Here is a 57,671-nt window from a genome sequence, read left to right as displayed (position 1 = left end):
GGGAGCCCGCTGACAGTGGGCTGACCGCCAACTGACGGTCAGTCCTGGCGTGTTGTGTGCCTGCCGTGTGTGGATGGGGCCGTGCCCCGCGCGCCGCGCGCCGTCGCCGCCGCAGCCCGGGCGGTCAGCCGCAGCCGCCCGCGTGCGCGTCCTCGACCGACCGGCCGAGGGCCACCGCGGCGGCGGGCTCCGGGAGGGCGGGCGCCGGGGCCGTCCGGGACCGTAGGTGCTCGACGAAGTCGTCGAGCCGGTCGAGCCCCCAGAAGCGGGTGAAGCCGTGCACGAAGAAGGGCACGCCGAACACACCGTCCTTGCAGACGTCCAGCAGGACGCGGACGCCCTCGGCGCGCCGCTCCGGGTCGTCGCTCGCGTCGGCGATCAGCGCCCGGTCGATGCCGAGTTCGGTGCCGATGTCGGCGATGGTGGCGCGGTCGCAGATGTTGCGGCCCTCGCCGAACCTGGCCCGGTACACCGCCGCGATGTAGGCGTGCCCGAGGCCCTGGTCGCGGGCGACCAGGTAGCCCAGGTGCGGGACCTCCCACACCGGGTTCCGGTCGACCGGCCACTTCACCTCCAGGCCCCTGGCCTTGGTGAGACGGCCGACATCCTGCAGGACGTACCGGTTCTTCTCGCGCGACATCTCGGAGTAGGGGAACCTGCCGCCCCGCTCGTCGAGCCCGCGGGCGCTCTCCGGGTCGGGCTCGAAGAACGGGAGCCATTCCAGCCGGTCGACGAGGTCCTGGTGCGCGCTCGTCAGCTCGCGGTAGGCGAGCCAGGAGTAGGGGCTGCGCAGGCTGAAGTAGCAGCGCGGTGTCTTGTTCTTGCCGGCGGGGGACATCGGGTCTCCCTCCTGTCTCTTCGGGGGCGGTCGGGCGGTGGGGCGTCAGACGACGAGGCCGCCGTCGATGCCGAAGACCTGGCCGGTGATGTACGAGGCGCGGTCGGACGCCAGGAAGGACACCAGGTCGGCGACTTCCTCGGGGCGGCCGAAGCGGCCGAGCGGGATCCGCTGCGTCATCGCCGTGGTGTGCTCTTCGCTGAGCTCGGAGAGCATGTCGGTGGAGATGAAGCCCGGCGCGACGGCGTTGGCGCGGATGCCGTAGCGCCCGGACTCCTTGGCCAGCGCCTTGGTGAAGCCGATGATCCCGGCCTTGGTCGCCGAGTAGTTGGTCTGCGTGGCGTTCCCGTAGACGCCCGCGACCGAGGACATGGTGATCACCGAGCCGGTCCGGCGCTTCATCATCGAGAAGACCGCCGCCTTGCAGAGGTGGTAGGTGCCGTCGAGGTTGACCCGCAGCACGGCGTCCCAGTCGGCCTCCGACAGCATCACCAGCGGGTTGTCGCGCACGATGCCCGCGCAGGAGACGACGGTGTGCAGCGGACCGAGCGCCTTCTCGCTGTCGCGGACGAAGCCGCGTACGTCGGCGTGGCCGGACACGTCGACCCGCGCCGCGTACACCCGGGCCCCGGCGGCGGTGGCCTCCTTGGCCACGGCCTCGGCGGCCTCCTGGTTGGACTGGTAGCAGAAGGCCACGTCGTAGCCCTCCTCGGCAAGCCGGGTCACCACGTGGCGGCCGATGCCCCGGGAGCCTCCGGTGACCAGCGCGACACGTGGTTCGGTTGCGGACATGCGTGTTTCCTCTCCATGGGGACGACTCACCGGGGTACGGCTTACGAGGCGTACGGGGTCACAGGGGCACGGCTGACCGGGGCACGGCCGTGCCGTACCCCCTCGGCCGCGGTCTCGCTCAGTCGCGGGCGGCGCCGCCGAGCACCGCGCAGCCGACCGTTCCGTCCCGGTCGATGCCCGTGACGAGCGCCGCCTCGCCGGGGCCGAGCCCGGACCCGCCCGCGGTGCCGAGCACCGCGGCCAGCTGCAGGCTGGTGGAGGCGGCGGAGGTGTCGCCGAGCAGCGGCCGACAGCGGATGCGCTCCGGCCGCGCGGCGCCGAGTGCGTCGGTGATGCCGTCCTCCTCCAGGGCGGCGAGCTTCCCGTCGGCGCCCAGCGGCGCCACCAGACGGACGTTCCCGGGCGCCACCCCGGCCCGGTCGAGCGCGCCGCGCACGCAGTCGGCCAACGCCCGCTGTGCGTCGCTCCGTTCGGCGAACGCCCCGAAGCGGGTGGCCAGAATCCGGGCCAGCGGCGCCCGTCCCGCGGCGCGGGCGTCGGCGGCGGTCTCCATCAGGAAGACGGCGCCGCCCTCGCCCAGGGGCGTGGACCGCTCCTCGGTGCCGCGGCCGTGCCACTCCAGCCAGGCACGCTGGGTGGAGTACTCCTCGGCCGCGCCGCACAGCACACGGGCGCAGTGGCCGCCGCGGTGCAGCCGCACCGCGTAGCTCAGGGCGAGCAGGCCGGTCAACCAGCCGCCCGCGACCGTGGTGTTGGGGCCCTTGATGCCGTACCAGATGGCGCTCTGCCCGGCGGCCCGGTTCATCACGGTGTTCGGGAAGCGGGCCGGGTCGACGTGGTACGGGCGCTCGCTGGTCAGGGCGTCCCGGGTGAAGTCCATGATGCTCTGGACGCTGCCGGAGCCGGTGCCGAGGACCAGGCCCACCTGCTCGGGGTGCGCGGTCAGTTCGTCGCCGCAGGACGCGAGGAGCCGGCCGACCGCGGTCACGGCGATCGCCGTGACCCGGTCCATGGTCCGGGTGCCCTTCTTGCCCACGTACTCCCGCGCGGTGAAGTCGGGCACCAGGCCGCACCGGTCGAAGGGGCCGGGCCATGCCTCGCGGTCCAGCTCGCCGACGGCGCTGCGCCCGGCGCCGATCCCCGCGCTGAAGGGGGCGCTGCCCACGCCGTAGCCGGAGACCACCGACCAGGCGGAGAGGACCAGTTCGGACATCACGCAGCCTCCTGGTACCGGCCGAGGATGAGCACGGCGTTGTTGCCCGCGAAGGCGAGCGCGTTGTTCTGGACCACGTTCAGTTCGGTGGCCCGCGCCTCGTTGGGCACGCAGTCCAGGCCGCACTCCGGGTCGGTCTCGCGGTGGTTGATGGTGGGCGGGACGAAGCCCTCGGTCAGGGCCAGCGCACAGGCCGCCGAGGCGAGCGCGCTCGCGGCGCCCATCGAGTGGCCGATCATGGACTTGATGGAGATCGTGGGTGGTGGCACGTCGAAGACCTGGCGGATCGCGCCGGCCTCGGTGACGTCGTTGGCCCGGGTGCCGGTGCCGTGCGCTGAGATGAAGTCGATGTCCTCCGGCTTCACCCCGGCGTTGCGGTGCGCGACCTCCATGCAGCGGGCCAGGCTGTCCTGGTCGGGCGCGACCGGGTGGTGCGCGTCGCAGTTGAGCCCGTAGCCGAGGACCTCGGCGTAGATCCGGGCGCCGCGGGCCCGGGCGGACTCCAGACTCTCCATCAGCAGTATCCCGGCGCCCTCGCCGGTCAGGATCCCCTTGCGGTCCTTGTCGAAGGGCTGGCAGACCTCGGGGGCGATCGTGCCGAGACGGTAGAAGCCGGTGAAGGTCTTCCGGCACACGGCGTCCGCGCCGCCGCACAGCGCGACGTCGACGTCCCCCTCACGGATCGCGTCGTAGCCGCTGCCGATGGCGTAGTTGCCCGCGGCGCAGGCGGTGGGGATGGTCAGGGCCTCGACGTCGGTCAGGCCCAGTTCGCGGACGATGCCGCTGGACAGCCGGCCGGCCTGCGCCCGCCGCGCCACGACGGGCGGCAGGTTCTCCGGTCCGTCGTCCAGTTGGACACCGATGAGCGTGTCGAGGTCACGGGATTCCGCGTCGGTGGTGCCGACAGAGACCAGAGCCGAACGCCGCCTGAGCTCCGCCGGGTCCATGCCCGCGTCCTCGACCGCCATCTTGGCCGCGGCGACCGAGAACTGGGAGGCCCGGCCGAGCTCGGCGGGGTCGACCCGGTGGATCCAGTCCACCGGGTCGAAGTCGGACACCTCGCATCCGTTGGCGTGCGCGAAACCCGTTGTGTCGAAGGCCGTGATCGGCTTGACCCCGCTGCGCCCGGACCGCAGTCCGTCGAGGAAGGCCGTGACGCCGAGCCCGATGCTGGTGACCACGCCGAGCCCGGTGATCACCACGCGACGCGGCCCGTGGTCGCTGTCGTACACCCTGTGCTCCAGTCGTCCGGGGCCGATACCTACTGGGCCGCCTTGGCCGTCATGGCTTCGCCGACGACGGTGGCGACGCCGTCCAGATTGACCATCCGGGCCAGATCGGCCTGGTCGATGTCGATCCCGAAGGCGCGCTCCAGCTGCGAGAGGATCTCGATGGCTCCCATCGAGTCGGCCTCGTGGTCCTCCTTGAAGCGACTGGTGTCGGTCATCTCATCCGGGTCAATCTCCAGGATGTCGCAGATGATTCCCTTGATCGTGGCGCGGCTGTCGGCGTCCACCTGCTTCGCTGTAGTCATACGGCGATGCTGGCGCACGGCCCTGACAGCGAGCTGACAGTTCCTCAGCCCGAGGGCGTCGGCAGCGGGAGGAACCGGCGCAATTCCGGGAAGTCGTCGGGGTGTTCCACGATCCAGGGCCAGTACCCGGAGATGGTGCGGGCGTACCCGCAGTAGTAGCGCCGCACCGTCTCCACCAGCCGCCGCAGGGTTTCCCTGGTGACCGCGCCCCGGAGCCACACCAGCCGCAGCTCGATGTCCCGCGAGTCCCGGATCGGTACCAGCCGTACATCGCGGGTGGCACCGGTGGGCGGCGTCAGGGCGGCGGCGTTGGTGTCCCTTACCCAGTTCATCGCCTCGTGGTGCCCGTGGACGTAGTGCGAGCCACCGGCCTCATGCTGGCCCAGCTGGGCCAGCAGCTCCTCCTCGACCTCGTGGAACCAGTGGTCCCGCGAGTAGCGGATCCAGTTGAGCGCCGCGAGGCGGGCGCCGTCCACGGAGGTGAGGTCGGCCAGCGGGTGCGCCCGCGACACCGCTAGCCAGATCGGTTCCCGGAGGATGACCGTGGTGCCCAGGTCGGGGTGGCGGACTTGGTCCGGCGTGGCCGTCGACGCGCAAGGGATCATGGCGACGGTGAGCGCCCCGCCGCGCACCGCGTCCGCGGCGGCCGCCGGCGCGAGCGTCTCGGTCTCCACGTCCACGCCCGACATCGAGGCCTGGATCGCCCCCAGCAGGGTGGGCGGCGTCCACTCGGTGTTGCCGAAGCGCAGGGTGCGCCCGCTGCTCGCGGCCGCCTCGCTCGTCACCTCGTCCGCCTGCTGGACGAGACGGGCCATCAGGGGGATCAGGCGCTTGCCCAGCGAGGTCGGCACGATGCCCGACCTCGACCGGACGAAGAGTTCCCCGCCGAGCATCTTCTCGATCCTGCGTAATTGAGTGGTGAGGCTGGGCTGCGGAATATTCAGCCAGCTTGCCGCCTTGGAAATGCTGCCGACTTCAGCAATTGTCCACACGATTCGAGCGTGTCTCAGTTTCAGATCCATATTCCTTGCAACCCTGCGATTCAGTCGATATGAGTCGATGGCAGCAACGCCCGCGGCCGCGCGAACAGTGGTCGCCGGAAAGCCGGACCCGGCAGATCTCCCGGCGTCCCGTCCCCCGCCGCGGGCAGGGGATCACCCCGCCTCGCGGCGTCGCCCCTGCGCGGCAACGCCCCGTGACGGTTCGCGCCCCGGCCGGGCGGCACCTCCCTGCTCGCCGCCGGACCGGACGGCCACCGTCCGCGGGCAGCCGCGGCACCCGGCCGCCGCGCGGAGCGCGATCTCCACGGAACCGTTCCCCCTCGGAGCCGTCACTCGTGGCCGGCCCCGGGGTGCCGACCCGCGCCCCACGCCTCGACGGGCATCGCAACCGCCATGTCACCGAGAGGTCCCCATGGGACACCCAGGGTTTTGTCGATCCTGTGCGTCATGACTCCAAGCCTCCGATCTTTCACCTCAGTTCGACACCATCGAGGGATATCGAACCACAAGTGAGAACCGGATATCCGGAGTCCCGAAATCCGATTCCACGCCCTAGCATGCGTTTCAGCGGGATTTAATTCGCACACAAGGGAACGACAACCAAAGAAAACGGAGTCCTGCATACCGGCTAACCGGTTCCGATCACCCGGGCAACGCCGCCGTGCCCCCGACGCCACCGGGCGGACGCCGCCCGCACGGCAGCACGTTCACGGTCGTGAACACCGCGCGGCGGGCGGATGTGATCGTTCGCCCGGCACGGGCCGCCCGCCCGGGACCGCGGCGGTCCGCCGGGCGGGCGGCCCCGGAACGCCGGAACCGTCGCGCGGACATTTCCGCACGACGGTTCCGGACTCGCGTGTTCCGATGTCTTGCACGGGATCACGCGAGTAGCGCACGAGATCACGCACGCGCACCCTCCGTCACGGACCTCGCACCGGTCCGCGCGCGTCGGGCGCGGGAGGTCAGCCGGTCGGGTCTCCGGCCAACCGGACCGGATCGCCGAACAGCGCCACCATCTGCCGGTCCCCCTCGTAGGGGCCCCTGCCGTGCGCCATCCGCAGGTTGTCCAGCACCAACAGGTCGCCGTCCTGCCAGGGTTCGCTCAGGCCGGCGGTCCCGTAGGCCTCGTTGATGGTGTCGACCACGTCGGTGGGGATGGCCGCACCGTCTCCGTACATCGTCCGGAAGGGCAGCCCCTCGACCCCGTAGAGCTCCTCCAGGTGCTCCCGGATGACCGGGTCGAGGGACGACTCGTGCAGGAACGCGGCCTGGTTGAACCAGACCTGCCGGCCGGTCACCGGGTGGCGCAGCACCGCCGGGCGGCGCTGGCGGGTGCGCAGGCCGCCGTCCTCGGTCCAGGTGCAGTCGACGGCGTTGCGGGCGCAGTAGTCCGCAACGCGTTCCCGGTCGTCGGTGCCGAATGCCTCGGCCCAGGTGAAGCCGAACTGGAGGTAGCTGCGGGCCAGTTCCCAGCCGTCCCGCACGAAGCGCTCGCGCAGGGCGTCCGGCAGGAGTTCCAGGACGCGCTGCCCGTCGGCCACCTCGGCGATGCCGCCGCGCTCCGGCGCGACCAGGCACCCGAACAGGGCGACCGACGCCACCACGGCGGCGTAGCTCTGCTCGTGGTGCATGCAGAGTTGGTCTTCGGCCGGCCAGTCCGAAGCGGAGTAGACGTGGTCGGGGTAGGCCAGTCGACTGGTGAAGCCCTCCCGCTCGGCCATGCCGGCCACGCCCAACGCCCGTGCCGCGGACGCCAGATCGGCCGGCGACGCCAGGCCCAGGCCGCGGACCAGGACCGCGCCGTGCCGGGCGACCAGGGCCCGGATCTCCGCCCCCGGCAGGTCCGCGACGGCCGGCCCTCCGGAGTCCGGCAGCCGGAGCACCGGGATGCGCCCCTCGTCGAGCCTGAGGTGCCATCCGTCCGGAACGGCCTCCGCGGCCTCCGGGTCGTTGACGGTCGTCATTCCGCTGCCTCCTGAGAAGGTCGGCCCGGCCGCGGGGGCGGCGCGGCCGGGCTCGGAGCGCCGGGCTCCGAACGTGGGGTCAGGCCGCCTGGTGCGACTTGAGATCGAGCAGGTCCGCGGCCTCGCTGAGCACCGGGGTCTTGGCCAGCTCCTCCGCGGTCACCGTGGTGTCCAGGGCGATCACCACCCGCAGCAGGGCGATGGAGCTGCCGCCGGCGTCGAAGAAGTGCGTCGCACGCCCGATGTTCTCGACGGGAACCTTCAGCGCCTTGGCCCACAGTGCGGCGAGGCGGTGCTCGGTGGGCGTGCGCGGCGACTCCGCCGCGGCGTCGGGTGCCGCGTCCCCGGCCTCCGGGCCGGTCTCCGCCCGCTGGACGAGCAGCTTGCGGTCGATCTTGCCGTTCGGCGTCAGCGGCAGCGCCTCCAGCCAGTGGAACCGGCCCGGCAGCATGTACTCGGGCAGCGAGCAGCCGAGGGCCGCGCGCAACTCCGCGTCCGGGATCGGCTCCGCCGCCGCGTAGAAGGCGGCCAGCCGGCGCACGCCGTCCGCGCCCAGGACCACGACGGCGGCGTCGCGGACCCCGTCGACCCGCGCCAACTGGTTCTCCACCTCGCCGATCTCGATCCGGAAGCCCCGGATCTTGACCTGCGCGTCGCGGCGGCCGAGGAACTCCAGCTTGCCGTCGGGCAGCCAGCGCCCGAAGTCGCCCGAGCGGTACCGCCGTCCGCCGGGACACTGCGGATCGGGGAGGTAGGCGGCCCGGGTGCGCTCCTCGTCGTTGACGTAGCCGCGGCCGACGCAGATCCCGGAGAAGACCAGCTCCCCGGGCGCGCCCAGCGGCACCGGCCTGAGCCGCTCGTCGACCACCGCCACCCGCACGTTGCGGACCGGGTGGCCGAGCGGCACCGAGGCCCCCTCCGGGGCGCTGCGCAGCACCTCGTGGTTGGTGTCGTCCGACGTCTCGGTCAGCCCGTAGGCGTTGACCAGCACGACCTCCGGCAGGGTGGCGAACCAGCGTTCCGCGAGCTCCCGTTTGAGCGCCTCGCCGGTCACCGAGACGCAGCGCAGCCGGGGCAGCGGCTGGTGGTGCCGGCGCAGGTGGTCGAGGACCACCTCCAGGTAGGAGGGGACGAGTTGGGCCACCTCCACGTCCCGCTCGGCGATCAGTGTCACGAAGCGCGCGACGTCGAGGACGTCCCGCTGCCCGACGATGAGCGTGCGGCCCCCCACGGCCAGGCCCCCGACCAGCTGCCAGAGCGAGATGTCGAAGCACTGCGGCGCGGTCTGCGCGACCACCGTTCCGGTCTCGACGCCGAGGTCCTCGATCTTGGCCAGCAGGTGGTTGAGGAACCCCTCGTGCTCGCACATCGCACCCTTGGGCTGCCCCGTCGAACCGGAGGTGAAGTAGATGTAGGCAAGCTGGTCGGCAGCCACCGGGAGGTGGAGGTCCTCGTCACGGTCCGCGTGGTCGGCTCCGGTGGGCGGGTCGGCGAGGTCGTCGGCGATCAGGCACACCCGGACCTCGCCGGGCTCGGTCAGTGCGGCGTCCAGGCCCGGGCTCACCCCGCGCTGGGTGAGCACCTGGCGGCACGCACTGCGGGTCAGCATGGCGGAGATCCGGTCGGCCGGGAACTGCGGCTCGACGGGGAGGTAGACCCCGCCGGCCTTGAAGACCGCGAGCACGGCCGTCAACCACTCCAGGTCGCGCTCGGTCACGACCGCCACCACGTCCTCGTCGCGCAGGCCACGCCGGCGGAGCGCGCGGGCGACCCGGTTGGCGCGGCGGTTCAGCTCCCGGTACGTCACCGACCGGTCCTCGAACTCGGCGGCCACGGCGTCCGGGCGCGACCGGGCCTGCTCCTCGAAGAGTTCGTGGAAGCGCCGGCCGGGCAGGGTGCGCCGGGGGCCGGCCAGGCCCTCCAGCTGGTACGTCGCCTCGGCCGTGGAGACCGGGTTCCACAGCTCCTGTGCCGTCTCCGGCCGGGTGCCGAGCTCCTCCAGGGCCGAGAGCAGGTAGCCGGCGATCCGGCCGGCCGCGTCGGCGTCGAGGGCCCGGACGCGATAGTTCAGCGCCAGTTCCAGCCGGTCGTCCCGCCGCACCAGGCCCACCGCGAGGACGGTGTCGGGGGCGAAGTCGGCCGCCTCCGGCACCCGGCCGGCCACCGCGACCGTGTCGAACAGCGGCTCGATGCGGCCGAGTTCGGCCCGGATCAGGTCCAGCGGCACGGCCCGGTGCCGTTCGGCGGCGGTCTGCGCGACGGCGGCCTCGCCGAGCAGCTCCTGCCAGGTGCCCTCGCCGACGTGTACGGGAGCGGGCAGCGGTTCCGTGGGCATGCCCGGAGCGCTGTGCGGCAGGTATCCGAGGACCACCGCCGGCTCTCCGGTGACCGCGGCGAGCACGCGGGCGCAGGCAGCGAGCAGGAGCGTCTCCAACGGGACGGCGGCCCGTCCGGCGAGCTCCCGCAGCGCCGCCGACCTGCCGGCGGGAAGCACGGTTCGGCGCTCCGCTATCCGGTCCTCCGGCGGCGGTGCGTCGGCGCACCACCTCGGCACGGGAGTGAAGCGGCTGCCGTTCAGGACGCTCCGCCAGTACGCCGGCGCTTCCCCATCGGACACCGTCGGCCGCTCTGGTCGGTCTCCGGGTCCGCTCTGCCTAGCCGTCACGGGCCTTGCCCTCCTTGATGGGTATCCGGCCGGGCCGGACGTGAATGGATGTCCGGCAGGGCCGGAGGTACGCCACAGCGGGTCGCCCCGGCGGTCGCCGGCCCGGTGGCGCGGGAAGCACACGGGGCGGCCGGCGCCGGAGGCGCCTGGTGCGTGCGGGGGGGGAACAGCCAGGAAAGTGTCAGGAGGCCCGGCTGGAATAGGCCTGACCCGAGTAGAGCGGGGTACGCCGCTGCCGGCCGAACACCACGTCCTGCTTCAGGATCGCCTGGTAGGTGAAGTGCAGGGCAGGGCCGGGCTCCAGAGCCAGATCACTGGCGAGCCGTCGGCGCGCGCCGTGGAACACCTCCAGCGCCTCCGCCTGTCGGCCGTCGCGGTAGAGCGCCAGCATCAGCAGTTCGCTCAGCCGCTCCCGCTCGGAGTGCTCGGTCGCCAACTGGCGCAGTTCGGCCATCGACACCCGCTCCACGTCGACCGCCAGCTTCGCCGCGGTCAGGTCCTCGAACGCGGTGATCCGGCGTTCTTCCAGGTGGACCGCGTGGATCCGGCAGCGGGTGCCCTCCCGGGCGTCCATCAGCGCGGGCCCGCGCCACAGGGCGAGCGCCTGCTCCAGCTTCGTGATGGCCTCGGCCGGATTGCGCGGGACCAGGTCGCCGCCCTCCTCAGCGAGCGCGAGGAACCGGTGCGCGTCCACGGTCTCGGACGCCGCGTCCAGGAGGTACCCGTTGCTGCCGGTGCGGACGATCCCGTCACCCTTGTGCCCGGTCACCGACTGCAGCAGCCTGCGCAGGCGGCTGACGATGGCCTGCAGGGCGTTGCGGGAATTGGTCATCATCTGGTCCGCCCACAGCTCGTCCACGAGCTGGTCGAACGGGACCGGGGCCTGGGGAGACATGGCGAGAAGCGTCAGTACGGTGCTCGCGCGCTTCGACGCCACGGCGGACTGCCGGTCTCCACAGGACAGAGAGAGCGCACCAAGAACCTTGATTTCCACAGCGATTAACCCCCGTTATCGGCAGCTGGCGAAACCAATGTTTGAACAAATTCATGCGTTCGGGGAAATATCACTTGTTCGGCCGCCGGCTTCACGGATGGTATGGCTCTGCGGGCCGGGGCCCGCCCCGCAGAGAACCGGGACGCCGGACCGGCGGGGGTCCGGTCCGGCGTCCGTCTCTGGGACACCGGACCGGCGGGGGTTCCGGTCCGGCGTCCGTCTGGGGCCCGTCGGCTAGTGGCGCAGGGGAGCCGTCGGGACGGCCGGCGGTGCGCTGCCGGCCTGGGCGGTCGCGGCGTTCCGCTGCGCCCTCCGCATCGTGCGGGAGGGCCACCAACTGGCGTTCCCGAGCAGGATCATGACCGATGGCAGGATCATGACGCGGATGATGAAGGCGTCAAGGAGGACCGCCACCGCGAGGCTGAAACCGATCTGCTTCATCTCGGCCAGGTGCAGGAACATGAAGCTGGCGAAGACCGTCACCATCACGACCGCCGCGCTGGTGACCACCTTGGCGGACTTGCCGATCCCGTCGATCACCGCCTGCCGGGTGGGCACTCCGTTCATCGCCGCCTCCTTGATCCGGCTGACCACGAAGACCTGGTAGTCCATCGACAGTCCGAAGAGGATCACGAAGAGGAACAGCGGTACCCGGGAGCCGATCCCGCTGGTGGCACTCTCCTCGAAGCCGAAGAGCGTCGAGCCCAGGCCCCACTGGAAGAAGACGACCACCAGGCCGAACGACGCCGCGACGGACAGCAGGTTGAGCAGCACGCCGATCAGGGAGATGGTCACGGAGCGGAAGACCAGCACCATCATGAGGAAGGTCAGCAGCAGCAGGAAGCCGATGACCACGGGCAGCTTCTCGTTCTGGTGGGCCAGGTAGTCGACGTCCTGGGCGACGGGGCCGCTGACCCCGTACTCGACGCCGTCCGCCTTCCCGAGGGTGGCCGGGAGGTAGTCCTCGCGCAGGTGCCGCAACGAGTCCGCGGCCGCCTCGGAGTTGAGCTTGTGGGGCACGGACAGGGTCATCATGCTGATCAGACCGTCGTCCGTGGTCTCCAGCTTGGGCTGCTTGGTGGAGAACAGCGGATCGGACTTGGCCCGCTCGGCCAGGGCGTTGAGCGCCGTGCGCGTCTGGTCCTTGTGCCCGGCGTCGCTGCGCACCGCGACCCAGTGCTCGGCCAGCAGGTCGGGGAAGGCCTCGTTGAGCCGGTCGTAGGCCCTCATCTCCGAGATCGACCGGGAGTGGGTGGCCGTGCTCAGCACCCGCAGGTGCATGCCCAGCACGGGGGCGGCGAGGCCGAGCATCAGGAGCACCGACACCACGAGGGTGGCCACCGGGTGGTTCTTGGCGGGCCGCAGCAGCGCGGTCCACAGCCGGCCGGTCTCCTCCGGCTTGCGCCGGCTGCGCTTGCCGCGCGCCGCGGCGCGGGCGTCCTTGCGGTCCGCGCGCTGGCCGATCTTGACGAGCAGGGCGGGCAGCACCGTCATCGAGCTGAGGACGGCGACGGCGACGACCACGATCGTGCCGATGGCCAGCGAGGCGAAGATGACGTCGGCGGCGAGGAAGAGGGTCGCGGTGGAGAGGATCACCGCGAGGCCGGAGACCACGATCGCCCGGCCGGAGGTCGCGGCGGCGATCTCCACCAGCGACTCGGGGCTGAGCCGCCCGCCCGATCGGGCCCGCTCCTCCCGCTCCCGCTTGAGGTAGAAGAGCGTGTAGTCGACGCCGACCGCCATGCCGATCAGCAGGATGACGTTGTTGCCGACGCCCGCGTCCGGCAGCAGGTGCGAGACCAGCTGGGACAGGCCGATGGAGGCGCCGATCGAGGAGACCGCGAGGAGCAGCGGCACGCCGACCATGATGACCGATCCGAACACGACCGCCAGGGTGATCAGGGTGATCGGGAAGGTGATGGTCTCGGTGGTCGCGAGGTCGTCGGCGCGCTGGTTGTCCAACCCCACCTCGACCGAGGCGTCACCGGTCTCCTCGACGCGCAGGTCCGGGTGCTTCTTCTGCACCTCGGCGGTCAGCTTCTGCAGCGGTTCGATGCGCTTCTGCGCCTCCAGCCGAGGACCCTTCAGGGTCACTTCGACCATGAGCGTCCGGCCGTTCTCCGAGCGCACCGGGTCGGCGACGTGGAGGACCGGCGCCAACGCCTTCATCCCGGCGACGACGTCTGCCGCCGCGCCCGTCGCCGCCGCGCCGGGCGGGGTGTCGGACCGGTTGCTGATCATGATGCGCTCGGCGGACTTGTGCTGGAGGTTCCCGTCCGCCGCGATGGACTCGGCCCGGCCGGCCTCGCCCACCCAGTAGTCCCTGTCGCCCGCCTCGTTCGTGCCGACCATGCCCCCGAGGGCGAGACACAGCGCGACGAAGACGAACCATCCGACGATGGCTCGCCCTGGGTGCAGCGCACTCCAGCTCGCCACCTTCACGGTAAGTGGCTGTTTCTCCACTGAACCCAGCTCCTAAGCGATAGTCACTCCTACCCAACGGGTGTAAGTAGAAAATTACATATGGAGTTGTGGACCGTCAAGCCTGGAACGGCGACCGCCGGCGTCCGGGTACGCGCCAACCCCCGCCACCTGCACGGCAGTTGACGGGAGCTGTGGAAGATCGGTGCGGACCGCGACCGGCTGGCGTGTCGTCAGCGCGCCCAGACCGCGTCGGCGTCCAGCGCGTGCGCTCCGTAGATGTCGCTCACCCAGTTGCTCTGGTAGAGGGAATCGAGATAGCGCTCACCGAGGTCCGGCGAGATCGCCACCGCCGTGGGGGACTCGCCGTCCCGGTGCTCGGCCAGCCAACCGAGCGCACCCGAGATGACCGTCCCGGTGGACCCGCCGAAGAGGAAGCCGCCGGCGGCCAGTCGGTGGGCGACCCGAATCGTGTCGACCTCCGGCACGTGCACCACGTCGTCCACGAACGACGCCTCCAACAGCGCTGGTCGCACCCCGGACCCCAGGCCCGGGATCATCCGCGGCGAGGGCGGTCCGCCGAACGTGACCGAGCCGACGGAGTCGACCGCCACCACGGTGACCGGACGGCCCGAGTCCTTGAAGTACCGGGCGCAGCCCATCAGCGTCCCCGTCGTGCCCGCGCCGACGAACAGCACGTCGAGGTCCGGGAACCGCTCGGCGATGGCCGGGGCCGTCGTGCGGTAATGGGCCCGCCAGTTGCACGGGTTGGCGTACTGGTTGAGCCACAGGTAGCGGCCGTCCGACGCGCACAACTGCCGTACGTAGTCGAGCCTGGCGCCGAGGAACCCGGCCTCGGGGTCGGGCTCGGTGATGGTGTGCACCTCGGCGCCCATCGCTTCCATCAACCGTCTGGTGTTCAGGTTGCAACGGGTGTCCGTGACGCACACGAACGAGTAGCCGCGGCTCGCCGCGATCATGCTCAGCGCGACGCCGAGGTTCCCCGACGAGGACTCGACGATGACCGAGTCCCGGGTGAGCCTCCCCGTGCGCTCGGCGTCGGTGATCATCTCCGACGCCGCCTTCAGCTTGATCGATCCGGCGAAATTGAAGCCTTCGCACTTCAGGTGGAGCGGAGCGCCAAGGACGGACCGCAGGTCCACATAGAGGTCTTCCACGTGGAAGTCCTCCGGTACGGAGATCACCGGCACTTCGGCCCCCTCGCCTCAGGAACGACTGCTGGTCGCGCCTGCGCGCCCATACCTGTCCACCTCGTGGAAGAAGCCGTCGATCACATGGGCTTCGCCGCGCTCGAACACTTCGTCGTAGACGAACTTGCCGACCGCGAGGTCGAGGACGCCGAGCCCGAACGGCGAGAACACCACGGGCCGGTCCGCCGGGACGTCCACCTTTCCGGCCAGCACCTCGTGCAGGGTTCCGTCGATGAACTCCCGCCCGCCGGTGAGCTTCTCGGTCAGGTGGGGCGAGGTGTCGGCCTTCAGGCAGTGCTCGATGTCGTCGAGCACGTTCGCCGAGGCCAGCAGGACCTCGGGCGCCAGGTCGCGCAGCGAGACGTTCAAGACCACCGGGTTGTGCGCGAACCAGCCGGGCTCGCGCACGTGCGGAGCCGCCGCGACGGTCGCGAACACCACCAGGTCCGAGGAGCGGATCAGCGCCTCGGCGGTGTCGTGCACGGTGATCCGGCCGGTCTCGCCGGAGCCCTCCAGATATGCGCGAAAGCCCCCCGCGTACTCGGCGGACAGGTCGTGCACACCGACCTCGTCGAAGGACCAGCCGGCCCCCGCGAGATAGGTGTGGATGTGGCGGGCGATCAGCCCGGTACCGATGAAGCCGACCCGCTTCGGCCGGGTGCGTCCCGGGGTCCTGGAGAGCCGGTCGGCGGCGAGCGCCGCGGAGGCCGCCGTACGGGCGGCGCTGATGATCGAGCTCTCCAGACAGGCGAGCGGGTACCCGGTGTCGTAGTCGTTGAGCACCAGCACCGCGGAGGCCCGGGGGATCCCCGCGGCCACGTTCTCCGGGAAGCTGGAGATCCACTTCAGCCCGTCGACCCGCGTGCCGCCGCCGAGGGAGGCGGGCAGCGCGATGATGCGGGAGGACGGGCGGTCCTGGAAGCGCAGGAAGTACGACGGCGGGTTGACCGTATCGCCCTCGCCGTGCACCCGGTAGGCCGCCTCCACCAGATCAATGGTGTGCCGCTCACGGCCGGTCAGAATGCTGTGCACCTGCGAGCCGGGGATCACGGCGAACGGCGGAACAAGTTTTTCCGTTGTCATCCATAACTCCATTGCAGTGGGAGGGCGGAGCGATTCCCACCCAGTAATCCCGATTTCATGCTCCTCGCTTCCGCTGACATGGTGCTGACGCCTCCTCAATCACCGCCTCCACCAGCGATATTTGGTCATCACTTAATTATCTAGGCGGCCATTTGACCGGCTCCTAGGCTCACTTCATGGTGGCGCCACCCCGGGAGCTTCACACCACGGGCCGGAGCCATCGGAATTCTGGAACTCGTGGAGCTACCGAAATAGGAGTCACCAGTGCTGAACAAAGTCGTGATCGTGGGTGGCGGTACAGCGGGCTGGATGACGGCCTCGTACCTCAAGGCCTCGTTCGGGCCGCGCATAGACGTCACCCTCGTGGAGTCGGGGAACGTCAGCACGGTCGGTGTCGGCGAGGCCACCTTCAGCGACATCCGCCACTTCTTCGAGTTCCTGGGACTCAAGGAGAAGGACTGGATGCCGGCCTGCAACGCCACCTACAAGCTCGCCGTGCGGTTCGAGAACTGGCGCGAGAAGGGCCACTACTTCTACCACCCCTTCGAGCAGATGCGGTCGGTCAACGGCTTTCCGCTGACCGACTGGTGGCTGCAGCAGGGGCCGACCGACCGGTTCGACAAGGACTGCTTCGTGATGGCCTCGGTCATCGACGCCGGGCGCAGCCCGCGCATGCTGGACGGCACCCTCATCGACCAGCCCTTCGACGAGGGCGCGGACGAGATGAAGGGCCTGACGATGTCCGAGCACCAGGGGAAGACCCAGTTCCCCTACGCCTACCACTTCGAGGCCGCCCTGCTCGCCAAGTACCTGACGGGGTACGCGGTGGAGCGCGGCGTCAAGCACGTCGTCGACGACGTCAAGCAGGTCAGCCTGGACGACCGGGGCTGGATCAGCGGCGTCACCACGGCCGAGCACGGCGAGCTCACCGGCGACCTGTTCATCGACTGCACCGGGTTCCGCAGCCTGCTGCTGAACAAGGCCCTTGAGGAGCCCTTCGTCTCCTACGCGGACACGCTGCCCAACGACAGCGCGGTCGCCCTGCAGGTCCCGATGGACATGGAGCAGCGCGGCATCCGCCCGTGCACCACCGCCACCGCCCAGGACGCCGGCTGGATCTGGACGATTCCGCTGATGGGCCGGGTCGGCACCGGATACGTCTACGCGAAGGACTACCTCTCCGCCGAGGACGCCGAGCGGACCCTGCGGGAGTTCGTCGGTCCGGCCGCGGCGGACGTCGAGGCCAATCACATCAGGATGCGGATCGGCCGCAGTCAGAATTCCTGGGTCAAGAACTGCGTGGCCATCGGCCTTTCCAGTGGCTTCGTGGAGCCGCTGGAGTCCACCGGAATCTTCTTCATCCACCACGCCATTGAGCAGCTCGCCAAGAACTTCCCCGGCGAGGATTGGGACCCCACCCACCGCGACCTTTACAACAAGTCCGTCGCCAATGTCATGGACGGTGTGCGGGAGTTCCTGGTCCTGCACTACGTCGCGGCGAAGCGGACCGACAACCAGTACTGGCGCGACACCAAGACCCGGAAGATTCCCGACGCGCTCGCCGAGCGCATCGAGATGTGGAAGACCCAGCTCCCCGACTCCGAATCGGTCTTCCCCTACTACCACGGGCTGCCCCCGTACTCGTACATGTGCGTTCTGCTCGGAATGGGCGGAATCGACCTGAAGCCGTCCCGGGCACTGGCGCTGTCCGACGGGTCGGCCGCCGAGCGGGAGTTCGCGGAGATCCGCGAGAAGACCCGGCGGCTGACCGAGGTCCTGCCCTCGGCGTACGAGTACTTCGCCCAGCACCACTGATCGGACGGCGTACCGAGAATGGACATGCTGGGAAGGCACACCCTGGGCGTCGCGCCGCTCCTCGCCCACGTCACGGTCGCACTCGCCGTCATCCTGCTGATCGCCATGGTGGGCCGGCGGATCGCCCGGATGTTGCGTCAGCCCGAGGTCATCGGGGAGATCGTGGTCGGCCTGCTCTCCGGGCCGGCCGTGATCGCCCTGCTCGGGCGGGACGTCTTCGACACGGTCCTGCCGCACTCCGTGTTCGACCTGCTCAAGCTCGTCTCCCAGGCCGGTCTGGTGCTGTTCCTGGTCGGCCTGGCCCACAAGCTGGGGGCACACCGGGACGGGCCGCCGCGCCGCGGCGCGGCCTGGGTGGCAGCCGGCTCGCTGGTGCCACCGCTGCTGACCGGCGTGCTGCTGGCCGGCCTGGTGCTGCTCACCGACGACACCGCGGCGCGCGGCAGCGCCCCGCTCCCTGCCTTCGTCCTGATGGTCGCGGTGTCGATGTCCATCACCGCGGTACCCGTGATGGCCCGGATCCTGGCAGACCGGGGGATGTCCCAATCGGCTGCGGGACGGGCGGCGTTGGCCGCGGCCATCGTCATCGACGCGGTGGGATGGCTGCTGCTCACCCTCGCCGTCAGCCTCGGCAAGGGGAGCCTGGCGGATTCGCTGCACTCCGTCCGGGCGCTCGCGTTCGGCGCGGTGTGTGCACTGGCCGTCCGTTACGGGCTGCGCACCCAGGTGGCCCGCAACGCCTGTCTGCGGCGGCCGCGGACCGTGGCAGTGCTCCTCGGCTCGATTGCCCTGGCGGTCGCCCTGACCGTGGAGCACCTTGGGATGACCGCCATCCTGGGCGCGGCCCTGGTGGGGCTGTCCATCCCGCAGGACGAGGACGCGCCCTGGGAGCGAGTGGTGGCCACCGTCTCCCGGGCGGGCGGTGCGCTGGCGCCCGCGTTCTTCGTGGTCACCGGCGTCACCGTGCTCACCGGCTCGTTCTCCGACGCCTCCTGGCTGCTGATCGGCTCGGCCGTCGTGCTCGGCTGTCTGGGCAAGGGACTCGGCGGCTATCTGGGGGCGCGCTGGGGCGGCGAGTCCAAGGAGACGGCACGCACCATCGCCGTGCTCATGAACACCCGGGGGCTCACCGAACTCATCGTCCTCCAGGCCGGGCTGAGCTCCGGGATCCTGACCGCGCCCATGGTCCTCGCACTGATCGTGATGGCGCTGACCACCACGGCCATGACGGGGCCGCTCCTGGGCCTCCTAGACCGCGGAGAGACCCGCCTCGGGTCCGAGGCGGTTGCCGTAGCGACAGAAAGCAGTGTCCGATGACCGATCGCACCGTAGACATCGAACCGGAGGCCGGCAAGGCGACGCCCGACGGCTTCCGCACGATGATGAGCGGCTTCCCGACCGGCGTCAGCGTGATCACCTCCACCGGTCACGACGGGGCTCCGTGGGGCATGACGTGCTCGTCGGTGAGCAGCGTCTCGCTCGAACCGCCGACGCTGCTGGTCTGCCTGCGCGACGGCAGCCCCACCCTGCAGACGATCCTGGAGCGGGGCACCTTCGCGGTGAACCTGCTGCACGAAGAGGCGCGGGACACCGCCGAACTCTTCGCTTCCGGCAACCCGAACCGGTTCCGCATGGTCCCTTGGGAGCAGGCACCGGACGCGGGCGGGCCGCACCTGCCCCGCGACGCGCACACCGTCGCCGACTGCAACGTGGTCATGACCCACCAGATCGGCGACCACGTCACCGTCTTCGGCGAGGCCCGCCTGATCACCCACAGGCACGCCCTGCCGCCGCTCCTCTACGGGCTGCGACAGTTCCGCGGCTGGCCCCGGAACTGACCGGGGCACCACCGGACGAACGGCGCCATCAGGTCTGCCCCTCTCCCGGGGGAAGACCTTCGCGCGTCTGTCCCGGTGTGCCCGGCCCGGCGGCCGGGCAGTGGGGCGGGTCATCCTCAACGAGGCCCGGAATGACCGGACTTACCTTTGACGGGATGTGCCGTCATGTGTCAGTCTCAACTTACATGCTTCGGGATGTGGGAGAGGGTGGACCTATGACGAGCGAGGACCTGTTGGCCGTTCTCGCCGCCATCAGCCACCGGCAGCGGCTCCGTGCCGTCGCCGAACTCGCCGGTGGCCGGATGTACGTCAGCGAGCTCGCCCGGCGTCTGGAGATGTCCCGGCCGCTGCTCTCCCTGCACCTGGCACGTCTGGAGAGGGCCGGCCTGGTCGTCGGGCACCTGGAGCTCTCCCGGGAAGGCACGGCGCGGAGGTACTTCGAACTGGCGCCGTTCGACATGCACGTGGACATCGACACGATCGTCGCGGCCGTCGCAGAGGACACGGAGGGCACAACAACATGAAGGGGACCCCCACATGACCGGCGCCGTCATCACCATCGCCGTCATCCTGCTCGTCGTGGGAGGTATCACGGGAAGCGTGGTCGCGTTCTTCAGGCTGCAACGCCATCGTGCCGACGCCGCCGCCATGGCCGGCTACCGGAAACTGGCCGAGGAATCGGCCGCCGCCCAGCAGGCCCTGCAAGGCCAGTTGGGTGCGCTCGACGAGCGGGTGAGGTCCGTCGAGGGCCTGCTGCGGAGCGTCGGATGATCGCGCTCCTGCCCGGCAGCCGGCTGCCGGTCCACCGCAATCCGTTACGCAGGCCGTTCTCGGCCGCGCCCTGGCGCGCGTCCGGCTACCTGGCCAGCTATCTGCTGGCGGGCCCCGCGCTGTTCGCCGTCGCCGGTGCCGCCGTGCTGCTGGGGCTGGTGTTCATGCAGTTCACCGTCTCGGTGGCGCTGACCATCGGCTCGGCCTGGGTCGTCCGCTGCTGCGCCCACGTCGAGCGGGGCCGCGCCGTCCTGGTCGACGCGCCGATCCCGCACTACTACCAAGAGCCCGCGAAACCGGGCCTCGCGGAGCAGCTCCGGGCCCGCTGCGGCGACCCGGTGTTCTTCAGGGACTGCGTCTGCCTGGTCGTCCTCTTCCCGTTCCTGCTGCTGCTCGACCTCCTCGCGCTGCTGGTATGGCTGGTGCTGCTCGCCGGCGTCTCGCTGCCGCTGTGGTTCTGGGCCATCAACACCCACCACACGGACGGCAGCTGGACCCACGGCGCGTGGATCGGCGGCCCCGACGACGGCGCCCCGGGGGTGCGGATCGACACCTGGCCCGCCGCCCTGGCCGTCGCGGCGGTCTGTTTCCTGCTCGCGATGTACGCCTCCTCGCTCGTGGTCGCGGCCGCCCGGCTGCACCTGACCGTCGCCCACAACCTGCTCCGCCCGCCACCCGACCCACTCGCAGGGGTCAAGCGAATCCTCACCGAGCCCGGCCCCCTCGCGCTCGTCTCGCTCGGCCCGCCGCGGTCGCCACTCACCACCAGCCAAGGACACACCACATGACGGGGACAACGGGCCCGGAGGCCCACGACGTCGTACGGCTCGAATCCGTACGCAAGGTCTACGGCAGGTCCAAGAACCAGGTGGCGGCCCTCGACGGGGTGACGATCGGCCTGCCGCGGGGCACCTTCACCGCGGTGATGGGGCCGTCCGGCTCCGGCAAGAGCACGTTCCTGCACTGCGCGGCCGGCCTCGACCGGCCCACGTCGGGAAAGGTCCTGCTCGACGGCGTGGACCTGTCACCGCTCAAGGAGCGCGAGCTGACCCGACTGCGCCGCGAACGGATCGGCTTCATCTTCCAGGCGTTCAACCTGCTCCCCGCGCTCAACGTGGTGGACAACGTCTGCATGCCGCTCCGGCTCGCCGGGCGCCGGCCCAAGAAGGCCGCGGTGGACGAGGTGCTGGAGCGCGTCGGTCTGGCGGCCCGCCGCAACAACCGCCCGGGCGAGCTCTCCGGCGGCCAGCAGCAGCGGGTCGCCATCGCCCGGGCACTGATCACGCGTCCCGCGGTGGTCTTCGGGGACGAACCGACCGGCGCCCTCGACACCTACGCCGCCCGCGAGGTGCTGACGCTGCTGCGCGAGGCCGTCCGGGAAGCCGGGCAGACGATGGTGATGGTCACCCACGACCCGGTGGCCGCCGCACACGCCGACCGCGTGCTGTTCCTCGCCGACGGCCGGTTCGTCAGCCACCTGGACTGGCCGACCGCGGACCAGGTCGCCGAGCGCATGACGCACCTGGGTGCCTGGGGGCAGGACGCGGCCGCGGTACGGGCCGGACACGGGGTGCCCCGGTGATCGGAGTCGCGGTCCGCACCCTGCGGTTTCACAAGGGCGGTTTCATCGCCTCCTTCATCGCGCTGTTCTTCGGCGCGACCATCGTGATCGGCTGCGGCGGTCTCTTCGAGACCGGCCTGCACAGCGCCGCGCCTCCACAACGGCTGGGCGCCGCACCGGTCCTGGTCACCGGCGACCAGAACCACCCCGGCACCCACGGCGAGTACGTCTTCGCCGAACGCCGCCGCCTGGACGCCGGCCTCACCGACACAATCGGCGCGGTACCGGGGGTGACCCACGCCCTGCCGGACGTGTCGTTCGACGCCACCCTGCTCCCGGACGGCGGCAAGGGGTCCGCCACCCGGGTGTCGGGCCACGGCTGGTCCTCGGCCCGCCTGGCCCCGTACCGGCTCACCGAAGGCACCGCCCCCTCCGGCCCCGGCCAGGTCGTGCTGGACGCGCGGCTCGCCGCGCGGGCCGGACTGCACCCGGGCGGACGGGCCCAGCTCCTGGTCGGCGGCCGCGCCGAGCGGCTGACGGTCTCCGGTCTGGCCACCGGCTCCGACGACCGGAACACCGTCTTCCTCTCCGACCGGGCGGCCGGCGCGGCCGGCGGCCGGCCCGGCCGGGTCGACACCATCGGCGTGCTCACGGCACCCGACGCCGACCACGCCCGCGTCGTACGGGACATCGAGAAAGCGGTGGCCGGCCACCCCGCGACCGTACTGACCGGCGACGACCGCGGCCGGGCGGAGAACCCCTCCGTCGTCACCGACGGCACCAAACTGGTCACCCTCGCCTCGGTGTTCGGCGGCCTGTCCGCGATGGTCACCGTCTTCGTGGTGTCCAGCACCATGGGTCTGTCGATCCAGCAGCGCCAGCGCGAGATGGCCCTGCTGCGGGCGATCGGCACCACGCCCGGCCAGCTGCGCCGGATGATCCTCGGCGAGACGCTGTTCGTCGCCCTCCTCGCCACCGCGCTCGCCTGCTACCCCGGCCCGCACGTCGGAAGGTGGCTGCTCGACGCCTTCGCCGACGGCGGGGTGGTACCCGACACCCTGGCGTACCGGGCCGGTTGGATACCGATGGCGATCGGGGTGGGCGCCGCGCTGCTCACCGCGCTGGGAGCGGCCTTCATTTCGGCCCGCGGCGCGGCCCGCACCCGGCCCACCGAAGCACTGGCCGAAGCCTCCCTCCAGCGCAAGTGGTTCAGCGTCCCCCGGCTGCTCTTCGCGCTGCTCTTCCTCGGCGGCGGCGCCGCGCTCGCCATGGTCACCGCCGGCATGGCCGGCCCCACGGCGGGCAGCACGGCGACTCCCGCGGCGATGCTGTGGACGGTCGGATTCGGACTGCTCGGCCCGGGGCTCGCCAGGGCGATCACGGCGGTGCTCCGCTGGCCGCTGCGCGCGGTGACCGGGCTGGCCGGCCGGCTCGCCACGCTCAACGCGAAGGCCCGGACCGGCCGTATGGCCGGAGCGGTGATGCCGGTCATGCTCGCCACCGGTCTGGCCACCGCCCTGATCTATCTGCAGACCACCCAGTCCAGCGGCTCCCAGCGGGCGTTCGACGAGAACATGCGGGCCGATCTGGCGGTCACCTCCGTCTCCGGCGGTCTGCCGCTGTCCGTGGTGGACGCCGTCCGGAAGCAGCCCGGGGTGGCGGCGGCCTCCGCCCAGGTCTCCAGCCTCGGATACCTGGAGCCCAAGACCCCGCCCACCTCCTCCGAGATCGACGAGGGCGACTTCGAACCCACCGAGATGCCGCTGCAGGGCGTCACCTCCACGGGAGTGACGGGCACCACGGCCTTCCGCGCCACCACCGGCTCCCTCGACGCGCTGACCGGCAACACCGTCGCACTGCCCGCGTCGGCGACCGGCGGCCACCGGCTCGGCGACCGGGTCCCGATGCGGTTGGGCGACGGCACGGAGGTCCGGCTGGAGCTGGTCGCCACCGTCGACGCACGCCGCGGCTACGAGACCGCGCTGGTGCCCGCCTCGCTCCTCGTCCCGCACACCGACTCCGGTCTGGTCCCGCAGATCTCGGTGCGCGCCGCGCCGGGGACGGACCACGCCCGGCTGGCACGGACCCTGTCGGCGCTCGCCGAGGACCGGCCCGGTCTGACCGTGCTCCCCCGGTCCACGGTCAGCGCGGTGCACCAGGACGAGGACGACACCCAGGCCTGGATGTCGTACCTGGTGCTCGGCGTGGTCATCGCCTACTCGACGATCGCCCTGGTCAACACGCAGGTCCTCGCGACCACCGAGCGACGGCGGGAGTTCATGCTGCAACGGCTCATCGGCGCCACCCGCAGGCAGGTGCTGCGGATGATGACGGTGGAGGCGGTCCTGGTCTCCGTGGCCGGCATCCTGCTGGGCGTACTGGTCGCGGCGCTGACGCTGGTGCCGCTGAGCCTGAGCGTGCTGGGCTCGCCGGTGCCGGAGGGCCCGCCGTGGATCTTCGCCGCGGTGGTGGCCGCCGCTTTCGCTCTGACCCTGGTCACCACGCTCCTCTCGGCCGCGCTGGTACTGCGCCACCGGCCCGGCGGGATGGTGGGAATCCGCGAGTGAGCACCCGTCACGCGTCCCCCGGCCAGTGAAGACCCCGGCCGGGGGACGCGTCGTACGGGTGGCTCCGGTCCGTCGCCCGCGGCGGGTCAGGAGGCGTGCAGGACGACCGGCCGGGAGAGGCGGGCGTCCATGGCGTGCCGCCGCGGCTCGGTCGCCGTCACCGTTCTGTGCACCCGGTCCGGTGCGGGGTACGTGGGCAGACCGTCGAGGAGGGCCAGGCCCAACGGAGTCACCGCGTGCAGCACGGTGTTGCGGATCCGTCGGGTGGTGATCAGACCCGTCTCGCGGAGCACCTTCGTGTGCTGGCTGGCGCTGGCCGCCGAGATGCCGAGCCGCTCCGCCAGCTCGCTGGTCGTGCAGGTGGCACGCAGCAGCCGCAGCGCGGCGGCCCGGGTCTGGCCGACGAGCGCCCCGAGCGTCTGGGCGGTGTCTTCGGGCACACCCCACAGGCCCGCCGCGCGCTGGACGTCCGGCGGCGCGGCGAAGGCCAGCACCAGTTCGCCGCTGTCGCTCTGCGTGCCGACAATCTGGGCCGGCCGGTGCGTGAGGAACACCGAGGGGACGAGCACCAGCCCGCGATCGCCGAGGAAGACGTCCTCGTCGGGGCCGCCGGGGATCTCCAGGACCGGCGACCGCCAGGTGACCCGGGGATGCAGGGTGGCCAACAGCAGCTCCACGCCGCCACCCATCACCACCCGGGTGCGTGCCTCGCACTCCGCCTCCAGATAGGACACCATGCGGTCCCAGTACGGGGCTATCGCCTCCCGCCAGAACCCCGGCAGCTCCACGGCCTCCTGGTGGACGGACGACTGCGACGCCCACGGCGCCTGGTGCGCGCCGCCACGGGAGCCGCCGTTCTCGCTGCGCTCGATCAGCCGCAGCAGCGCCTCGGGGTCGCTGACCCCGCCGACGCCTCCGGAACGCGCCGGCGGCCGGGCGGAGAGTCGCTTGGCGATCTGCCGGTACCAGCGCACGTGCGGCGGTCCCACGCACCGTCCGAGCAGGCCGTACGCGAAGGCCGTTTCAATGAGTGGCCCCGCGGTGGTCTTCAGCCGGGTTCTGGCGATGTCGGCAGCGGTGAAGTGAATTCTCTGCATTGGATACTGCCCCCGTTGGTCACCTGTCCCGCAGGTGAGGAGAATCTCGGATACGGCCGTGGCCCTGCTGCTCTTCCCGCCGGCCGCCGCGTGCGGCGACGTGCCGGTTCCGCCGTCAAACGGCGTGCGCGGACGACCGGTTGAGAGGTGTGGGCCGGACCGGCGGGATACCACAGCGGGCCGGCCGCACCACAAGGAGAGGAGGAGGGAGTCTGTCCGGGCCTGAGGCGTTCAGGCGGACTGGCCGGTGAGCGTCACGAAGACGTCGTCGAGGGTCGGCCTGCGCAGGGCGAAGTCGACGACCTCCACGCCCTCCTGCCGCAGTGCCGTGGCGGCGTTCGCGATGCCGGTCATGCCGTCGCCGAGCGCGAGGGAGATGGTGCGCCGGTCCGGGTCGGCGGACGGTTCGTCCGCGGAGATCCGGCGCAGCGCGGTGACGGCGGTGGGCACGTCGTCCGGGCGCGCCACCACGATTTCGAGCCGCTCGTCACCGACCTTCCGCTTGAGCTCGTCCGGGGTTCCCTCGGCAATGACCCGGCCCGTGTCGACGACGGCGATCCGGTCGGCGAGGGCGTCGGCCTCGTCCAGGTACTGCGTCGTCAGGAGCACGGTCACGCCGTCGGCCACCAGCTCACGGACCGCGTTCCACAGCGCCATCCGGCTCACCGGGTCGAGGCCGGTGGTGGGCTCGTCGAGGAAGAGCACGGACGGCGTCGTGACCAGGCAGACGGCCAGGTCCAGACGGCGCCGCATACCGCCCGAGTAGGTGTGCGCGGGACGGTCCGCCGCATGGGTCAGCTCGAACCGCTCCAGCAGCCGCGTGGCGCGCTCCCGTGCGGAGCGCCTGCTGAGATGCAGCAGCCTGCCGATGAGGACCAGGTTCTCCCGGCCCGTCAGGAGCTCGTCCACCGCCGCGTACTGACCGGCCAGGCCGATCCGCCGGCGTACCTCGTGCGGCTGGCGCACCACGTCGAACCCGGCCACCTCGGCCCGCCCGCCGTCCGGCTCCGCCAGCGTCGCCAGCATCCGCACGGTGGTCGTCTTGCCCGCCCCGTTGGGGCCGAGCAGACCGAACACCGTGCCGCTGGGAACCGCGAGGTCAACTCCGCTGAGCGCTTCGTGCTGCTTGTACCGCTTGCACAGCCCCTCCGCCTGAATCGCCATGCTCACAGTTGTCCCTCCGGCATCGGGGCGAGCTGACGGGTACTCAAGAAGCCTGCGCGCCGGCGGATTCGCGCAGGCTGCGCGGGCGCATGTCGGTCCAGTGCTCCTCGATGTAGGCGAGCGCGGCGTCCCGGGGGCCCGCGTCGAGGGCCACCTGCCAGCCGTCCGGCCGCTGGGCGAACACGGGCCAAAGAGAGTGCTGGCCTTCGTCGTTCACCAGCACCAGGAACGTTCCGTCCTGGTCATCAAAGGGATTCGACACGTCGCGCACTCCGGTATCCGAGTCGTATGGGGTTCGACCCCCTGGCCGAACCCCATACTCCGGCCGTCCGCTGACACGGCGCTGACTGCCCCGGGACGACCGTGGCGCGCGGGTTTGAACGGAGCTCAGTCGACGCTGCGCAGCAGGCTCTCGACGGACTTGACCCGGTCGTGCAGCTCGACCAACTGCCCTTGCAGCGCGAGCTGGTTGGCGACCGCCTCATCGGCGAGCCTGCGGAACTCGGCCATGGCGACGGCGTCGGCACGGTGACGCTGCAGCTTGAAGTACGCGGCCACACTCACCGTGATGCCGCCGACGACGATCAGGACGATGGCGATGGCGATGACAGCGCCAGTCATGTGCGCTTCCCTTTCAGGTTCCTGGAATTACTTCGTACCCGTGGAATCGGCAGCTGTACCCGTGGCCTCGGTCGCGATGCGGTCCTGCTCCGCGGCCTGGAGGATCGTATCCAAGTTCAGGCGCAAGTCGAACGGCGCCAGTTCGAAGTACTTCAGCGCCTTGCCTTCCTGGGAGAGCTCCAGATGCCCGGCGACGAGGCCGGCCTTCTCCAGACGTTCCAGGTGCATGTAGAGCAGCGGCCGGGACATCTTCAGACGGCGGGCCAGTTCGCTGACGTACATCCGGCCCTCGGCGAGCTCAAGGATCACCCGCAGGCGCTGGGCGTGACCCACGGCCGCCAGGAAGGCCAAAAGCTCCTCACTGGTCATGGTTCACCCCTGACGTCCTCGACACCTGTCAGCTGAAACTTTCTCATGCAATATACGCGTGTCAAGCCACGGCATCCACCGCCCCACCACCCCACACGCCCGCACCGGCACCGACGGCGGACCCGGGAGGACGCCGAGAATTACCCGCCTCCGCCACCGGACCCGCACCCCGCCCGACGGACGTCGAGCCAGGTGTGACCTGGGACACAAAGCTCCCCCCACAGAGCTGGTGGTCCCGGCGGGAAAGGCCCCCGGCTCCCGCTCATGGAACGGCCGTCGGTCCCGTCTGGCGGTCCGGCCGGGTCGCGTTGAAGTACGGAGACGTACGCCGGACGTCACACCGCGCCGTTCGCCACCGGTCCCTCCCCTCGTGGGGACCGGTGCCGAACGGCGCGGGCGGTGTCGATCCGCACCCCCCGTACTGGCGCGGATCTCCGGGAAGGGCCGGAACCGTGGTCGGCGCGGCAGCGTGTCCGGAGGGGACCGGTGGTGCGGTCCCTCGTGCTCGTGGTCCGGGACGTCGTCACCGGCTCTTGACTCGGGCGGAAGGCGACCGCGAACGTGCGTCTGGAGTGGTCTCCGAGTGCTGAGCCGGCGGGCTGTCCGGGTAAGCCCGGTTGCTGCGCCGCTGGTTCGAGATCCTGCCAGCTGTGGCTTCCGGTGGGGAGGTTCCGGTAGCGGAGCGACCGTTTAACCACAGGTCAGACAGCTAAGGTGAGTTTTCCGGTCCGGATGTCCAAGTGCGGGGGACGTAGGGGGTGGAAGCCTTGAGTGCCGACTCAGGGGCACGTACAGCCTTCGCGGAACGTCTCGCGCTGCTGTACAAGGAGGCGGGCAACCCTCCACTGAAGAAGGTGGCCGAGGCGGTCGTCCGGCTGCAGCGGGTCGACGAACGAGGGCGGCCCGTGCGGGTGTCCGTGCAGCGCATCAGCGACTGGCGGCGGGCCAAGAACGTACCCGCGCAGTTCGCCGCGCTCGCGGCGGTGCTGCACATCCTGATTCCGCAGGCGCGGCGGCAGCGGCCGACGCCGGTGTCCCCCGGTCTCTACGACCCGGCCCAGTGGCAGCGGCTGTGGGAGCGCGCGGTCGCGGACCCGGTCGGCGAACGTGCCGAGGCGTCCGCGCCGAAGGAGGAGCGCGCCCCGGCGGAGGCACCGTCCGTCGCCGGAGTATGTCCGTACCGCGGGCTGGCCTCGTACCGGCAGCAGGATGCCGGGTGGTTCTTCGGGCGGGAGCGGAGCACCGAGGCCCTGGTCGCCCAGCTGCGCGCGGCGGAGCGGACGGGCGGCCTGGTGATGCTGGTGGGCGCCTCGGGGGCGGGGAAGTCGTCCCTGCTGAACGCCGGCCTGGTGCCCGCGTTGCGCAGCGGCGCCCCGGACGACGGGAGCGGCCCGGAGCGGGAGGTGCTGCAACTGGTGCCGGGCGGCGATCCGCTCGCGGAACTGGCCCGGCGGATTCCCGAGTTCGCCCCGGTCCTGTCCGCCGGACCGTCGGCACCGGAACCCGGCACTCCGGACTTCGCGCACGCGGTGCGGGAGGCCGCCGCGGCGTGGGCGGGGCAGGGGACGCCCGCCGCCGCCCGGCCGGTCGTGATCGTGGACCAGTTCGAGGAGGCGTTCACGCTCTGCCCGGACGAGGCGGCCCGGCGCACCTTCATCCAGCTCCTGCACGCCGCGTGCACGCCCTCCCCCACGTTCTCGGCCTCGCTCGAACAGGGGGGACCCCCCTGTCCGGGCGACCCGGCCCCCGTGCTCGTCGTCCTCGGCATACGGGCCGACTTCTACGAGCAGTGTCTGGGGCATCCCGAGCTGGCCGACGCGCTCCAGCACCGGCACATGGTGCTCGGTCCGCTGACCACCGCCGAGTTGCGGGAAGCGGTGACCGGCCCGGCCAAGGCGGTGGGCCTGGAACTCGAACCGGGGCTGGCGGAGCTGATCGTCCGGGAGGTGAGCGCCGACGGCTCCAGCGGGGCGCACGACGCGGGTGTGCTGCCGCTCCTCTCCCACGCGCTGCTCGCCACCTGGCAGCGGCGGAAGGCGGGTCGGCTGACGCTGTCCGGCTACCGCGCGACGGGCGGCATCCAGGGCGCGGTGGCGGCGACCGCCGAGCGGGCCTGGTCCGGTCTCGACCCGACGGCACGCACCGCCGCGCGGCTGCTCCTCCTCCGGCTGGTCCGGCTCGGCGAGGACACCCAGGCAACCCGTAGGCGGGGCAAGCGGAACCAACTGGCCGACGAGTCAACGGACCCGGGCAAAACAGAGGAGTCGCTCGAAGCGCTGGTGCACGCCCGGCTGGTGACGCTCGACTCGGAGGCGGTGGAGATCACCCATGAGGCGCTGCTGCACGCCTGGCCGCGGCTGCGTGACTGGATCGACGAGGACCGGAACGGCAATCTGCTGCGCCAGCGCCTGGAAGAGGACGGCCGGGCATGGGAGGGCTCGGACCGTGACGCGTCCCTGCTCTACCGGGGGTCCCGCCTGGAGCAGGCCCGCAGCTGGGCGGACTCCAGCGACGACACCTTCCTGACCCGCAGCGCGGTGGAGTTCCTGGCCGCCTCGGTCCGGCTGCGCCGGCGCACCGTACTGCTCAGCCGGGGTGCGGTGGCCGCGCTGGTCGTCATGGCGCTGCTGGCCGTCGGCTCCGCGGTGGAGGCGTGGCAGCAGCGGGACGACACCGTGTTCGCGCAGGTCCTCGCCCAGGCCGACCGCGCCCAGTACACGGACCCGTCCCTGTCGGCGCAACTCGACCTGGTGGCCCATGGCCTGCGGCCCGGCGACGAGGGCACCAACAACCGGCTGATCTCGATGATGAACGAGCCGCTGGCCACCCCGCTGCGGGGCCACACCGGCGCCGTCTACCTCACCTCGTTCAGCCCGAACGGGCGTCTCCTGGCCACCGCCAGCTACGACCGGACCGTGCGCCTGTGGGACGTGGCGGACCCGACGCGTCCCGAGCCCCTGGGCAAAGCGCTGACCGGCCACACGAGTTGGGTGAGCACCGCCGTCTTCAGTCCGGACGGCGACACCCTCGCCACCACCGGGGACGACGGGACGATCCGGCTGTGGGATGTGCGCGACCCCCGCCGCCCGCACCCGATCGGGGCGCCCCTGGCCGCCCACAACGGCACGGTCTTCCTGCTCGCCTTCAGCCCGGACGGCCGGACGCTGGCCACCGCCAACGAGGATCACACCGTGCGCCTGTGGGACCTCACCGACCCGCGCCGGCCGAAGTCACGCGCCACCCTCACCGGCGCCACCGCCCCGGTGCGTTCCGTGGCCTTCGCCCCCGACGGACGGACGCTGGCCGCCGGGAGCGACGACGGCAGGATCAGGCTGTGGGAGGTGGCCGGGCGGGGCCGTCCGAAGGCCGGCGCCGTGCTGACCGGCCACTCGGACACCGTGCACTCGGTGGCCTTCAGCCCGGACGGCGACACCCTCGCCAGCGGCGGCGACGACAACACCATCCGGCTCTGGAGCGTGGACTCCCCGCGTCACGCGGCACCGATCGGCGCGCCCCTCACCGGACACACCGGCCCGCTGTGGTCGGTCGCGTTCAGCCCCGACGGCAACATGCTCGCCGCCGGCAGCGCGGACAGCACGGCGAGCCTGTGGAACGTCAGCGATCCGGCGTACCCGTCGCAGGTCGGCGAGCCCCTCGCGGGCAGCAGCGGTGACATGTTCGCGGTGGGCTTCAGCCCCGACGGGCGGACCCTCGCCACGGGCAGCGGCGACAGCAAGGTCCGGCTGTGGTCGATCCCGACGTCGAACATGGTCGGCCGGGTCGGCGCCTTCCGCCCGGACGGCCGGGTGCTCGCCACGGCCTCCGGCGACAGACGCGTGCGGCTGTGGAACGTACGGGACTTCAAGCGGCCCGTCCAGCTGGGCAAACCGTTCACGCCCGGGAAGGGCGACCTGCGCTCGCTGGCCTTCTTCCCCGACGGCCGCACGCTCGCCGTGCTGATGGGAAGCCAGACGGTGGAGCTGTGGAACGTCGCCGACCCGGCCCATCCCGTCTCCTACGGGAAGCCCCTGAGGCTGCGGACACGCTTCGCGGGCCCCGACGCGCTGGCCATCAGCCCCGACGGCCGCACGCTGGCCAGCGCCTACGAAGACCACACCGTCCAGCTGTGGAACGTCAGCGACCCGTCCCGCGTCCGTCCGCTCGGTGCACCGCTCACCCGCCACAAGGGCTACGTCAACACGCTCGCCTTCAGCCCCGACGGGCGCACGCTCGCCAGCGGCAGCGCGGACGCCACGGTGCAGCTCTGGGACACCACCGACCCGCGTCACACCACACCGCGCGGCGAGCCCCTCCGGGGCCACCTGGGTCCCGTCAACTCGCTCACCTACAGCCCCGACGGCCACACGCTGGCCAGCGGCAGCGACGACGACACCGTACGGCTCTGGAACACCACCGATCCCCGTAAGGCGACCCGGCGGGGCTCCCCGCTCACGGGCCACACCGAAGCGGTCGTGTCGCTGACCTTCAGCGAGGACGGGCGCACGCTGGCGAGCGGCGGCAACGACAACACGGTGCGGTTCTGGCATGTGAGCCCCTCCAGGGCCGCTCCCATCGGCCAGTCGACGAGCCCCAACGCCAAGACGGGCAATTTCCTCTCGTTCAGCCCCCGAAGCCATCTGCTCGGAGTGTCGAGCGGCGCCGGTACCGTCCGGCTGTGGAACCTGGACACCGACAAGGCCATTCGCCGTATTTGCTCGACCACCCGCGGCGTTCTGACCCCGGAGAAATGGCGCGAGTATCTGCCCCTTCTCCCGTACGAGCCGCCGTGCGCTGAGTAACCGCACGGCGACTCCGCCGAACGACGGGGCCGGGAGCGCCGCCGGACGGGAAGCCCACGGCCGCCTTCATGGCGCCCCGAACTCCCCGTTTTCCCCGTCGCCCGGACCCGCGCCACGTGACTCCAGCCACAACTCCGCGTTTGAATTCAGCAGTTGGCTCCCACAGAGCGGCCAGGCTTGCTACTGTTGGCCATAGCCCGATCGCTGGTGCATCCCCCGTCGCCAGCGATCGGGCGCTTTCATGCCCCGCGCCGGAATAGGGGAATGGGCTCCCCCTCTTGCCCGGCGGCCCGGAACGGCCGCCTATCCCCGCCGACTTCGCGCTCTTCGGCCGCTTCGCGCTCTTCGCCGACTTCACTGCCTTCGTGGTCTTCACAAAGGGAGAAACCCTGCAACAGGTCCGGTTTTCCTCGCAGGGATTCCGCGCCGCAGGCATCCCGCACTTTCCGGTCCCGCTCGCGCACGGCGTCGCGGCGCCGCTTCCGCATTCTCCCCGCGTCGGCATCTCCCGGGGCCGTAAGGTGAGGCCATCCGCGCAGGTGAGCCGGAGCCCAGGAGGCACGCTGGAACTCCCGCCCGGCGGCCGCACGGAATGCTGTTCACCACTCCCCGGAAAGGTGGTGCGTGCCGTGCGCCGGCGCATCATCATCGTCACCGCCGTCCACGCCCCCTCGGCCCCCTTCCTGCCGGAGGCCTACGCGTCGCTCCGCCGCCAGGAACTCCCCGACGGATGGGAGTGGCACTGGGTGATCCAGGAGGACGGCACGACCGGGGACGTCGCCCCCTACGTCCCCGATGACCCGCGGGTGACGTTCCGGCAGGGACGGCCCGGCGGTCCCGGCGTCGCCCGCACCATCGCCCTCGCGCACGCGGAGGGCGAGTACCTCAAGGTCCTGGACGCCGACGACCAGTTGCCCCCCGGCACACTGGCCCGCGACCTGGCCGCCCTCGAAGGCGACAGCAGCCTCGGCTGGGCGACCTCACGCGCCCTCGACCTGCTGCCCGACGGCTCCACCACCGGCTTTCCCGGCGACCCGGCACCGGGCCCGATCGAGCGGGGCGCCGTGCTCGACTTCTGGAAGGCGAACGGCTTCCGCGCCCAGGTCCACCCGGCCACCCTCTTCATGCGCCGCGACCTGGCCCTCGCCCTCGGCGGCTGGATGGCGCTCCCGGCCTCGGAGGACACCGGCCTGCTGCTCGCCCTCAACGCCACGAGCCGCGGCTGGTTCTCCTCCGAGGTGGGCCTCCACTACCGCAAGTGGCCCGGCCAGGCCACCAGCCACCCCTCCCACACCGACACCACCGAACGCGCCGCCCGCATGGCCGTAGTGGAGGCCAGGGCCCGGCAGCTGGCGGGGTGGGAGTGGCGTTATCCGGGTGGGGGTGTGGGGTGAGCGGTGCTCGGCCGACCGGTGCTCACGGCAGCGTTTCCGCGTCGACGCGGGAGAAGACGAGGTCGCTCTCCTCGGTCACCGGCCCACGCCACCGCACCGGCACCGCCGGGGCACCGTGCAGCGCCGCCGGGTAGCTGGCCGGGTCGTAGCTGTTGGGGAGCCGGTAGGGGTGAAAGCCGTGTTGCCGCATGGTTTTGAGGAGGGCGTCCGGTGACTCGCCCAGGGCTTCCATGCGGGCGGGGGTGACTTCCACGGTGAGTTCCGCGTCGGGACGGAGCTTGTCGAGGAGGGGGGCCAGGCCGCGGATCACGGCGCCTTCCGCGCCCTCGACGTCGATCTTGATCACGCGGGCCGTCGCGGTCTCGTCCGCGTCCAGCAGGTCGGGCAGCGGATGCGCCTCGACCTCGTGGGTGACCTCCGCCGGTCCGTCGTACGGGACGATGCTGGCCGCGCCCATGTTCTGGGAGCTGGCGAGGATGAGGGTCACCGTCCGCCGTGCGTCGGCGACGGCGGTGTGGAGGGTGCGGATGTTGGTGCGGCCGTTGAGGTCGGCGTGGCGGCGGATCTGGGCGTGATACGTCGGTGAGGCCTCGATCGCGACCACCCGGCCCTTCTCTCCGACGAGTTGTGCGGCGAGCAGGCTGAAGTAACCGACGTTGGCGCCGATGTCGACGTAGGTGTCGCCGGGACGGAGGCGGCGTTGCAGCCAGTGCGTCATGTGGGGCTCCCAGAGGCCGAACATGTACACATAGCGCTGGATCAGGTCCTGGGTGTCGACGGCCATGGTGGCGCCGAAGCGGGTGCGGACGAGGCGGCGGCGGGGGTGTTGCCGCAGCCGCGGGTTGAGGTAGCGCGTGGCGAGTGCCGCCTTTCCCGCTAAGCCGGGGGCGTCCCGCAGGTATCCGCGCCCGAGCGTGGTCAGCGTCTCGCTCATGGTGTTGCTCATTCGGTCGTCTCTCCGTCGGCTTCTGTCGCACCGCGGCCTCGGCCGTCCCCGTACGGCGAGTGTCGCCGGGGCCCTCGGGCCGGTGTGTGCGGGCGAGGGGATCGTGCACCGCTCTGGTCTGTTGAGGCCGGGCGTGCCACCCTGCGCGGCATCCGTCGCCCGGCTCTGACCGTCACCGTGCCCACGGCCGGCGGGGGATACCCGTCCGCGCGGCAGTGTCGCTCTGACAGACAAGGAGACGGCGATGAGTGAGTCCGACGCAGAGGTGGTGCAGGGGGCGCCGCCCTCCCCTGCCGCTCCGTCCCGAGAGGCGGTGGGGGCGGGTGCCGGGGAGGCGCTCAGGGCCCGGCACACCGCGCGTACGCGCAGTGCCGACGTGCGTACCCGGGGCGCGTGCCGTTCCGCCGGGGTGGCGGCGGACCCGGGTGAGGTGATCGCCGTGCCGACGGAGGACGCGGCGAAGGCGGTGAACGCGGTGCGGCTGTCCGCCGACGCGCTCGCCGCGCTGGCCGAGGGGGTGGCGGACCCCGCGGCCGACGCCCGGCAGGCCCGGAACGCCGCCGCCGCTTCCGTACTCGCCGCCCAGGTCGCGCGGTCCCACGGCGCCGCGGAACTCTGCGAGGCCGCGTACCAGGCCGCCCTCAGGGCCTCGCAGGCCGCGGGGCTGGCCGCGGGGCGGGAGGGGATGGGCCGGAGCGAGGGGCTGAACGCCGCGGCGGAGGCGGCGGAGGACGCCGCGGTCGCCGCTGCCCGGGCGGCGGGCTGGTTGTAGCGCCGCGCCGCACGCTGTCCGGCAGCGTCGGTCCGTGACAGGGACGGTGCCGGACAGGAGCGGTGTGGGAGTGGGGCCGGTCAGCCCCGGTCGAAGGGGAGGTCCAGCATCCGGATCGCGTTGCCGCGCAGGATCTTGTACGTCACCTCGTCGGACAGGCCCGCCACATGCTCGGCCGCCACGTCCTTGGTGTGCGGCCAGGTCGAGTCGACGTGCGGGTAGTCGGTCTCGAAGGTGGCGTTGTCGACGCCCACGGTCTCGATCGACGCGACGCCGTGCCGGTCGCGGAAGAAGCAGCAGAAGATCTGCCGGTAGTAGTACGACGACGGCGGTTCGGGGATCAGGTCCTTCACCCCGCCCCACGCCCGGTGCTCCTCCCAGACGTCGTCGGCGCGCTCCAGGGCGTACGGAATCCAGCCCATCTGGCCCTCGCTGTAGGCGAGTTTCAGCCGGGGGAACTTCACGAGGACGCCGCTGAACAGGAAGTCCATCATCGAGGCCATCGCGTTGTTGAAGCTCAGGGAGGCCTGTACGGCGGGCGGCGCGTCCGGTGAGGCCGCCGGCATCTGGGACGACGAGCCGATGTGCATGTTCACGACCGTGCCGGTCTCCTCGCACGCGGCGAAGAACGGGTCCCAGTAGCCGGAGTGGATGGACGGCAGCCCGAGGTAGGTCGGGATCTCGCTGAAGGTCACGGCACGGACCCCGCGGGCGGCGTTGCGGTGGATCTCGGCGACCGCCAGGTCGATGTCCCACAGCGGGATGAGGCACAGCGGAATCAGCCGGCCGCCGCTGTCCCCGCACCACTCCTCCACCATCCAGTCGTTGTACGCCCGGACGCAGGCCAGCCCGACCTCCTTGTCCTCGGCCTCGGCGAAGGTCTGGCCGCAGAAGCGCGGGAACGTCGGGAAGCAGAGCGACGCCTCCACGTGGTTGAGGTCCATGTCGGCCAGCCGGGCCTTGGGGTCCCAGCAGCCGCGCCGCATCTGCTCCCGGGTGATGCCGTCCAGGGTCATCTCGTCACGGGAGAAGCCCACGGCGGCGATGATGCGCTTGTACGGGAAGATCAGTCCCTCGTACTCCCACCAGTCCGTGATCTGGCCCTCGGGGTCCGTCGTGAACCGGTACTTCCCCCCGACGTAGGCCAGTTCGCCGATGCCGGCGGTGAAGGGCTTCGGCCCCTTGTCCTGGTACTTCTTCGGGAGCCAGGTCCTGAAGAGGTGCGCGGGCTCGATCACGTGGTCGTCCACGCTGATGACCCTGGGAAGCTCCGCCGTGCCGCTCTGGTTGCTGATCACGCTGTACCCCCAACTGCCTGCCGCTGAGTCACGCCCTCGGGCCGGTATCTGACGACCCATCAGTTCGGAGGTTATGGGCTCGCCCGTGCGACGACAAGGCGAGGCAGGTAACTCCACCTCTTGCGGTATCGCCCGCCGTCCGCTGAACTGACGCATCGTCAGTTCAGCTTGCGGAGTCGAGGGGGCAGCATGCAGACGGTGTGGCTCAGCGGTGCCGAGTGGTTCGCCGTCCTCCGGGTCGGGCTCGGGCTGTGGTGGCTGGAGAGCTGGCGCCACAAGGACAAGAAGTCCTGGTTCGCGGGCGGCGGCATCACCTGGGCGGCCGGTATCGCCGCCGACCACCGGTGGCCCGTGGTCCGCAGGGGCTTCGACCGCCTGGTGAAACCTCGCCCCCGGCTGATGGCGTACGTCGTCGCCTACGCGGAACTCGCGCTCGGCCTCGGCCTGATCGTGGGCTTCCTGACGCCGATAGCCCTGGTCGCCGGGGCGGTGCTCAACCTGGTCTACCTCGTGCTGATGATCCACGACTGGGCGGAGCAGGGGCAGAACCTGATGATGACGCTGATCTCCGTCACCGCGCTGCTCGCCATGAGCTGGCAGAGCTGGTCGCTGGACGGGGCCTGGGGGCTGTTCCTTTAGGCGGGGGCTGTTCCTTCAGGCCGGGCGGCCGGCCGGTTGGGGCGGCCGCCCGTGCGCCCACCCGGGACGGGGCCGTGCCGGGTGGGCGGCGTGACGGTCAGTCCTTCTCCTTGACGGTCACCGGGCGGTCCTCGCTCAGCTCGCCGAAGAGCTGCTGCGCCTTGCGCTTGTTCCACAGCACGGCGCTGCCCTTGGAGGTCGGGAAGCCCAGGCTCGCCACGGGCACGTTGAGCCGCTTGCCGTCGCCCTCGGTGACGCCCTTCATCGCCTTGAAGAGCGAGGTGAGGTTCGGCAGCCCGGTGTCCTTGTCCACGATGAGGGTGCCGAGGCCCGCGCTCATCGTCGGGTAGACCGTGCCCGGGTCGAACAGGACACCCGGAGTCGCGGCCTTGTGGGCGAGCGCGGCCAGGAACTTCTGCTGGTTCTGGCTGCGGCCCAGGTCACCCTTGGCCTCCTGGTGGCGCTGGCGGACGAAGGCGAGTGCCGTACGGCCGTCGAGGGTGTGGCAGCCCTTCTTCAGGTTGGCGCCCGACTTCTCGTCCTTGATGTCCCGGTCCAGGCACATCGGCACCCCGCCGACCGCGTTCACGATGCCGACGAAGCCCGCGAAGCCGATCTCCGTGTAGTGGTCGATGTGCACGCCGGTGTTGTGCTCGATGGTCCGGACGAGCAGATCGGGACCGCCGAACGAGAACGCCGCGTTGAGCTTGTTCTTCGACGCGCGGTAGTGCTTGCCGGTCTCGGGGCGGATGTGCGGCGGAACGGTCACCCACGAGTCACGCGGAAGACTGACCATCGTCGTCCCGTGTTCACCTGTGTGCAGCAGGATCATCGAGTCGGTACGGCGCCCCGCATCGGCCGAGCCACCGGTGTGCAGGTTCTTCCTGGCACGGTCGGAGAGGCCCACCCGGCTGTCGGAACCCACAATCAGATAGTTGGTGCCCCCGCCCTTCGACGGGCGGCCGGCGATCTTGCCGAGGTCGACGTCACGGTTGAGCTCGGTGTCGGCCCAGACGTAGGTGCCCGCGGAGCCGAGGCCCAGCACGGTGGCCAGGACGATCAGCACCCGCACGATCCGGCGGCGCGGGCCCGCGGCGCGCCTGCCGCGGCCGGTGTCACCGTCGCCCGGACCCGCGGGTCCGGTACGGAGCGGGGGCCGCCCGTTGCCGGGAGTGCTGTGTAAACGGGGTGGCGGCGCCGGGGGAGCCGCGGGCACCGGAGCCTGGGCCGCGGTGGGCGCCTGAGGGACGCTGTCGTACGCGGCGTCGTACGTGGTGCCGTACGCGGCGTCGAACGCCGTGCCGTACATGGCGTCGTGCGCCGTGCCGTACATGGCGTCGTGCGCCGTGCCGTACGCGGCGTCGTACCCGGTGCCGTACGCGTCGTAGTCCAGGGGCCATGCCGGGGGTGCCTGAGACGGGGGCGCCTGGGGCGGCTGTGCCTGCCGCGGGTGGTCGGCCGGGTGCCAGATCTGCCCGTTGCCGATGTACTCCGCCTGCGCTTCGCCGCCGCGCCAGTTCCCGTCGAGCGGCCCCTCCAGCCATTCAGTCATGCGCGGAAGTCTGCATGCTCATGTCCACTTCGCCAACCGGTGTGTGGGGATATGCACAAACGAAAGGGCAGAATGCACTGAATGTGCGCTCCTGGAGCGGCCTCACGTACGCGGCGGCCGCCGGGCGGCGTCCGGCCGTGCCGCCCGGGTGTCCGCCCGGTCCAGAGCCGGACGGACACCTGTGGAACGCGCCGGCGGCCGTCATCGCGACGGCAGGCTCTCGTACGCGACCGCCTGGCCGATGTGCTGCGCGGCGGTGCCGGAGCGCTGCATGCGCTGCCACTTCAGCCGGGTGCCGAGCAGGAAGGCCACCACGGACTGGATGACCACCAGGTACATCAGCTGCCGGTAGACGAAGAGCTGGAGTGGCATCGCCCACAGTTCCCGTACCGGTTCGCCGTCGAGCTTCAGGGCGTATCCGGCGCAGACCAGCTGGAGGGCGAGGAAGCCGACCCACACCCCGGCCGCCAGCACCGGACCCTGGAAGAGCGCCCCGTAGAGGGCGAAGACGTCGACGATCGGCGCGAGCAGCGGCAGGGCGACCTGGAAGAGCGTGAGGTAGCTCAGCCCGCGGCGTCCGAAGCGGCCGGCCGGGCCCACCTCGATCACGGCACGGCGGTGCTTCCACATGGCCTGGAGGGTGCCGTAGCACCAGCGGTACCGCTGCCGCCACAACTGCCGCAGCGAGGTGGGCACCTCGGTCCAGGCGATGGCGGACTCCTCGTAGACCACCCGCCAGCCCGCCTGCCACAGGGCCATGGTGAGGTCGGTGTCCTCGGCGAGGGTGTCCTCGCTGACGCCGCCGACGCCCATCAGCGCGTCCCGGCGGAAGGCGCCGATGGCGCCGGGGACCGTCGGCATGCACTCCAGGACCTCGAACATCCGCCGGTCGAGGTTGAACCCGAAGACGTACTCCAGGTGCTGCCATTTGCCCAGCAGACGGCTGCGGTTGCCGACCTTGGTGTTTCCGCTGACCGCGCCCACGGCCGGGTGGGCGAGGGGCTGGACGAGCTGGTGGACGGCGTCCGGCTCGAAGACGGTGTCGGCGTCGACCATGACCACGATGTCGTGGCGCGCGTGGGCCAGACCGGTGTTGAGGGCGGCGGCCTTGCCCGAGTTGGGCTGGCGGATCACCTCCACGCGGGGGTCGTCGATCAGGGCGGCGATGTCCGCCGTGTCGTCCGTCGACCCGTCGTCGATCACGATGATCTGGAGGTGCTGGTGGGTGGAGGCGAGCAGCGAACGGACGGTGGAATCGATGCCGGCCGACTCGTTGTAGGCGGGGACCAGGACCGTCACCGGGTCGACGACCTCACGCAGCCAGGGGGAGCCCGGCCGGATGCGCGACAGCCGCCGGACATGGGCGCGGGCGAAGAAGATGAGCGAGGCCAGCCGCAGCACTCCCAGGGCGCCGCCGATGCCCAGCACCCAGGTCATCCCGCCGACGAACGCATGCCCGGCGATCTTGATGCCGACCAGGGCCTTGCCCACCCACTGCTCCCAGGCGGGGGCCGGGGTGTCGGCAGCGGGCATGCCCGCCCCCCAGGTCACGGTGGTGAACTTGTCGATCCTGGGGTTGCTGAGCAGCTTCTCGGTGTCGTGATAGGCGATGTCGTTCTGGCTGAACTGGCGGACCACGCCCTGGGCCGGCTTACGGAACCACCGGTCGGCGGCCACCAGGGTGTAGCCGTCCGCGGCGGCCTGCTGGGCGGCCTTCCACTCCGGGCCGCACATGGTGTCCACCGCGGTGGTCTGGGGCAGCCGCAGCAGGTCGGTGTGGATGCCCGCGGTGCCCGCCAGCGCCGACTGCGTCAGCGACAGCTCCAGCCGGGCCCGGAACGCCGAGGCCGAGCCCATGACCGCACCGGTGTAGGTGTTCGAGCCGATCTCATGGCCCTCGGCCTGGATGCGCCGCACCAGGTCCGGATGCTGGGCGGCCTGCGCGCCCTGGAGGAAGAACGTGGCCTTCGCATGGTGCTTGCGCAGCAGGTCGAGCAGGCGCGGCGTCCACACGGGGTCGGGGCCGCCGTCGTAGGTGAGCGCGACATTGCGGGCGGGCATCCCGGCGGACTTGACCTTGCCGCCGTCGAGGCGCACCACCGGGCCGCCCTTGTCCACGGCCCTGGGCACCGGTGTGGTGCAGGCGCGCCGGGTCTTCGCGGCGTCGACCTCGTGGGTGGTCCAGCCCTCGAAGAGCAGGGCGCCGAAGGCGAGGGGGAGTATGAGGATCAGCAGCAGCCAGTGACCGCGCGGGTCACGGGACTGCGCGTGCCGGCCACCCTTCGAGCGGCGGCTCACGGCGCGACCGGGGCGCCCTCGGGCAGGGTCGGGGCGGGGAGTCTTCGGACGGCGGCGCCGGTGGCTGTCGCCGGGGGCGTCCCGGCGCGGGTGCGGCACACCGGGACACCGCCGTCGGTCGCGGCGGGCGCCCGGCGGGGGGCGCGTCCACGCGCGTCGACGGCGTTCCGCAGCACCTTTCCGTGCCGGACGGAAGCGTCGGCACCCCGCTGGGAAGCACGTATTTTCTGCCGTTTTGCGTTCCGGCTGCCCTCACACATGGTCGGCGAGTGTACCCATCACGGATCACGGGCAGCGGCCTGCGGCCAGGCCCCTTCACCGCGATGACAAGCCCCGGGACCGGCGGTGGGGCCGCGCCACGCCGGGGTCGTTTGTCCAGGTCAGGAAGATATTGCGGGCGCCCTTTGCCCGGTATTGCGGCCTCTGCAACGCGGTACCGGGCCGCCCGGTGCTGAGAGTGTTCTAACACCTGACCGCTCCGGGAGGCCGTTCCGGCCGGTGGCTGAAAACACCCTTATCCATCGGGTTCTCCGGGCCTACCTTTGACTGTGTGACCGGATTCGAAATCTGGTCACGAAGCCGGCGGGGGGAGACGGCATGGAACGGGCGCAGCGCGCCGACCGCATCCTGGACGCGGCAGGGGACCTGCTGCTCGCCTGGGGCTACGGGCGGGTGACGATCGACGAGATCGCCCGGCGCGCCAAGGTCGGCAAGGGCACGGTCTATCTGCACTGGAAGACCAAGGACTCACTGCTTCTCGCCGTCATGCTGAAGGCTCAATTCCGCATTCATCACCGGCAGTTGACGCGTTTACGGGATGATCCGCTGGAGATTCTGCCGAGCCGGATGATGCGCCGGCAGTTCATCGACTTCCAGGGCGAACCGGTATTGCGCGCGCTCTACTCCGACGACACCGAAATCCTCGGCCGGCTCAACCACACCGCCAGGAAAGAGTTCGCGGAGCTGATGGTGCAGGGCGACCGGAATCTGCGCCGCCATCTGGAAGTGCTCCGCGCGCACGGCCTGGTACGCGACGACACCGATGTGGCACACCAGCAATACGCCTTGCTGGCGATGTCCACCGGCTTCTTCCTCTCCGAGTCACTGCTCACCGACCGTGGTCCGGAGAGCCTGGAGGTACGCGCCGACATCCTGGCCCGCACCATCCGGGACGCGCTGGAGGTGCCGGACGGCACGGGGCCGGTCCCCGGCGTCCCGGACTCCGGTGCCGCCCCGGCCCCCGGCGCTGACCTGGTGTTCGGCTCCGTGCCGGACTCCGGTTCGGGGCCGGACGCCTTCTCTGCCCGTACGCGCGCCGCGGCGGCCGCGGCCGCGCCCGACATCATCGCCGTCCACGAGCACTTCACCGAACTCTGCGTACAGGAGATGCGCCGGCAGATACGTGACTGAGGTGGCGCGGTGGATTCCTCCGCGGGACGGATTCGTGCGGTGCATTCCCGTACCGCGGCGGATTCCCGCGACGGTCCCCCGCACCGAACTCCCCACCGGGGGACGCCGGAGAGGCACCTCACGACACCACCCCCGAGCGAATCCACCCGGGCGAATCCACCCGCCCGGCTCCGCCTGACGGACATCCGGCCACGACTGCTCCTGCGCGTTCCGCGAAAGAAAAGAGCCACGTCCACGTTCTGACCCGGACGGTTCCCACCCGGACCCGTCCGGGCCGACTCCCAACCCGGAGGAGATCGAAAGATGTCGGCATTATCCAACTCCCCGCTCGCCGTACATGTCGGGAAACACCCGGGCGAGCCGAACGTGATGGACCCGGAGCTGATCACCGACCCGTTCGGCGGCTACGGCGCACTGCGCGAACAAGGCCCGGTCGTGCGGGGCCGGTTCATGGACGACTCTCCGGTCTGGCTCGTGACCCGCTTCGACGACGTCCGCCAAGTGCTGCGCGACCAGCGGTTCGTGAACAATCCGACCACACCGTCCCTGGGGCACTCGCTTGAGGAGAACCCCATGGTCAGGCTGCTGGACATGATGGGGCTGCCCGAGCATTTCCGGCCGTATCTGCTGGGATCGATCCTCAACAACGACGCGCCCGACCACACCCGGCTGCGGCGCCTGGTGTCGCGCGCGTTCACCGCACGCAAGATCACCGATCTGCGGCCACGGGTCGAGCAGATCGCCGACGAGCTGCTGGCCCGCCTTCCCGAGCACGCCGAGGACGGTGTGGTCGACCTCATCAGGCACTTCGCCTATCCCCTGCCGATCACCGTCATCTGCGAACTGGTCGGCATTCCGGAAGCGGACCGTCCGCAGTGGCGGAAGTGGGGCGCCGACCTGGTCTCGCTGCAGCCGGAACGGATGAGCGCCTCGTTCCCGGCGATGATCGAGCACATCCATGAGCTGATCCACGAGCGCCGCCGCGCCCTCACCGACGACCTGCTCAGCGAGCTGATCCGCACCCATGACGACGACGGCGGCCGGCTCAGCGACGTCGAGATGGTCACCATGATCCTCACCGTCGTCCTCGCCGGGCACGAGACCACCGCCCACCTCATAGGCAACGGCACGACGGCGCTGCTGACCCACCCCGACCAGCTCCGGCTGCTCCGGGACGACCCGGCGCTGATGCCGCGTGCCGTCCACGAGCTGCTGCGCTGGTGCGGGCCGGTCCACATCACCCAGCTGCGGTACGCCTCCGAGGATGTCGAGGTCGCCGGAACACCGATCCGCCGGGGCGACGCCGTCCAACTGGTCCTGGTGTCGGCCAACTTCGACCCCCGCCACTACACCGACCCCGAACGGCTCGACCTGACCCGGCACCCCGCGGGACACGCGGAGAACCATGTGGGGTTCGGCCACGGCATGCACTACTGCCTGGGCGCCACCCTCGCCAAACAGGAGGGCGAGGTCGCGTTCGCCCGGCTCTTCGCGCACTACCCGGAGGTGTCGCTGGGCGTCGCACCGGAACAACTGGAGCGGACAGCGGTGCCGGGCAGCTGGCGGCTGGAGGCGCTGCCGTTGCGGCTGGGGTGATTGGAGGGGCGGGAGGGGGCGCGGCTGGTCTCTCGGACGGACGAGGAGCAGTGCGGACTGTTGAGGGGGGGCGGGCTCCGTGCGGGACAGTTCCGTACGGGGCTCGTCCAGTGCCCGTACGGGGCCCGTGGGCCCGCCCGGCGCCGCCGCCCCGCCAGATCAGGGTGTCGCCACGGTCGTCCTTGCAGGAGACGGTCGCCGGACGCTGCCCCTTCGGCAGCATGAAGATCCGGCAGAGCGCCACCCGCGATGTGGACGCCCCCCTTCGTCCCACCTCGCACGATGGGCCTCCCGCCAATCCTCGAAGCCGATAATTCTGCACATTCGGCGAAGTTATCCACAGCCTTCCGGCCCGTGCCGACGGATTTCTCGCACCGGGCGCAGAATGGGCCCATGACTGACGAGACGACCCCAGCCCCAGGCCTCGACGCCACCGCCCCGCACCCTTCGACGACCACCACCCCGCCCCCGGCCGGGACGGGGACGGGCTCGGCCGGCCCGATAGCGGCGGCGGACGGGTCGGCGAGCGGCGCGGCGGACCCCGCGATGCCGGACTGGGAGAAGCGCTTCCGCGCACCGCGGATCGGGCTGCCGGACTGGGCCGAGGACGCCCCGGCCCGTTCCCTGTTCGTCTCGAACGCCACCGGCACCTTCGAGCTCTACGCCTGGGACCGGGCCACCGGCGAGCAGCGGCAGGCCACGGACCGGCCGAACGGCACCACGGACGGGACGCTGTCGCCGGACGGCCGCTGGATCTGGTGGTTCTCGGACACCGACGGGGACGAGTTCGGCGTCTGGATGCGGCAGCCGTTCGAGGGCGGCCCCGACGAGCCGGCCACCCCTGGTATCGCCCCCTCGTATCCGGGAGGGCTGGCGATCAGCCGGGACGGGACCGCGGTCGTCGGATGCTCGACGGACGAGGAGGGCTCGACGGTCCATGTCGTGCGGCCGGGGCAGTCTCCGGTGGAGATCTACCGGCACCGCGAGTCCGCGGGCGTCGGCGACCTCTCGCACGACGGCTCGCTGATCGCCCTTGAGCACACCGAGCACGGCGACGCGATGCACTCCGCGATCCGCGTCGTACGGCCCGACGGCTCCACGGTCGCCGAGCTGGACGACACCAAGGGCGGGACGGAGGAGCTGGGCCTGTCCGTGATGGGCTTCGCGCCGGTGGACGGGGACGCCCGGCTGCTGGTCGGGCATCAGCGGCGGGGCCGCTGGGAGCCGATGATCTGGGACCCGCTGACCGGCGTGGAGACGGCCCTGGACATCGACCTCCCCGGAGATGTCGGTGCCGACTGGTATCCCGACGGTTCGGCGCTGCTGGTGGAGCACGAGTACCAGGCACGGAGCGAACTGTGGCGCTACGAGCTGGGCGCATCGGGCGGCGGCAGCGGCCCGGCCGGTGCCGCCGCCACCGGTTCGCTGACCCGGGTCGAGACCCCGGCCGGCACGGTCTCGGGCGCCACCGCGCGGCCGGACGGCACGGTGGAGTTCCTCTGGTCGTCGGCGGCACAGCCCCCGGAGGTGCGGTCGACGAGCGGTGAGGTCGTGCTGGACCCGCCCGGGATGAAGGCGCCCGGTTCGGTGCCGGTGCGGGACGTCTGGGTGGAGGGCCCCGGCGGCCGTATCCACGCACTGGTGCAGCAGCCTGCGGGCGAGGGCCCGTTCCCGACGGTGTTCGACATCCACGGCGGCCCGACCTGGCACGACAGCGACGCCTTCGCCTCGTCGCCCGCGGCCTGGGTGGACCACGGCTTCGCGGTCGTACGCGTCAACTACCGCGGTTCGACCGGCTACGGCCGCGCCTGGACGGATGCCCTCAAGCACCGCGTCGGGCTGATCGAGCTGGAGGACATCGCCGCGGTGCGCGAGTGGGCGGTCTCGTCCGGACTGGCCGATGCGGAACGGCTGGTGCTGTCGGGCGGCTCATGGGGCGGCTATCTGACGCTGCTGGGACTCGGCACCCAGCCGGATGCCTGGGCCGTGGGCCTGGCGGCGGTTCCGGTCGCGGACTACGTCACGGCGTACAACGACGAGATGGAAGCCCTCAAGGCGATGGACCGCACCCTCCTCGGCGGCACCCCTGAGGAGGTCCCGGAACGCTTCGAGGCCTCGTCCCCCCTGACGTACGTGGACGCGGTGCGCGCCCCCGTCTACATCTCCGCGGGCGTCAACGACCCACGCTGCCCGATCCAGCAGGTGGAGAACTACGTCCAGCGCCTGGAAGGCCGCGCCCATCCGCACGAGGTCTACCGCTACGACGCCGGGCACGGCTCCCTCGTCGTGGAGGAACGCATCAAGCAGGTCCGCCTGGAGCTCGATTTCGCCCAGCGCTATGTGAACGAGAGGGGCTGAGCATTTCCCGGCGGTGATAGGAGGGGCGTCGCCGCGTCTGAGCGGGCAAGGCGCTGGGGCGGCTGGGGCGGCGCCCCCGGGCGGTGGCCGGATGGGCGAGACGCGGTGGCTGGGCGACGCGTCGGCTGGTTCTGCGGGAGCGGGGAGGCGGTCGTGATGACAGACACCGCGCCGTGCGGTGTCTGTCGGCGCGGTGCCCGGTCGTGACCATCGGCACAGCCTCGGACCGGGGCCGGGCTGGGGCTCGGGCTCGGGCTCGGCTGACCGTCGCCTATGGCCTGAGGCCATGACCGCAGGCCAGAGCCTCAGGCCAGGACCTCAGGCCAGCGCCTCAGGCCATGACCGCAGGCCAGAGCCTCAGGCCAGCGCCTCGGGCCAGGACCTCAGGCCTGGGCCTCAAGGCGTGAAGTCCGGGGCCGTAGGTGGGTGGTGGTGGGAGGGGGAGGGTGGGGCGGGGGCGGGGGGCGGGGAGGCCCCCCGAAGCGGTCAAGGAAAGACGTGGTGGGCCAAAGCCGCATGTGGGTCCCGGCCGTTGGGGGTGTCTTCGGGGGTGTGGTCCGTGTGGACGGTGGCGGCGGTGAGGCGGGGGACCGCGTGGATGAGGGCGTGTTCGGCGGCGACGGCGAGGGCATGGGCCTGCACCACGGTCAGGCGGGAGTCGACGACGATGTCCGCCTCGGCCCGCAGGGTGTGGCCGATCCAGCGCATACGGACCTGCCCGACGCCGTGCACGCCGTCGACCGCGCGGAGTGCGTTCTCGGCGGCCTCGATGAGTTCGGGGTCGACGGAGTCCATCAGCCGCCGGTAGACCTCCCGGGCGGCGTCGCGCAGCACCATGAGGATGGCGGCGGTGATCAGCAGGCCGATGAGGGGGTCGGCCAGCCGCCAGCCGAGCGCCGCACCGCCCGCGCCCAGGAGAACGGCGAGGGAGGTGAAGCCGTCGGTACGGGCGTGCAGGCCGTCGGCGACCAGGGCGGCCGAGCCGATCCTGCGGCCGGTGCGGATGCGGTATCGGGCGACCCACTCGTTGCCGAGGAAGCCGATCACGGCGGCGATGGCCACGGCCCACAGGTGAGTGACATCGCGGGGGTGCAGGAGCCGGTCCACGGACTCGTAGGCGGCCCATGCCGAGGAGGCGGCGATCGTCAGCACGATGGCGATGCCCGCGAGGTCCTCGGCACGGCCGTAGCCGTAGGTGTAGCGGCGGTTCGCGGCCCGGCGGCCGAGCAGGAAGGCGATGCCCAGCGGCACGGCGGTCAGGGCGTCGGCGGCGTTGTGGATCGTGTCGCCGAGGAGCGCCACCGACCCCGACATCGCGACGATCACCAGTTGGATCAGGCTGGTCAGGCCCAGGATGCCGAGCGAGATCCACAGCGTGCGCAGGCCCTCGCGGGAGGTCTCCAGCGCGGCGTCGACCTTGTCCACGGCGGCGTGGCTGTGCGGGGTGACCAGGTGCGCCAGCCGGTGCCGGACCCGCGCCCAGCGTCCGGAGCGCCGCGAGTCGTACGGAGGCCCATGCCCGTGTCCATGCCCACCCCCATGCGCAGGGCCCTGAGCGTCCCCTTGCCCATCCCCATGCACATGTCCCTGCGCATACGGACCGGACGCCACATGGCCAACGCCGTGCGGCTGACCAACACCGTGCGCATGGCCAAGGCCGTGCGGCTGACCACCGCCCTGCGCCCGACCACGCCCGTCCGGCTCCTGCCGATGAACGCCATTGCCTGCCATACGGCCTACCGTGGCACGCCGAACCGATTGCGGCTACCACCGTCATACGCCCTCTGACCAGGTGCAACCTCGTTGCAGAAGCCGGCTCGGACCACTAGCGGGAGCACCGCCCCGTCCGCGCCTCAGCCCCTCCCGACCCCCGCAGCCTCACCACTCCCCTGAACCGGGTCCCCGGCCCGAACCCCAGCCCGGCCCTCGCCCAGCTCACCGTCCCCCGCCCCAGCCACGTCCCCATCCCCGTCCCCCAAGCCAATCCCCAGCGCCGCGTCCTTGGCGGCCTCGGTGTCGCGGCGGAAGAGGCGGAACCACATGAAGACGACGAAGCCGGCGAAGACGAACCACTCGCCGGTGTAGCCGAGGTTCTGGAAGGACTTGAGGTCCAGCCCGCTGCCCTCGGCCGCGGCCGGGGGGACGGCGCGCAGCGGGGCCTGGGTGTCGGTGAGCGTGATCCAGGCGTCGTAGACCTCGTACGGCACGATGTTGACCAGCGACGCCGCGCTGATCATGCCGAGCTGGCCGGGCGCCAGTCCGCCGCCGGCGTGGGCGCCGTCGGTGCCCTGGTTCTCGGAGGCCTGGAGCGCGCCGGTGACCGTCACCTCGCCCTTGGGCGGCGGGGGCACCTTCGCCGTGTCGGCCTTCGCGCCGGCGTCGCCGGGCAGCCAGCCCCGGACGACCGGCAGGGCCTTGCCGCCGTCCGTACGGAGCAGACCGAGGACGTAGAAGCCCTGCCGCTCGCCGTGCTTGTCCTTCAACGTACGGTCCGGGACGAGCAGTTGGTGCCCGGTGTCGTAACGTCCGCGGGCGCTGGCCTGTCGGCCGGAGGTGATCTTGTCGACGGGCAGCAGCCGCTCCAGCGGGCGGGCGGCCGCGGTCTTGGCCCGCGCGGAGCGGTCCTCCTGCTGCTGGTGGCTGTCGACGCGGTCCTCGAAGCGGCTCAGCTGCCAGCTGCCCATGAAGATGCAGACGGGGATCGCCAGTACGGCGAAGACGTTGATTCCCCACCACCGCGGGGTCAGCAGGAACCGGTACACGCTCCCAACGGTACGGGGCCCGGGCGGCGGGGCCGCACCGCCCCCTCCACGGCCTGGTCCCGAGGGCCGGGACCTGGGCCGTCGGCCCCTATCGGGCCGCCAGCGCCTCGGTGCGGTAGACCGTCCCGGCACACGCGTCCTTGACCTTGGCGTCGGCCGCGGCGGGTTCGCCGGCCTCCGGTGTGTGGCTGAGCACGATGTTCCCGGACGCGTTCCCGCCGTCGCCGGGCCCCTCGTCGCCGCCTCCCTGGCCGCCGCCGTCGCCGCCGGGCGTCGTTCCGGCGTCCGGGGACTGGCCCGGGTCCTTGGAGGCCTCGGGGGTCGGCGTCGGGCCAGGGGTGGCGCATCCCGTGGTGCCGCCGCCGGACTCCGGAATCCAGGCGAACTTGACCTCGTACGCCTCCCCCGGCTTGAGAACCAGCTGGTCAGGGGTGGTGGCCGGGTCGGGCAGCCCGGTGGCCTCGTCGCCCGAGGTGTGGTCGACGACGTGGATGCGGCCGGCGTTCGCGGCGCCCTGGGCGACCAGGCCGACGGTGCCGCCGCCCTCGACGGAGCAGGCGGCGCCGGACGTGTTGACCACCCGGAACGCGCCGTAGACGCGGCCCGCGGAGTCCGCCGTACCGACCGTGCTGGTGCCCCGGCCGAGCTGTTCACGCCCGCAGACCGGCGAGGTGACGTCCATGGTCTCGTCCGGGGCGGGTGCGCTGCCGCCCCCGCCGTGGCCGGCGCCGTTCTTCTCCGTGGCCTTGCCGTGGCCCTCGGGTTCGCCCTCGTCGCGCGGCTGGCCGTCCTTGCCGGCCGGCAGGGGACCGGCCTGCTCGGTGCCCTCGCCGTGGGCGCCCTCGGTGCCGCCCTGGGGGTGCGGCGTGCTCGCCGCGTTGGCGGGCCGCTCCTCGGAACTGCCGGCGAGGTTGGCGACATGGACCATGGCGGGGATGGACGTCCCGCCGAGGAGCAGCGCGGCCGCGGCGCCGACGACGGCGTGCCGGCGGCGCTGACGGCGGGCGGGCACCGCACGGCGCAGCTGTTCCAGGGCGTCCGGTGCGGGTTCGAGGTCGCCGACGCGGGCGTGCAGCAGCCGCCGCAGGTCGTCCTCGCCGCCGAAGTCGCCGCCGGTGGGGTGGCTCCGGCCGGGTCCGTCCCCGCCGCCGTTGCCGCCGCCGGTACCGGAGCCGGTGGGCCCGTCGGTGCCGTACGCATGGCTGTCGGCCTCGTCGGCGCCGCCCGTCACACCCTCTGTTTCTCCTCGCGCACCGTCCGTGACAGCGATGTCATCGCTGCCGCCGGAAAGTTGGCCGGTTTTCGCACCCTGCCCGCAGGTGTCGCCGGGCCGACGGCCGCCGCCCGGCGCACCGTCGGGACGCCCTTGCGCCTCACGCGCCCCATACAGCCCACGCACCCCATCGGCGGACTGTGTGCGCGCGCCCGGGCGCGCCGCGTCGAGCGGGCCGAGCCCGTGGATGCGGATACCGCTGTGCTTCATGGGGTCGTTCGAAGTGGGGTCGTTCGAAGTGGAGTCGCGCGAAATGAGGTCGCTCGGAATCGGGTCGTTCGAAATGAGGTCGTTCGGCGTGCTCGGGAACATCGGGGTACTCGGGCGGATCGTGTCGTGCGAGCCGTACGCGTCGTACGGGTGGTGCCGGCCGGACGTCGTGCCACTCATGCCGGAGCCTCCATCGCGACGCGCAGCGCCGCGATGCCACGTGAGCCGTAGGCCTTCACGGAACCGAGCGATATGCCGAGCGTCTCGGCCACCTGCGCCTCGGTCATATCGGCGAAGTAGCGCAGCACCAGCACTTCGCGCTGGCGGCGTTGCAGCCCCCGCATCGCCTTGATCAGCTGGTCCCGCTCCAGCAGGTCGTACGCGCCCTCCTCGGCGCTCGCCATGTCGGGCATCGGCTTGGAGAGCAGCTTGAGCCCGAGGATGCGGCGACGCAGCGCGGAGCGCGAGAGGTTGACGACGGTCTGCCGGAGGTAGGCCAGGGTCTTCTCGGGTTCGCGCACCCGTCCGCGCGCGGAGTGCACGCGGATGAAGGCCTCCTGGACGACGTCCTCGCAGGAGGCGGTGTCGTCGAGGAGCAGCGCGGCGAGACCGAGCAGCGAGCGGTAGTGCGCGCGGTAGGTCTCGGTGAGGTGGTCGACTGTGGTGCCCGCTGCCATCGCGTCGTCAGTGTCCCCACGTTGTGGGGGAATCTGCGCGGGGCGCGTGGTGGGCCAGGGAGCGATCACCGGCATGCCCCCGGACACACGGGAGCGCGGTGGGTGCACTGCCGCGCCGGCTGCGCCCGCTGGGGCGATGGTGAATCCGAGTACCTCTGCCACGCTTGTTGGACACGCTTCCCCCTGTAAGGGTTGTACGCGCAAGGCACCGCTTTTGACGATGCATCAAATGCCCTCATGCGTACCAGCTCTTCCTGAATGCCCTGATTGCCCCTACGTGAAGACCCTGACGCCCGAGGGCTCACTTGTGACCCGCGGGCATCCCGGGGGCCACCCCTGAGGGCAGCCACAAAGACGCGCCCCGCCCAACTGTCGGTTGCAGTACGGCGGGGGCGAATGGCCGAGCGGAGCATCAGCCCAGATCACACGGTGGGGCCGACGATTCACTCACAGAATCTTCACACGCTGCACGAATTATCTCCCAGGCACCGGGCACACGGGGCCGAACCCGCCAAGTCGTATACCGATCCCGCCAAGTCGCCTGCCGAGCCCGGCCGTCGCGGCTGTGACGGCCCTCAGCTGCGCCGGGCCCGGCGGCCGAGCACCAGCCGGGACACCACAACGGAGCGTTTCGGAACGCACGCCGCCCCGGCGCACGGACAAGGAATCACCGGAACCCCCGCGCACAAGGAAGCAAGGACGCAAGGACGCAAGGGAACCAACAGAGCAGCCGAACAACAAAGCAACGGCGCAACGAAGCACCGCCGCCCCCGCCTACCCCCGGAGTTCGGCCGCCACCAGCTCGCCGACCTGCGCCGTGTTCAGCGCCGCCCCCTTGCGGAGGTTGTCGCCGCACACGAAGAGTTCCAGCGCCCGCGGATCGTCCAGCGAACGCCGTACCCGGCCGACCCAGGTCGGGTCGGTGCCGACGACATCGGCGGGGGTGGGGTACTCGCCCTGTGCCGGGTCGTCGCTGAGGACGACGCCGGGGGCGGCGGCCAGGATCTCGTGCGCGCCGGCGACGGTGACCTCGTTCTCGAACCGGGCGTGCACGGTCAGCGAGTGGGTCGTGATCACCGGAACCCGGACGCAGGTCGCGGTGACCGGCAGCTCCGGCAGCCCGAGGATCTTGCGGGACTCGTCGCGGATCTTGAGCTCCTCGGAGGACCAGCCGTCCTCCTGGAGCGAGCCGGCCCAGGGCACGACGTTGAGCGCGATCGGCGCCGGAAACGGCCCCAGGGTCTCCCCGACGGCCCGCCGTACGTCGCCGGGCGCGTTCCCCAGCTCCGTACCGGACACCGCGGACAGCTGCGCCCGAAGCGTGTCGACGCCCGCTGCGCCCGCCCCGGAGACGGCCTGGTACGAGGAGACGATCAGCTCGCTCAGCCCGTATTCGGCGTGCAGCGCGCCCAGCGCGACGATCATCGAGAGCGTGGTGCAGTTCGGGTTGGCGATGATGCCGCGCGGGCGCACCCGTGCGGCGTGCGCGTTGACCTCGGGCACGACGAGGGGCACGTCCGGGTCCAGCCGGAACGTGCCCGCGTTGTCGATGACGACCGCGCCCTTGGAGACCGCGACCGGCACCCACTGTGCGGAGACCTCGTCGGGGACGTCGAACATCGCGACGTCGATCCCGTCGAAGGCCTCCTCGCTCAGCGCGACGACCTCCACCTCCGCGCCCCGCACGGTCAGCTTGCGGCCGGCCGAGGAGGGAGAGGCGATCAGCCGGATCTCACCCCAGATGTCGGCCCGCTCGGACAGGATGCCCAGGAGGACCGAGCCGACGGCACCGGTGGCACCGACGACGGCGAGCTGCGGCTTGGCGGCCGTACGGGCGTCCGTCCCCAGCGTGTCAGCGAGGGACGGACGGCCCGCCTCGGCCGGAATCATCGACCGGTGCCGCCATAGACCACTGCCTCGTCACTGTCCGTGTCGAGACCGAAGGCGGTGTGCACGGCGCACACGGCCTCGTTGACGTCGTCGGCACGGGTGACGACCGAGATGCGGATCTCGGAGGTCGAGATGAGCTCGATGTTCACGCCGGCGCCCGACAGCGCCTCGAAGAACGTCGCGGTGACGCCGGGGTTGGTCTTCATCCCCGCGCCGACCAGCGAGATCTTGGCGATCTGGTCGTCGTAGCGCAGCGAGTCGAAGCCGACCGCGGCCCGGGTCTTCTCCAGGGCGGCGACGGCCTTGCGGCCCTCCGCCTTGGGCAGCGTGAAGGAGATGTCGGTCAGACCGGTCGACGCGGCCGACACGTTCTGCACGACCATGTCGATGTTGACCTCGGAGTCCGCGATCGCACGGAAGATGCGCGCCGCCTCGCCCGGCTTGTCCGGGACTCCGACGACCGTGACCTTCGCCTCGGAGGTGTCATGTGCGACGCCCGAGATGATTGCCTGCTCCATCGGCTGGTCCCCTTGCGGTTCGTTGCTGACCCAGGTGCCCCTCAGTCCCGAGAAGGACGAGCGGACATGGATCGGGATGTTGTAACGGCGTGCGTACTCGACGCAGCGGTGCAGCAGCACCTTGGAGCCGGAGCTGGCCAGCTCCAGCATGTCCTCGAAGGAGATCCAGTCGATCTTCCGGGCCTTCTTCACGACCCGCGGGTCAGCGGTGAAGACACCGTCCACATCGGTGTAGATCTCACAGACATCGGCGTCCAGGGCTGCCGCCAGCGCGACGGCGGTGGTGTCCGACCCACCGCGCCCCAGCGTCGTGATGTCCTTCTTGTCCTGGGACACACCCTGGAAGCCGGCGACGATGGCGATGTTGCCCTCGTCGACGGACGTCTTGATCCGGCCGGGTGTGACGTCGATGATCCGTGCCTTGTTGTGCACGGAATCGGTGATGACACCGGCCTGGCTGCCCGTGAAGGACTGTGCCTCATGGCCGAGGTTTTTGATCGCCATCGCCAGCAGGGCCATGGAGATCCGCTCTCCGGCGGTCAGCAGCATGTCGAACTCGCGCCCCGACGGGATCGGGGACACTTCCTGCGCGAGATCGATCAGCTCGTCCGTCGTGTCGCCCATCGCCGAAACCACCACGACAACCTGGTTGCCGTTCTTCTTGGCTTCGACGACTCGCTTGGCAACGCGCTTGATGCCCTCGGCATCCGCAACGGATGAGCCGCCGTACTTCTGCACGACAAGGCCCACGTGCGCTCCTCGCAACTGTCTCTTCGGGAGTTTCCTCCCGGACCCCCGGAAATGGGGGTACTGCGGTCGGCTCAGTCTAACGAGCAAGCGGAATCCGCCCTGCTGATACCACATCGTGAGACGTGAGACTCACCCATTGATCACGGCTGGCTCACCGTGATCACCTGACGCGTGAGTTCCACGTCCCGCGGCGGATCTTCCACAAGGCGCACCGTTGCGCCTGCTCGGCGAGCACATGCCCGCTCCAGACCGGTACACACGGAAACGTAACCCAGGTCACAGGGTCGGGGCGCGGCGAGGACACCCGGGCGGCCGGAGAATTCCGCCCCGACGGCCGTCCCCCGGGCTCACGTCCCCCGCAGCCCCAGCGGCCCGGCGATCTCCGCCGCCATGACCTTGCCGGCCTCCTCGGCGAGCAGCTCCTCGTCGCCGGCGGTGACGTCGCTGTCGGTGTCCAGGCCGTCCAGCTCGACCAGCGGCTGGTCGAGGCGTACGTGGGCGACCAGCGACTGCAGCGCGCGCAGGGCGGCCGAGGCGGTCGGGCCCCAGTTGGAGAGGTAGGAGAACTGCCACCACCACAGCGCTTCGCTGACCCGGCCCGCACGGTAGTGCGCCAGGCCGTGCCGCAGGTCGGTGATGATGTCGGCCAGGTCGTCGGAGATCCGGCTGGCGACCGGCTCGCTGCGCGGCACATACGGGTCGAAGACCTCGGAGTACACGTCGACCGGGTCGAGCAGGTTCGCGAAGCGCTCGCGCAGCTCGTCGACGTCCGGCTCCGGGCCGATGTCCGGCTCGTACCGCTCGTCGGGGACGAAGTCCTCGTGCGCGCCCAGACGGCCGCCGGTGAGCAGCAGCTGGGAGATCTCCAGCAGCAGGAAGGGCACCGCGCTGTCCGGCTCGTCGCCCTTGGCGACCTCCGTGACCGCGACGATGAAGCTCTCGATCGAATCGGAGATCGATACGGCGAAGTCGTCCGGGTCCTGTGTCGCGTTGTGCAGCGTGGCATCAGACATCGAGAAGTCTCCTCCCTTCGAAGGCCCGCCCCAGCGTGACCTCGTCCGCGTACTCCAGATCGCCGCCGACCGGCAGTCCACTCGCCAGTCGCGTCACTCTCAGGCCCATGGGTTTGATCATGCGGGCCAGATACGTGGCCGTGGCCTCGCCCTCCAGATTCGGGTCGGTGGCCAGGATCAGCTCGGTGACGGTGCCGTCCGCGAGCCTGGCCAGCAGTTCCCTGATCCGCAGGTCGTCGGGGCCCACGCCCTCGATCGGGCTGATCGCCCCACCGAGGACGTGGTAGCGACCGCGGAACTCGCGGGTCCGCTCGATCGCCACGACGTCCTTGGGCTCCTCCACGACGCAGATGACCGCCCGGTCGCGCCTCGGGTCCAGGCAGACCCGGCACTGCTCCTCCTGCGCCACATTGCCGCAGGTGCCGCAGAACCGGACCTTCGCCTTGACCTCCATCAGCGCGTTCGCGAGCCGGCGGACATCGGTCGGCTCGGCCTGAAGAATGTGGAAGGCGATCCGCTGCGCGCTCTTGGGACCGACGCCGGGCAGTCTGCCCAACTCGTCGATCAGGTCCTGGACCACGCCTTCATACACGGAACGTCTTCTTTCTCTTCTGCCGTGCTGCGTACGCTAGTTGGCTACTCCTCAGAAGGGGAGACCGGGGATTCCGCCACCGCCGAGACCCTGGGCGAGCGGGCCGAGCTTCTGCTGCTGGAGCTGCTGGGCGCTGGCGTTGGCGTCCCGGACCGCCGCCAGAACGAGGTCGGCGATCGTCTCGGCCGTCTCCTCCGCGGAGTCGGTGTCGACCGCCTTGGGGTCGATGACCAGGCCCTGGAGCTCTCCGGAGCCGGTCACCGTCGCCTTGACCAAGCCGCCGCCCGCGGAACCCTCGACGGGTGTCTCCGCCAGTTCCTGCTGGGCTGCCGCGAGGTCCTGCTGCATCTTCTGAGCCTGCTGGAGCAGCTGCTGCATATTGGGCTGACCACCGGGGATCACGACGTGACTCCTGCCATACGACAACGATTGGTGCGGTAGCCCGAGCCTACGTGTTTCACGGGCCCCGCGCCCTACGCCGGAGGGAGGAGCGCGGGTGTACGCCCGGCGTACGCCCGGTTACCCGTTTTCACCCCTCCCGGCCCGCCTACGCGGAGCCGTCCGGCGCCTACTCGTTGTTGAACTCCTCCAGCACCGTCGCGCCGAGCTCCCGCACGATCAGGTCGTGTCCGCTGAGCGCGGAGTCGACGAGATCGGGGTCGTCCTCGGCCGGCATGTCGTACTCGATCGACGGGGGCTCCGGCGCGCGGTACGCGGGCTCCGCCGCGGGCGCGCCCTGGCCGCCGCCCGCGGACGACGGGGAGGACACCGCCTCCCGGGCCATCCGGGCACCCTGGCTTCCGCCGCCGCCACCGCCGCCGTCCGGCCCGTACTGGCCGCCGGACGACGGGGGCGCCGGGGGGCCGCTCTGCTGGGGCGGGGGCTGGGGCGCGCCCTGCTGCGGCGCGGCGGGCGCACCGCCGCCGAAGCCGCCGCCCCCTCCGCCGCCGAAGCCGCCACCGCCGCCGCGGGGGGCGCCGCCGGCCGCCGGGCCGGCGCCGCCCGACGGGTCGACGATCGCCTCGACCCGCCACTGCACCTGGAACCGCTCGGCGAGCACGTCCTTGAGGACGTCCTCGCTTCCTCCGTTGGCGAAGCTGTCGCGGGCACCGGCATTGGGGAAGCCGATCTGGAGGGTGGTGCCGTCGAAACCGGAGACCTGGGCGTTCTGGCTCAGCAGAATCCATGTGAAGCGGCGGCGGTCCTTCACCGCCTCCAGGATGTCCGGCCACATCTGCCGCACCTGGGCGGCACCCTGCGCCGCCCCCGGGGCCGCACCGGCCGCCGCCGGCGGCTGGCTCGCGGGCGCGGGTGTGGGTGCACCGGCCGCCGGGCCGGAGGCGGCGGGCGGTGCCGCGGGGGCCCCGCCCTGTGGCGCCCGGCCGCCCTGGCCCGGCGCCACGGC

Annotated in this window: 46 protein-coding genes and 1 pseudogene; 16 read left to right on the top strand and 31 right to left on the bottom strand. The window is 71.4% G+C overall.

Going from position 1 to position 57,671, the window contains the following annotated elements:
• Nucleotides 1-124: 124 nt before the first annotated feature.
• The 12 genes from ACWC9R_RS20900 to sbnB form a co-directional block, all read right to left on the bottom strand.
• Nucleotides 125-838 carry a DsbA family protein gene (locus tag ACWC9R_RS20900; protein ID WP_450733516.1) on the bottom strand — a complete coding sequence of 238 codons (714 nt, stop codon included), beginning with the start codon at nt 836-838 and terminating at the stop codon, nt 125-127.
• Nucleotides 839-883: 45 nt separating this feature from the next.
• Complete coding sequence (gene fabG / locus ACWC9R_RS20895) at nt 884-1,630, bottom strand: 3-oxoacyl-[acyl-carrier-protein] reductase (RefSeq protein WP_450733514.1); 747 nt, start codon at nt 1,628-1,630, stop codon at nt 884-886.
• Nucleotides 1,631-1,748: 118 nt separating this feature from the next.
• A complete protein-coding gene (locus ACWC9R_RS20890) occupies nt 1,749-2,843 on the bottom strand; it encodes a beta-ketoacyl synthase N-terminal-like domain-containing protein (RefSeq protein WP_450733512.1) in 1,095 nt (364 codons plus the stop codon).
• Complete coding sequence (locus ACWC9R_RS20885; protein ID WP_450733510.1) at nt 2,843-4,075, bottom strand: beta-ketoacyl-[acyl-carrier-protein] synthase family protein; 1,233 nt, start codon at nt 4,073-4,075, stop codon at nt 2,843-2,845. The genes ACWC9R_RS20890 and ACWC9R_RS20885 overlap by 1 nt, the downstream gene beginning before the upstream one ends.
• A gap of 29 nt (nt 4,076-4,104) precedes the next feature.
• Nucleotides 4,105-4,377: an acyl carrier protein gene (locus tag ACWC9R_RS20880; RefSeq protein ID WP_450733509.1), complete on the bottom strand. Its 273-nt coding sequence runs from the start codon at nt 4,375-4,377 to the stop codon at nt 4,105-4,107.
• Nucleotides 4,378-4,421: 44 nt separating this feature from the next.
• Nucleotides 4,422-5,399, bottom strand: a complete 978-nt coding sequence (locus ACWC9R_RS20875; protein WP_450733507.1) for a LysR family transcriptional regulator — start codon at nt 5,397-5,399, stop codon at nt 4,422-4,424.
• A gap of 941 nt (nt 5,400-6,340) precedes the next feature.
• The gene (locus tag ACWC9R_RS20870) at nt 6,341-7,342 is read right to left on the bottom strand and encodes a TauD/TfdA family dioxygenase (protein ID WP_450733505.1); all 1,002 of its coding nucleotides are present in this window, start codon (nt 7,340-7,342) and stop codon (nt 6,341-6,343) included.
• Between the two features lie 79 nt (nt 7,343-7,421).
• Complete coding sequence (locus tag ACWC9R_RS20865; protein WP_450733503.1) at nt 7,422-9,959, bottom strand: non-ribosomal peptide synthetase; 2,538 nt, start codon at nt 9,957-9,959, stop codon at nt 7,422-7,424.
• A 229-nt stretch (nt 9,960-10,188) separates the two neighbouring features.
• Nucleotides 10,189-10,944, bottom strand: coding sequence for an AfsR/SARP family transcriptional regulator (locus ACWC9R_RS20860; protein WP_450733501.1), 756 nt, complete (start codon nt 10,942-10,944; stop codon nt 10,189-10,191).
• A 291-nt stretch (nt 10,945-11,235) separates the two neighbouring features.
• The gene (locus ACWC9R_RS20855) at nt 11,236-13,464 is read right to left on the bottom strand and encodes an MMPL family transporter (protein ID WP_450733499.1); all 2,229 of its coding nucleotides are present in this window, start codon (nt 13,462-13,464) and stop codon (nt 11,236-11,238) included.
• A gap of 191 nt (nt 13,465-13,655) precedes the next feature.
• Nucleotides 13,656-14,633, bottom strand: coding sequence for a 2,3-diaminopropionate biosynthesis protein SbnA (sbnA, locus tag ACWC9R_RS20850; protein ID WP_450733497.1), 978 nt, complete (start codon nt 14,631-14,633; stop codon nt 13,656-13,658).
• Nucleotides 14,634-14,648: 15 nt separating this feature from the next.
• The gene (gene sbnB, locus ACWC9R_RS20845) at nt 14,649-15,716 is read right to left on the bottom strand and encodes a 2,3-diaminopropionate biosynthesis protein SbnB (protein ID WP_450733495.1); all 1,068 of its coding nucleotides are present in this window, start codon (nt 15,714-15,716) and stop codon (nt 14,649-14,651) included.
• Between the two features lie 264 nt (nt 15,717-15,980).
• Here sbnB and ACWC9R_RS20840 point away from each other — a divergent pair, with 264 nt between their 5' ends.
• The 8 genes from ACWC9R_RS20840 to ACWC9R_RS20805 all read left to right on the top strand — a co-directional run bounded on the left by ACWC9R_RS20840 (nt 15,981) and on the right by ACWC9R_RS20805 (nt 24,268).
• Nucleotides 15,981-17,531, top strand: coding sequence for a tryptophan halogenase family protein (locus ACWC9R_RS20840; protein WP_450733493.1), 1,551 nt, complete (start codon nt 15,981-15,983; stop codon nt 17,529-17,531).
• 24 nt (nt 17,532-17,555) lie between these two features.
• Nucleotides 17,556-18,848 carry a cation:proton antiporter gene (locus ACWC9R_RS20835; protein WP_450733491.1) on the top strand — a complete coding sequence of 431 codons (1,293 nt, stop codon included), beginning with the start codon at nt 17,556-17,558 and terminating at the stop codon, nt 18,846-18,848.
• The gene (locus ACWC9R_RS20830; protein ID WP_450733489.1) at nt 18,845-19,369 is read left to right on the top strand and encodes a flavin reductase family protein; all 525 of its coding nucleotides are present in this window, start codon (nt 18,845-18,847) and stop codon (nt 19,367-19,369) included. The genes ACWC9R_RS20835 and ACWC9R_RS20830 overlap by 4 nt, the downstream gene beginning before the upstream one ends.
• Nucleotides 19,370-19,584: 215 nt before the next feature.
• Nucleotides 19,585-19,893, top strand: a complete 309-nt coding sequence (locus ACWC9R_RS20825) for an ArsR/SmtB family transcription factor (RefSeq protein ID WP_450733487.1) — start codon at nt 19,585-19,587, stop codon at nt 19,891-19,893.
• 13 nt (nt 19,894-19,906) lie between these two features.
• Complete coding sequence (locus tag ACWC9R_RS20820) at nt 19,907-20,140, top strand: hypothetical protein (protein ID WP_450733485.1); 234 nt, start codon at nt 19,907-19,909, stop codon at nt 20,138-20,140.
• Nucleotides 20,137-20,928, top strand: coding sequence for a sensor domain-containing protein (locus ACWC9R_RS20815; protein WP_450733483.1), 792 nt, complete (start codon nt 20,137-20,139; stop codon nt 20,926-20,928). Before ACWC9R_RS20820 ends, ACWC9R_RS20815 begins: the two co-directional genes overlap by 4 nt.
• Nucleotides 20,925-21,722 (top strand): ABC transporter ATP-binding protein, encoded by a 798-nt coding sequence (locus ACWC9R_RS20810; RefSeq protein WP_450733481.1) that lies wholly within the window; start codon nt 20,925-20,927, stop codon nt 21,720-21,722. Before ACWC9R_RS20815 ends, ACWC9R_RS20810 begins: the two co-directional genes overlap by 4 nt.
• Nucleotides 21,719-24,268, top strand: coding sequence for an ABC transporter permease (locus ACWC9R_RS20805; protein WP_450733479.1), 2,550 nt, complete (start codon nt 21,719-21,721; stop codon nt 24,266-24,268). Before ACWC9R_RS20810 ends, ACWC9R_RS20805 begins: the two co-directional genes overlap by 4 nt.
• A gap of 86 nt (nt 24,269-24,354) precedes the next feature.
• Here the strand turns inward: ACWC9R_RS20805 and ACWC9R_RS20800 are convergent, their stop codons facing one another.
• The 5 genes from ACWC9R_RS20800 to ACWC9R_RS20780 all read right to left on the bottom strand — a co-directional run bounded on the left by ACWC9R_RS20800 (nt 24,355) and on the right by ACWC9R_RS20780 (nt 27,519).
• Nucleotides 24,355-25,365, bottom strand: a complete 1,011-nt coding sequence (locus ACWC9R_RS20800; RefSeq protein WP_450733478.1) for an ArsR/SmtB family transcription factor — start codon at nt 25,363-25,365, stop codon at nt 24,355-24,357.
• 231 nt (nt 25,366-25,596) lie between these two features.
• Nucleotides 25,597-26,529: an ATP-binding cassette domain-containing protein gene (locus tag ACWC9R_RS20795; RefSeq protein WP_450733476.1), complete on the bottom strand. Its 933-nt coding sequence runs from the start codon at nt 26,527-26,529 to the stop codon at nt 25,597-25,599.
• Between the two features lie 43 nt (nt 26,530-26,572).
• Nucleotides 26,573-26,791 carry an MbtH family protein gene (locus ACWC9R_RS20790; protein ID WP_450733548.1) on the bottom strand — a complete coding sequence of 73 codons (219 nt, stop codon included), beginning with the start codon at nt 26,789-26,791 and terminating at the stop codon, nt 26,573-26,575.
• A 125-nt stretch (nt 26,792-26,916) separates the two neighbouring features.
• A complete protein-coding gene (locus ACWC9R_RS20785) occupies nt 26,917-27,150 on the bottom strand; it encodes a hypothetical protein (RefSeq protein ID WP_450733474.1) in 234 nt (77 codons plus the stop codon).
• Nucleotides 27,151-27,177: 27 nt separating this feature from the next.
• Nucleotides 27,178-27,519 carry an ArsR/SmtB family transcription factor gene (locus ACWC9R_RS20780; RefSeq protein ID WP_450733473.1) on the bottom strand — a complete coding sequence of 114 codons (342 nt, stop codon included), beginning with the start codon at nt 27,517-27,519 and terminating at the stop codon, nt 27,178-27,180.
• 758 nt (nt 27,520-28,277) lie between these two features.
• Between ACWC9R_RS20780 and ACWC9R_RS20775 the strand changes: the two genes are divergently transcribed.
• Nucleotides 28,278-32,318, top strand: a complete 4,041-nt coding sequence (locus ACWC9R_RS20775) for an NACHT and WD repeat domain-containing protein (protein WP_450733471.1) — start codon at nt 28,278-28,280, stop codon at nt 32,316-32,318.
• 629 nt (nt 32,319-32,947) lie between these two features.
• Entirely contained in the window at nt 32,948-33,712 is a 765-nt protein-coding gene (locus ACWC9R_RS20770; protein WP_450733470.1) for a glycosyltransferase family 2 protein, read from the top strand.
• Nucleotides 33,713-33,734: 22 nt separating this feature from the next.
• Here the strand turns inward: ACWC9R_RS20770 and ACWC9R_RS20765 are convergent, their stop codons facing one another.
• Nucleotides 33,735-34,646: an FkbM family methyltransferase gene (locus ACWC9R_RS20765; RefSeq protein WP_450733468.1), complete on the bottom strand. Its 912-nt coding sequence runs from the start codon at nt 34,644-34,646 to the stop codon at nt 33,735-33,737.
• A 256-nt stretch (nt 34,647-34,902) separates the two neighbouring features.
• Here ACWC9R_RS20765 and ACWC9R_RS20760 point away from each other — a divergent pair, with 256 nt between their 5' ends.
• Nucleotides 34,903-35,430, top strand: coding sequence for a hypothetical protein (locus ACWC9R_RS20760; protein WP_450733467.1), 528 nt, complete (start codon nt 34,903-34,905; stop codon nt 35,428-35,430).
• Nucleotides 35,431-35,510: 80 nt separating this feature from the next.
• Here ACWC9R_RS20760 and ACWC9R_RS20755 read toward each other — a convergent pair whose 3' ends face one another.
• Nucleotides 35,511-36,728, bottom strand: a complete 1,218-nt coding sequence (locus tag ACWC9R_RS20755; protein ID WP_450733465.1) for an amidohydrolase family protein — start codon at nt 36,726-36,728, stop codon at nt 35,511-35,513.
• A gap of 189 nt (nt 36,729-36,917) precedes the next feature.
• Between ACWC9R_RS20755 and ACWC9R_RS20750 the strand changes: the two genes are divergently transcribed.
• Nucleotides 36,918-37,367: a DoxX family membrane protein gene (locus tag ACWC9R_RS20750; protein WP_450733463.1), complete on the top strand. Its 450-nt coding sequence runs from the start codon at nt 36,918-36,920 to the stop codon at nt 37,365-37,367.
• Nucleotides 37,368-37,464: 97 nt separating this feature from the next.
• Here ACWC9R_RS20750 and ACWC9R_RS20745 read toward each other — a convergent pair whose 3' ends face one another.
• Nucleotides 37,465-38,919: an LCP family protein gene (locus ACWC9R_RS20745; protein ID WP_450733461.1), complete on the bottom strand. Its 1,455-nt coding sequence runs from the start codon at nt 38,917-38,919 to the stop codon at nt 37,465-37,467.
• Nucleotides 38,920-39,120: 201 nt separating this feature from the next.
• Entirely contained in the window at nt 39,121-41,217 is a 2,097-nt protein-coding gene (locus ACWC9R_RS20740; protein ID WP_450733460.1) for a bifunctional polysaccharide deacetylase/glycosyltransferase family 2 protein, read from the bottom strand.
• Between the two features lie 597 nt (nt 41,218-41,814).
• On the opposite strand from ACWC9R_RS20740, the gene ACWC9R_RS20735 reads away from it, so the two are divergent.
• The 3 genes from ACWC9R_RS20735 to ACWC9R_RS20725 all read left to right on the top strand — a co-directional run bounded on the left by ACWC9R_RS20735 (nt 41,815) and on the right by ACWC9R_RS20725 (nt 46,581).
• The gene (locus ACWC9R_RS20735; protein WP_450733458.1) at nt 41,815-42,627 is read left to right on the top strand and encodes a TetR/AcrR family transcriptional regulator; all 813 of its coding nucleotides are present in this window, start codon (nt 41,815-41,817) and stop codon (nt 42,625-42,627) included.
• Nucleotides 42,628-42,930: 303 nt separating this feature from the next.
• Complete coding sequence (locus ACWC9R_RS20730; protein WP_450733456.1) at nt 42,931-44,223, top strand: cytochrome P450 family protein; 1,293 nt, start codon at nt 42,931-42,933, stop codon at nt 44,221-44,223.
• Between the two features lie 546 nt (nt 44,224-44,769).
• Nucleotides 44,770-46,581, top strand: a complete 1,812-nt coding sequence (locus ACWC9R_RS20725; protein ID WP_450733546.1) for a S9 family peptidase — start codon at nt 44,770-44,772, stop codon at nt 46,579-46,581.
• Between the two features lie 486 nt (nt 46,582-47,067).
• Here ACWC9R_RS20725 and ACWC9R_RS20720 read toward each other — a convergent pair whose 3' ends face one another.
• A complete protein-coding gene (locus ACWC9R_RS20720; protein ID WP_450733454.1) occupies nt 47,068-48,006 on the bottom strand; it encodes a cation diffusion facilitator family transporter in 939 nt (312 codons plus the stop codon).
• A gap of 186 nt (nt 48,007-48,192) precedes the next feature.
• Here ACWC9R_RS20720 and ACWC9R_RS20715 point away from each other — a divergent pair, with 186 nt between their 5' ends.
• Entirely contained in the window at nt 48,193-48,369 is a 177-nt protein-coding gene (locus tag ACWC9R_RS20715; RefSeq protein ID WP_450733453.1) for a hypothetical protein, read from the top strand.
• Nucleotides 48,370-48,434: 65 nt separating this feature from the next.
• Here ACWC9R_RS20715 and ACWC9R_RS20710 read toward each other — a convergent pair whose 3' ends face one another.
• The 9 genes and pseudogenes from ACWC9R_RS20710 to ACWC9R_RS20670 form a co-directional block, all read right to left on the bottom strand.
• Nucleotides 48,435-49,343, bottom strand: a complete 909-nt coding sequence (locus tag ACWC9R_RS20710; protein ID WP_450733451.1) for an SURF1 family protein — start codon at nt 49,341-49,343, stop codon at nt 48,435-48,437.
• 88 nt (nt 49,344-49,431) lie between these two features.
• Nucleotides 49,432-51,006, bottom strand: a complete 1,575-nt coding sequence (locus ACWC9R_RS20705; protein ID WP_450733449.1) for a hypothetical protein — start codon at nt 51,004-51,006, stop codon at nt 49,432-49,434.
• The gene (locus ACWC9R_RS20700; RefSeq protein WP_181018554.1) at nt 51,003-51,665 is read right to left on the bottom strand and encodes a SigE family RNA polymerase sigma factor; all 663 of its coding nucleotides are present in this window, start codon (nt 51,663-51,665) and stop codon (nt 51,003-51,005) included. Before ACWC9R_RS20700 ends, ACWC9R_RS20705 begins: the two co-directional genes overlap by 4 nt.
• Before the next feature lie 612 nt (nt 51,666-52,277).
• Entirely contained in the window at nt 52,278-53,393 is a 1,116-nt protein-coding gene (locus tag ACWC9R_RS20695; RefSeq protein WP_450733447.1) for an aspartate-semialdehyde dehydrogenase, read from the bottom strand.
• On the bottom strand, nt 53,390-54,661 hold the full coding sequence (locus ACWC9R_RS20690; protein WP_450733445.1) for an aspartate kinase: 1,272 nt from the start codon (nt 54,659-54,661) through the stop codon (nt 53,390-53,392). The genes ACWC9R_RS20695 and ACWC9R_RS20690 overlap by 4 nt, the downstream gene beginning before the upstream one ends.
• Before the next feature lie 347 nt (nt 54,662-55,008).
• Nucleotides 55,009-55,674, bottom strand: a complete 666-nt coding sequence (locus ACWC9R_RS20685; protein ID WP_450733443.1) for a DUF5063 domain-containing protein — start codon at nt 55,672-55,674, stop codon at nt 55,009-55,011.
• Nucleotides 55,667-56,266, bottom strand: a complete 600-nt coding sequence (gene recR / locus ACWC9R_RS20680) for a recombination mediator RecR (RefSeq protein ID WP_362603699.1) — start codon at nt 56,264-56,266, stop codon at nt 55,667-55,669. Before recR ends, ACWC9R_RS20685 begins: the two co-directional genes overlap by 8 nt.
• Nucleotides 56,267-56,317: 51 nt before the next feature.
• Nucleotides 56,318-56,668 (bottom strand): YbaB/EbfC family nucleoid-associated protein, encoded by a 351-nt coding sequence (locus ACWC9R_RS20675; RefSeq protein WP_078889642.1) that lies wholly within the window; start codon nt 56,666-56,668, stop codon nt 56,318-56,320.
• Nucleotides 56,669-56,834: 166 nt separating this feature from the next.
• Nucleotides 56,835-57,671, bottom strand: a pseudogene (locus tag ACWC9R_RS20670) (DNA polymerase III subunit gamma and tau); the annotation flags it as partial.

Source organism: Streptomyces sp. NPDC001219, assembly GCF_053597915.1.
Note: the sequence above shows the minus strand (reverse complement) of the source record. Positions and strands in the feature narration are given on the sequence as shown.

Coding starts and splice junctions, on each gene's coding strand:
- ACWC9R_RS20900 (WP_450733516.1), bottom strand. CDS start 838: ATGTCCCCCGCCGGCAAGAACAAGACACCGCGCTGCTACTTCAGCCTG.
- fabG (WP_450733514.1), bottom strand. CDS start 1,630: ATGTCCGCAACCGAACCACGTGTCGCGCTGGTCACCGGAGGCTCCCGG.
- ACWC9R_RS20890 (WP_450733512.1), bottom strand. CDS start 2,843: ATGTCCGAACTGGTCCTCTCCGCCTGGTCGGTGGTCTCCGGCTACGGC.
- ACWC9R_RS20880 (WP_450733509.1), bottom strand. CDS start 4,377: ATGACTACAGCGAAGCAGGTGGACGCCGACAGCCGCGCCACGATCAAG.
- ACWC9R_RS20875 (WP_450733507.1), bottom strand. CDS start 5,399: ATGGATCTGAAACTGAGACACGCTCGAATCGTGTGGACAATTGCTGAA.
- ACWC9R_RS20870 (WP_450733505.1), bottom strand. CDS start 7,342: ATGACGACCGTCAACGACCCGGAGGCCGCGGAGGCCGTTCCGGACGGA.
- sbnB (WP_450733495.1), bottom strand. CDS start 15,716: ATGACAACGGAAAAACTTGTTCCGCCGTTCGCCGTGATCCCCGGCTCG.
- ACWC9R_RS20835 (WP_450733491.1), top strand. CDS start 17,556: ATGCTGGGAAGGCACACCCTGGGCGTCGCGCCGCTCCTCGCCCACGTC.
- ACWC9R_RS20830 (WP_450733489.1), top strand. CDS start 18,845: ATGACCGATCGCACCGTAGACATCGAACCGGAGGCCGGCAAGGCGACG.
- ACWC9R_RS20825 (WP_450733487.1), top strand. CDS start 19,585: ATGACGAGCGAGGACCTGTTGGCCGTTCTCGCCGCCATCAGCCACCGG.
- ACWC9R_RS20820 (WP_450733485.1), top strand. CDS start 19,907: ATGACCGGCGCCGTCATCACCATCGCCGTCATCCTGCTCGTCGTGGGA.
- ACWC9R_RS20815 (WP_450733483.1), top strand. CDS start 20,137: ATGATCGCGCTCCTGCCCGGCAGCCGGCTGCCGGTCCACCGCAATCCG.
- ACWC9R_RS20810 (WP_450733481.1), top strand. CDS start 20,925: ATGACGGGGACAACGGGCCCGGAGGCCCACGACGTCGTACGGCTCGAA.
- ACWC9R_RS20800 (WP_450733478.1), bottom strand. CDS start 25,365: ATGCAGAGAATTCACTTCACCGCTGCCGACATCGCCAGAACCCGGCTG.
- ACWC9R_RS20795 (WP_450733476.1), bottom strand. CDS start 26,529: ATGGCGATTCAGGCGGAGGGGCTGTGCAAGCGGTACAAGCAGCACGAA.
- ACWC9R_RS20785 (WP_450733474.1), bottom strand. CDS start 27,150: ATGACTGGCGCTGTCATCGCCATCGCCATCGTCCTGATCGTCGTCGGC.
- ACWC9R_RS20780 (WP_450733473.1), bottom strand. CDS start 27,519: ATGACCAGTGAGGAGCTTTTGGCCTTCCTGGCGGCCGTGGGTCACGCC.
- ACWC9R_RS20765 (WP_450733468.1), bottom strand. CDS start 34,646: ATGAGCGAGACGCTGACCACGCTCGGGCGCGGATACCTGCGGGACGCC.
- ACWC9R_RS20760 (WP_450733467.1), top strand. CDS start 34,903: ATGAGTGAGTCCGACGCAGAGGTGGTGCAGGGGGCGCCGCCCTCCCCT.
- ACWC9R_RS20750 (WP_450733463.1), top strand. CDS start 36,918: ATGCAGACGGTGTGGCTCAGCGGTGCCGAGTGGTTCGCCGTCCTCCGG.
- ACWC9R_RS20745 (WP_450733461.1), bottom strand. CDS start 38,919: ATGACTGAATGGCTGGAGGGGCCGCTCGACGGGAACTGGCGCGGCGGC.
- ACWC9R_RS20735 (WP_450733458.1), top strand. CDS start 41,815: ATGGAACGGGCGCAGCGCGCCGACCGCATCCTGGACGCGGCAGGGGAC.
- ACWC9R_RS20730 (WP_450733456.1), top strand. CDS start 42,931: ATGTCGGCATTATCCAACTCCCCGCTCGCCGTACATGTCGGGAAACAC.
- ACWC9R_RS20725 (WP_450733546.1), top strand. CDS start 44,770: ATGCCGGACTGGGAGAAGCGCTTCCGCGCACCGCGGATCGGGCTGCCG.
- ACWC9R_RS20715 (WP_450733453.1), top strand. CDS start 48,193: ATGGCCAACGCCGTGCGGCTGACCAACACCGTGCGCATGGCCAAGGCC.
- ACWC9R_RS20705 (WP_450733449.1), bottom strand. CDS start 51,006: ATGAGTGGCACGACGTCCGGCCGGCACCACCCGTACGACGCGTACGGC.
- ACWC9R_RS20695 (WP_450733447.1), bottom strand. CDS start 53,393: ATGATTCCGGCCGAGGCGGGCCGTCCGTCCCTCGCTGACACGCTGGGG.
- ACWC9R_RS20685 (WP_450733443.1), bottom strand. CDS start 55,674: ATGTCTGATGCCACGCTGCACAACGCGACACAGGACCCGGACGACTTC.